Origin of the sequence: Rhizobium favelukesii (assembly GCF_000577275.2) — a bacterium.
Lineage (GTDB): Bacteria > Pseudomonadota > Alphaproteobacteria > Rhizobiales > Rhizobiaceae > Rhizobium > Rhizobium favelukesii.
Genome location: NZ_HG916855.1, coordinates 1,371,369 through 1,429,039, shown reverse-complemented (window position 1 = coordinate 1,429,039; position 57,671 = coordinate 1,371,369). Strand labels below are relative to the sequence as shown.

Here is a 57,671-nt window from a genome sequence, read left to right as displayed (position 1 = left end):
GCCTTCCGGGCTGATCGAACCGATCCACCCCTTCGCCTTTTCGATGGCTTCGGCGGCCTGCGGGTTGTCGATCGTCACCTTGCCGTCATCGGCGATAATGGTCCCACCGCCATTCGATGCGATCAGCTCGATTGCGTCGCAGGTCAGGCCTTCATAGCTCTTCGCCTGCCAGGCATAGCCCCACATCTTGTCATTGCCGGCAGCCCGCTCCTTTTCCTGAATTTCCTTTGCCGTGGCGGCAAGCTCGTCCCAGGTCTTCGGCGGCTGCTTGCCGTATTTCTCCAGAAGGTCCTTGCGATAGAACATCAGGCCGACGTCCATATAAGCGGGCATGGCGACGAGATTGCCGTCGAGCTTTGCGGCATTCAACGTCGAGGCGAAATGCTTGTCCTGGTCGGCCTGCGGGACCATCGATTTCAGATCCAGGAGGTTCGCCTTGAACATCCCGAGCCAGATTACGTCGAGGAACAGAACGTCGATGTCCTTCGACTTTGCCGCCAGCAGTTGCTGATAGATCGGGATCGCATCGTCCAGCAGAGCCGGCATCTTGTTGATCTTCGCTTCATTGCCGGTCTTCGCCTTCCAGGCGTCGGCGACCTTGGTGCAAAGTTCGAATTCAGTGGGTGCGCAGAAGACGGAGATGGTTTCCGCATGTGCCGCACCAGCCCACAGGCCGGCATAGACTGCAGCCGCAGCGAGGCATTTCTTCAACATGAGCTGTTCCTTGTCTTTATCACACTTGCATTGTGGGGAACTCTGTGGCTCCTGAACCCAATAGGACTGGTTATGACCAGTCATGTCAACTGGACTCTGCTTCGATTGCAAGCAAAGATGCAAAGTCGGATAAATCAGTGTCGAGGCGGAGAGCGTAGCGTGACGACGCGTCAGCGGGAAAGAGCGACGGAAAGGCATGCGGCAATTGATCGGGCCGACCCTCGCCCGCTCCACCAGCAGGTCTATGAAGATCTGCTGGCATCGATCCGCGATGGGAAAGTGCCGTTACGCGGCAAGCTGCCGTCAGAGCGCGAACTCGTTTCGCTTTACGATGTCAGTCGCATCACCGTGCGGCATGCCGTTCGCGAGCTGATACGCCAGGGCGTTGTTCGCAGCCAGCCGGGCAAGGGCTTGTATGTGGCGGAAAATGGCAAAGGATTTGAACTCGAGGTTCTGCGAAGCTTTACGAGTACGGCGCTAGCAAGTGGCCGTGTGCCAGGACATCGCCTTCTCAGGCTGGAAGTGGTGAAAGCATCCCTCGAGATCAGTCGGCCGCTGTTTCTTGCGCCAGCATCAAATGTGATCGTGCTGTCTCGTCTGCGCTTGTTGGACGGCGTGCCGGTCGTCCTGCAGACCGACTGGGTACCGGCTTCCCGCGCGCCGGGCTTGACAGACCTGGACTGGTCGGTCGCAAACCGTTCGCTTTATGCCGAATTGCGAGAAATCTACGGGATCCAGCCTCGGCGTGGACAAACGACGTTGAGCGCGCGTTTGGCGAGTGAAAGTGAAGCTGAGATGCTGGAGCTTCCTCGGCCGGCCGCCGTACTCACTGTCGACCAGATCGCCTTCGACGAGCGCGACCGGCCAATCAACATGACGGCACTTGTCCATCATCCCGACCGTTACCCACTGACGCTGCTGCAGTCGGCGACGGGCGACTTCCGCGAATATTAACAGGGCTATCGATGCGTGTCCGGCGCTGACTATGACGCGGCCGCAGCAAGGAACGACGCAGAAAACCGGGCCAGTGGCTGCAAAGTCAAGCGAGCCTCTCGATTTCCAAAGCAAGCCGCCGCGAGATGGCAGGTTATGTCAGGGAGGAGGACCGCCCGGCAAGACTGGAGAAGTCGGCACACTCTTGAAGGAGCGGGGCCGGACGGTTGTCTTTGAAACTTGAAGCCGGCCTCTTTGTTCCGTCGATCTAAAAAGAGTTTAAAAACGGCCCGTTCGATGTCGAAAACGCCGCTCGAACGCAGGTCGACGAACTATTTTCTCGGAATACCGCGCGCAGGAACGTTGCCGGGTCGGCGCACACTCCTGTTTAAGAAAACGTGGGAATTCATTGTTTTTGCTGATGAGCGCTTTCAGCTAGTGCAGCGACACATAGTGGCATTTGCGATGGCTTCAAGCTCGGTGATCCTCACCAGAAGAGCCGCAGCTTAGACGCGGCGGGCGAGACCGTCGGAAGGGTGAGGAAGAGACAGACTATCGCCCCAGGATTGCAGATAATCCTTAAAAAAATCGATTGGAACTTCAAGCGTTTCCTCTCGTTTCCTGTTCGCGGAGGTGAAGCGCCATGCCCGTCGGTTCACGCGAATGGATCAACGAACACGATCATCGTGCGGCGTCCGATCTCCTCAAGGCCGTCAAGATCGCCTTCAAGGCCCACTCTGGACAAACCGACAAGGCAGGTGAGCCGTATTTTTCCCATTGCAAGCGCGTTGCCGACGCTGTCGAAGGAGATGACGAACGCATTGTCGGCTTCCTGCATGATGTTGTGGAAAAAGGAGACGGTTGGCCCCTCGAGCGACTGGCACAGGCTGGCTTCAGCACAGAAATTGTTCAAGCCGTCGATGCGCTGACACGACGCCCCGAAGAGACAGATCAAGAATTTGTCACGCGCGCTGCCGAAAACAGGCTTGCGCGTTCCATCAAGGTTGCCGACCTCAGAGACAATCTCGCGCAGGCCCAAAAGGTGGGTGCCGACACTTCCAAGTATGAGGAAGGTCTTCAAATCATCGAGATCATGGAGGCGGATCCGAACGTCGCCGGAACAGGTCGTTCCTGAACGAGTTCCTTCGTCATAACATGGAGGAATTCCCCATGATCGAACAAACCAACCCCGCACCCCGGTGCAACCCAGAGCAGAAGCAAGCCGATCAGCGCGACCGTTCGCCAGATCCTTTTCGAGCCCTTTCCGGTCTCGATTGCGATTGGCACGGTATCAATGTGACGCACGGATCCGCAGGAGACTGAAAAGGTAAAGGCTGGATCCCTCTCGCAAAGGCGCTGGCGGTCACTGGCGTTTCCACTCGTTTATGCCGTCCGCAGTCGGTCGTGCGGATCGGCGAGCGTTTATCCGGGCCATCGCTCTCTCGAACCGTTGATCCAAGAAAGCTTGATCGTCCCGAACCTCCATTCATCAGACCCTGGCTTTGAGGTCGTGAGACGTCGCCTGGCGGCCCAAAGTTCGCCCTATGATCAGGACGAGAAGCGCAGCTGCGGCCAGGCAGACAGCGAGGAAAAACATCGGCGCGATTGTGCTACCCGTTGCGTCTTTGATCCAGGGCACGACGTTCTGCGCTACGAACCCTCCGAGATTCCCCACCGAGTTGATAGCAGCCAATCCCGCTGCTGCTCCCGCCCCGCGAAGGAAGCGCGACGGCAGGCTCCAAAACACTGGCTGCCCAGCAAAGATTCCGGCTGCCGCCAAACATAGAAGCAGAAATTGCACGACATGGTTCGGGATAACTGCGGACAGCAAAAGGCACACGGCGCCCACAAGTGCCGGGATGACAATATAGGGCGTCTTCGATGCTGCACGGTCAGCTGCGGATGGCACGACATAAAGAGCAATGGCGACCAGAACCCAAGGAATGATATTTAGGAGGCCATTTGTCGTGTTGCTGACGCCAAAGCCCTTTACAATGGTTGGGAGCCAGTAGCTCAGACCATAGGCTGCGAGGGGAAACCCGACGTAGCAGAGCGACATCAACAACACATGCGGATTGATCAGCGCCTTGAATCCGTCGCCAGCAGACGCCTCCATGCCGGAATTCTCTCGTGCGAGACGATCTTTCAGCCAAGCCTGTTCCTCAGCCGTGAGGAACTTCGCGTCCGCGGGTCTGTCGGCCAAGTAAAATAGAGTGACAACGCCTGCGATGACCGCCGGTATTCCCGTTGCGATGAAGACCCATTGCCATCCCGCAATCCCGTACAGTCCGTCCAGATCCAGCAGCACGCCTCCCAAAGGAGCGCCAACTGCATTGGCGATCGCACTGAAGATCATAAACAATCCGACCATTGTGCCGCGATAGGCAGAGGGGTACCAAAGCGTCAGAAGATAAAGCACGCCGGGAAAGAAGCCGGCCTCACAGGCGCCCAGCAAGAAGCGAAGAATGTAGAACATCGTAGCGTTCTGCGTATAGGCGAGCGCGATCGTGACCGCGCCCCAGGAAATGAGAATGCGGGCAAACCACTTGCTGGCGCCAAATTTGTCGAGAAGCAGATTGCTCGGGACCTCAAATATGAAATATCCGACGAAGAATAGAGAAGCCCCCAGCCCATAGGCGTATTCGGTCATTCCAAGCGCCCCGACCATATCAAGCTTGGCGAAGCTCACATTCTGGCGGTCGATGTAGGCGATCAAATATAAAACGCCGAGAAACGGCATGAGCCGCCAGGTGATTTTCGAAATAAGTTGTTTCTCCACAATCACGCAGTTTTCTCCCTTTCCAAAGAGCGACATAGCCAAGATAGAGCGCTGGCGCGTATATCAACCAAAAAGCGTGGGGAGTTGGCGCGACAATCCGATACGCAGGCGCTCCTATACCAAAGGACGGCGTTGCGTGACGGCGCGGCTTCGGAGGCGAAGCCGGCATTCCAGAGCTGATTGGGATGATCGTTTGTCTTGGATGACCGGCCGCGACCCGATCGGATCACGGTTTGAGCCAGCTGTTTTGCGACGTATCTGGTTCTCCGGCGCCATGTTTGACACGGGGGGTGCCGTTCTCGCCTGTTTGCTACCAGCGCTTCCTTGGGTTCGCCACGAATCTGCACGCGATGCTAGTTCTGTAGGATGTGCCGTCGTGTGAGCTCCGCAAACAGCGCTCCGTCCCTGTTTTCGATCGCATCGATCATCATGTGATGCTCCCGCCCGGATTGCTCAACGCGTGCGCGCGTTCGCCATTGCGAGACCGGGGCCGAAGAGGTCCGCTGGCGGATCTCCGTTACGAGGTCGACCAGCTCAAAATTGCCGCTCAGCATCAGCAGCTGACGATGGAAGGCAAGATTTGCCTCATAGAGTTCCAACATCGTTCCGTTCAGCGTCGCCTCATCGAAATGTTCCGCAAGTTTGCGAAGGGCACGGACATCATCTGCGGATGCATTTTGAACGATCCTTCCGGCAACCGCGGTTTCGAGAATAACGCGGATCTCGCTAACTTCTCTCGCCCGGCGTCCGTCTGGCTCATAGACATGATAACCACGGTTTGGCACATGCTCGACCAGCCGCTTTTGAGCGAGGCGGTCGAGTGCGCGACGCACGTCTGGGCGGGTACAGTTGTAACGTCGCTCCAGATCAACCTGCTTCAACCACGTTCCCGGCATCAACGCCCCCGCCAGAATGTCCTGGAGAATAAGGTCTGTCACGTCACGAACGGCTGAAGGCTCTACTCTCGAATCCAAGATGGCATCTGCCATTCAAAATCCCCTGTTCTTTCCTGACCGATAGCACGGCAAATCGAATTTCTGTAGGCGCCGAGACACCTAAGACCTGACGAAAATTATTCGAGCATACGGATTGCCCAAAGCGTTTTTGTACCATAAATTGGCGCCAATTTTGGATACTATTCGAAGCAAAGCAGTTTTGAAAGCCATGAAAAACACCGACACCGTATGGGACATTGTAGAAGCCAAGAGAGACGGTTTCTTTGCCTTGAGCGACCGCATCTGGGACATGCCAGAGACGAATTACGAGGAACACCACTCTGCCGAAGAGCACGCCCGTCAGTTGGACATTGAGGGATTTCGCGTCGAACGAGGGATAGCGGGATTGCCAACAGCGGTCATGGGTGAAGCCGGCGAAGGCGGGCCGGTCATCGCAATCCTAGGAGAATTCGATGCCCTGCCCGGCATGAGCCAGGAAGCCGGGGTTGCAGAACAGCGTGAGGTCAAGGCGAACGGCAACGGCCACGGATGCGGGCATAACATGCTGGGTGCAGGCTCAATGCTTGCCGCGGCGGCGGTCAAGGCGTTTCTCGCTGCCAATGGCCTAAAGGGCCGCGTGCGTTACTATGGCTGCCCGGCGGAGGAAGGTGGTTCGTCTAAGGGTTTCATGGTCCGCGCGGGCGTTTTCGATGACGTCGACATTGCCATTTCCTGGCATCCGGCCGCTTTCGCTGGTGTGAATAACCCGGTTTCGCTGGCATGCAATGAGATCAACTTCCATTTCACCGGACGATCTTCGCACGCGTCGGCAACGCCACATCTTGGCCGCAGCGCGCTCGACGCCGTTGAACTTATGAATGTTGGCGTGAACTACATGCGCGAGCACATGCCTTCGACCGCTCGCATCCACTACGCCGTAACCGATACGGGCGGTTCGGCTCCAAACGTCGTCCAAGCACGTGCAACGGTTCGTTATCTGATCCGCGCACGAAATCTTCCGGAACTGCTTTCCTTGGTCGAACGGGTGAAAAAAGTGGCGCAAGGCGCTGCTTTAATGACCGAGACGTCGGTTGGCAGTGAAGTGATCAGCGGCGACGCCAATCTCGTTGGCAATGCCCCTCTTGAGGAACTGATGTTCGCCAAGCTGCAGCGGCTTGGACCGCCGGTCTTCAATGATGAGGATCGCGCAACAGCGCGCAAATTTCAGCAGACGATGAGCTCGGAGGATATCTCATCTTCCTATGCCCGCTTCGGTTTGAAGCCGAAGAAGGACCAGCCACTGTGCGATGAAATCTTTCCGCTCTATGCCGGCGACAGTACTATCGTGGGCTCTACGGATGTCGGAAGCGTCAGCTGGGTTGTGCCGACCGTGCAAATGCGCGGTGCGACCTACGCGATTGGAACGCCTGGCCACTCCTGGCAGTTGGTTGCTCAAGGCAAACTTCCGGCGGCCCACAAGGGCATGGCACACGCAGCCAAGGTCATGGCCAGCACAGCGATCGAGCTTATCGGCAATCCGGAGCTCATCGACGCTGCCAAGGCGGATCTGAGGGCCCGTCTCGATGGCACGCCCTTCGTCAACCCGATCCCGAACGACGTTCAGCCGCCGCTGCCAGAAAGGCAATCTCAATGAACCAGCCCAGCATTCTAGAGCTGGTCAGCTTCGGTTCCGAGGGTTGGGGCAAGGCTTTGCTTGCCGGCGCGTGGATGACAATTCTGATCGCGTTGGCAGGCTACTCCATTGGAGCCGCAATTGGCGCATTCGGAGCTGGGGCAAAGATCTCGGGGGGGCGCGGCGCTCGGTTCGTTGCCGACGCATATACGACTGTGCTTCGCGGCATTCCTGACTTGTTGGTAATTTTCCTTTTCTATTTCGGCGGGAGCGCCGTCGTTACCGCCGCTGGCCGCCTGCTCGGTGCGGACGGTTTTGTCGGCCTTCCCGGTTTTCTGGCCGGGTCGCTCGCCGTTGGTGTTACCTCCGGCGCGCAATTCACAGAGGTTTTTCGTGGCGCGTTCAAGGCCGTCCATCCAGGTGAGATCGAGGCGGCGATTGCCTGTGGCATGGGGCGGTCTCTTCGATTTCGTCACATCATCGTGCCACTGACGCTTCGGCACGCTTTGCCGGGACTTGGCAATATCTGGCAGGTGGTCCTGAAGGAATCAGCCCTTGTTTCCATTACAGGCGTTGCCGAGCTGTTGCGCCAGACGCAGATCGCCGCAGGCTCGACCGGATTGCCGTTTGACTTCTATCTCATAGCTGGCGGCATTTACCTCGTGATTTCAACTGGTTCTGGGATCTTTCTCCGGCGCGCTGAAAAGCACCTCACGCGAGGCGTTAGGAGAGCGTGATGGACTTCGTATTTCTGTCTGAAACGTTCGTCAGCCTCATCTCGGCAATCCCGCTGACGCTGAAGCTCGCTGCCACCTCGATTGCACTTGGCGCAATCCTGGCGCTCGCAATTGCCCTTTGCCGCCTATCCGGCATCCTCGCGCTTGAGTGGTTGGCACGCAGCTATGTCTTCGTCTTTCGCGGAACGCCACTGCTGGTCCAGATTTTTTTGATCTATTACGGCCTCGGGCAATTTCCGGCGGTGCGACACAGCATCCTTTGGCCATTTCTGCGCGACCCTTATTGGTGTGCCGTTTTAGCGCTGACGATCAACACCGCCGCATACGCCAGCGAAATCATACGCGGCGGCTTGCTTTCGGTGCCTTTTGGTCAGGTCGAAGCAGCTCGCGCTTGCGGGATGCCACGGCTCATGCAGTTCCGTCGCATCGTCTTGCCACTTGCAATCCGTCAGGCGTTGCCAGGTTACAGCAACGAGATGATTTCGATGGTCAAGGCTACATCCCTGGCCTCGATCATCACTCTCATGGAAGTGACAGGCGTCGCCGGACGGATCATTTCGGAGACCTACCGTGCGATCGAAGTCTTTATCGTCGCAGGCGCGATTTACCTGACGATCAACTTGGTGCTGACGCGCCTGGTTCATCTTGTCGAACACTGGTTGAGCCCGCACTTGCGCCAGCCGATTGCTCACAGTCCCGCGGCTAAAGTCGCTCCCGCACTTGAAGGAGACGCCCAATGACCGTGGCGACCACTTCCCTTTCGCCGCTCGCGCTAAGGGTCAAGAACCTACACAAGAGCTTCGACCCCCTGGAAGTCCTTAAAGGCATCTCGCTTGATGCGCATGAGGGTGACGTCGTGTCCATCCTCGGCTCATCGGGATCGGGAAAATCCACCTTCTTGCGTTGCATCAACCTCTTGGAGGCACCCGATTCCGGCGAGGTCACGGTTGCAGGCGAAACCATTCGCATGCAGGCGAATGGTCACAAGGGTAGCCGTCCCACTGACCGCAAACAGGTCGATCGCATTCGCTCTCAGCTTGGAATGGTGTTTCAAAGCTTCAATCTTTGGTCTCACAAGACCGTACTTGAGAACGTCATCGAGGCTCCCCTTCACGTCCTCGGCCGTGCCAGGAGTGAATGTGTCGAAGAGGCCGAAGCACTGCTTGCCAAGGTTGGCATCGCCGAAAAGCGCAACTTCTATCCCGTTCACCTCTCTGGCGGCCAGCAGCAGCGCGCGGCAATTGCTCGTGCCTTGGCAATGCGCCCAAAGGTGATGCTCTTCGACGAGCCGACATCAGCGCTCGATCCAGAGCTCGTCGGCGAAGTCTTGCGCGTCATGCGATCACTGGCCGAAGAGGGGCGCACCATGCTCGTCGTCACGCACGAACTGGGATTTGCCCGTGACGTCTCTAATCGCGTCGTTTTCCTACACCAGGGACGCGTCGAGGAAGACGGCAAGCCGCACGACGTTTTCAGCAATTCTCAGTCGGAACGCTTCCGGCAGTTCATCAGCAAATAATTCAACCTCACAAGGAAAAAGGGGAGCATTAAATGACATTTCAATCTCGGGTCCTGACGGCCGTTTCCACCGCGGTTTTGCTTGCCGCAGGGACTGCGCACGCTGCGGACAAGACGTGGACGACGGTCACCATCGCCACAGAGGGGGCATTCAAGCCCTACAACTTCACCAAGCCGGACGGTACCCTCGATGGTTACGAGATCGAGCTGTCCAAATATCTTTGCAATCAGATGAAGGTCGAATGCAATGTCGTCGTCCAGAACTTCGACGGCATGATTCCGGCTCTCAACGCTGGCAAATTCGATGCCATCATCTCCGGCATGTCGGCAACTGCGAAGCGCGAACAGGTCATCGCCTTCAGCGACTCATATAGTTCTACCGGCCAGGCCTTTGCGACATCGAAATCGAGCGATCTCGCCAGTCTTCCGGAAAAGGGAGAGGTCTTCTCGCTCGCCGGTGACGAGGCAGGCGCCATTGCCGAGATCGACAAGATCAAACCGATCCTTCAGGGCAAGATCATCGGCGTGCAGACCGCATCGACGGCTGCTGCTTTCGTCGACAAGTACCTCAAAGGAGTTGTCGAGGTTCGCGAATACAAGACCACCGAGGAACACGATCTCGACCTGAAGGCCGGTCGCGTGGATCTCGTTATGGCCTCGATGGCATATCTGACGACCGCATCCCAGAAACCGGGCAACGACGATATGACGACCGCGGGTCCGCGCTTCCAGGGCGGCTTTCTCGGTCGCGGCAGTTCTGTCGGCTTGCGAAAGGATGACACGCAGCTGAAGGCGATGTTCAACGACGCGATCGCTGCTGCAAAGGCCGACGGTACCATTAAGACACTGTCCGAGAAGTGGTTCGGATTCGACGTCACGCCGAAGTGAAAGCTGCGTAAGGACCAGAACGTATGTGGCGATACGGGCGCACAAGGGTGCCCGTACTCGTTTTGATGTCGGGCCGACGAATAAAAAATGCCTTCTCGACTTCGCGCCGGAGCTTTGGCGGCCGGCCGAGCGTTGTCAAACCAAAGATTGATATAGCGGATGACTGGCATGGAAGGAGCCATCGCGAGCGCGCTGGCCGCGTCGCGTCGCGAACAGTCTGAACGGGATCGGCATCGTGCGCTCGGCATGGGCCTGAAATTCCTACGGTCGAAGAGCAGCCAACTGGCGCAAAATCCAAGACGCTTGATCGATGCGGCGCGGGCACTCATCTAGGGGTCGAGACGCCTCCCCTGGCATGACGAAGATGCCAAATCGACGATAGCGACACTCTCGCCGATATCGGCCACCTCCGATCCCAGCTCTCGCTCATCGAGGTTATGTGCGTCAAGTTCAGCAAATTGAGCGGTCGTGCGGCTTGGCGCATAGCGAGCTTTTTGTGCTCCCGTAGATCGTCCATGTTGATGTAACGGTTGGCCTCCATCCAATTTTCGTGGGTTTCAACAGCGAGCGCTCTGACGAGGCGTAAGCAGCTCTGTGCATTTGGAAAGATCCGCACCACGTAGGTCCTGCGTCTGATTTCCTCGTTAAGGCGTTCGAGCATGTTGGTCGATTTCAGATGTTTGTGATGCTGGCGTGGCAATCGGAAGAAGGTCAGTGTCTGTTCGATTGTCTCCTCGACCCAACTGGTCAAGCGCGGATAGCGTGCCGACCACTTGGCGAGCCAGGCAGAGAGATCGGCCTTGGCTTCGTCGAGGTCGCGCCGGTCGTAGAGCCATCGCAGTTCCTGCAGGCAGTCGTCGCCATGCTTTCGTGGCAGGTGATCAAGGGCGTTGCGCAGAAAGTGTACGTACGTAGCAGCGTTGCCAGGCGGCCTCTGGCAGCGCCTCCGCGATCGCCGCCACGAGGCCGGCATGATCGTCTGAGACCACCAGTTCCACACCCCGTAGACCGCGGCCTTTCAGCTTGATGAGAAAGTCCTTCCACGCCGAACGGCTCTCGCGGGACGCCATTTCGACAGCCAGAATCTGCCGCCGTCCGTCCCAATCGATGCCAACGGCAACCCTTCAGCACTCTACCCATCTGCCTCCACGAGTGAGCAAATGCTCGCAAAGGGGCTTGCGCTGGCGCGGCCTTGGGATTTTCGGTGCGGTATCTGGCCTGAAGCAGGCGTCTTGAGCCTGAAGTGCCGATTGCTTGCCTATGCTGCGACGATATCAGCGAGTACGTCCGCCCGTTCCGGGAGTTGCGGTCCGATCTTGCACGGCTGTGCTGATGTCACGTCTTCGGTCTGCGGATGGGCGCTATCAAGAATCTGTTCCCGCGCGCTGCAAATCATGGCGCGCGGGAACTCTCTATTGCCTACGAACGGTCGATCACCTTGGCATGAGCCAAACCGATGAACCACTCACGTCACAGCAGCTTGTCGAGGGTTATCGGTAGGTGACGAACCCGCTTGCCGGTTGCGTGGAAGACGGCGTTGGCGATTGCCGGCGCGACACCGACGATGCCGACCTCGCCCACACCCTTACCCCCAAGCACCGAGGCATTGAGGTCAGGAATGCCAACAGAGATCACCTGGATCGGCGGGATGTCGGCATTGGTCGCAACGAGATAGTCGCCGAGATTGTTGTTGATGACGCGCCCGTTGCGCTGGTCGACCAAGCCTTCTTCGAGCAGCGCCTGACTGATCCCCATGATGATTCCGCCGCGCCACTGGCTCTCTGCGAGCTTTGGATTGTAAATCCTGCCGCAATCGAATGCAGAGACCATGCGGGAGACGCGGATTGTGCCGAAATCCTCGTCCACCTTCACCTCCACGAAATGCGCGCACCAGCTGTGCATGGAAAATTCACCCGCCGTCGGCCCCTGGATGCTTCCCATCGTCGTCCAGGCCTTCGTGTGGCCATCCGGGCCCTGCTCTCCTTCCGGAAGGGTGTTTCGTCTTGTTTCGATGACGTCGCGGCCCAAAGCCGTCATGAGGTCCGCAATGGAGATAGACAGACCTCCGTCACGGGGTACTGAAATCCGGCCGTCTGCGACCGTCAGTGTGTTGGCACCGGTATCGCGAAACGGTGAGGCGCCGTCGTTAAGGGCGAGTTCGATCAGTTCGTCGCGGGCAGCCGATGCGGTCTTGTGGACGGCTCCGGTGATGGCGCCGGCGAGCATGGAGCCGCCGGCGACCGTGGCACCAGGAAGCGATGAATCGCCAAGCCGCACGTTGATGCTTTCAACCGGAACGCCAAGGACCTCGGCCGCGGTCTGGGCGAGGATCGTGTAGGTGCCCTGCCCCATATCGATCGCGCCGCTGACGACGTCCACCGAACCATCGGCAAGGATGCGGATCAAGGCCTCGCTCGATGCACGCAGAACCGGGAACGTGCCGCATGCGACACCCCATCCGATGAGTTGTCTGCCATCACGCATCGAGCGCGGCGCAAAGCTGCGGCGTGACCATCCAAACGCGTCGCCGCCTTCGCAGAGTGCCTCGCGCAGCCGGCGGGTCGACCACGGCTTTCCGGATTGCGGATCACGCTCGGCATAGTTGCGAAGCCTGAGCTCGACGGGATCGATGCTAACCGCATAGGCAAGTTCATCCATGGCGCTTTCGAGACCGAAAGCACTTGGGTTCTTGCCCGGCGCGCGCAATGCTCCGGGCATGACGGTATTTACCGGCACAAGACGGTGTTTCGCGCTGAAATTCTCCACAGCATACATCAATGGCGTCGCAGCGTTTGTCTGCTCGGGAAAATCCGCATAGGTGGCCGTCTCGCTGGCCCCTCGATGGACGATCGAGTGCAGTACACCGTCGGCATTGGCTCCGAGGGCGATTGTCTGCCTGGTCTCGGCTCGGCCGCCATAGGCGGTAAAGGTCTGCGGGCGCGTCACCGCGAGCTTGACTGGTCGCCCGAGCTTGCGGGCTGCTGCCGTTGCAATGGCGCCATAGGCATAGGCTGTCGCCTTGGACCCGAAGCCTCCACCGATAAAGGGCGAGATAATACGCACGTTGTCATACGGCAGTCCGTACCATTCGGCATAGGTGCGGGCCATCCCGTGCGTCCATTGGCTTGGCTCCCAGATGGTCAGCTTATCGCCGTGCCATTGGGCGATCAGTCCATGCGGTTCGATCGTCACATGATATTCACGCGGCGTTCGGTATTCTGCCTCAATGCGCACCGGTGAAGCGGCGAGCGCTGCCTGCGCGTCACCCCAGGTCACCGCAAGCGCATCGAGCGTCTTTCCGTCTCCAGCCTTCGGATCGTCGAAGTCAATGATTGCCGACGCTTCCTCGTAGACGATGTCGACCAGCCGGGCAGCTTCGGTCGCCTGCTCCAGCGTTTCACCAATCACGGCAGCGACTGCCTGACCATTGAAGCTGACAGTGCTCGAGAGGGGATAGAAGGGTTGGTTGTCCGGCCGGTTTCCGTACCAGTCAGAGGCCATCTTCAGGCCGAGATCGTCGTCAGGTGCCAGCACCAGCAGCGTGCCTGGCGCCGCTTGTGCCCTTTTAGCGTCAACCTTGATAACGCGACCGGCAGCAATCTGGCTCTGCACGAGAACAGCATAGGCCAACCGTGCAACCGGTTGTTCCAAAGCATATGTCGCTCCACCAGTGATCTTCAGTCTTCCATCGAAGCGCGAGAGACGGCCGCCGATCGTACCATCGGAGGCGTTGCCGCGTTTGCTGCGGGGTTCCATGACGTTCATGCCGGACCTCCCATCGTCAGAATGGCGCGCGCAACGACACGCGGCGCGAGTTCGATCTTGTACTGATTGCCGCCATAAGCGACGGCACCTTCCATTGCCAGTCGGCTTGCCTTTTCAACCGTGCCGGCATCGATGGCCTTCCCAATCAGAGCTTTTTCGACGGACCGTGCGCGCCAGGGTTTGGTGGCAACGCCACCCAAAGCAACACGGATGTCGCGGATCGTCTTGCCATCCGCCTCCAGTTCCAGCCCGACGGCAGCGCTTGCGGCTGCAAATTCATAGGATTGGCGGTCGCGGACCTTGAGGTAGGTCGAATTTCTGGCAAGCGGCGACGCCCGAACGAGGACGGCCACGACCATCTCGCCGCGCTCAAGGATTGTTTCACGTTCGGGCGTGTCGCCGGGGAGCACGAAGAATTCTTCGGCAGTGATCTTGCGGTCACCAAGGTCGATCGTCGCCTCCAGGGCAACCAGCGCAACGGCGAGATCACCCGGATAGGAGGCAATGCAGGCATGGCTGGTTCCAAGCACCGCGTGATTGCGGGTCACACCAGCGATCGCAGAGCAACCAGAGCCGGGATCGCGCTTGTTGCAAGCGGAAAACGTCGCCGGATCGCGGAAGTAGGGACAGCGCGTCCGCTGCAGAAGGTTGCCGCCGATCGTCGCCATATTGCGCAGCTGAGGAGATGCCGCCAGTAATAGCGACTGTGAAATGACGGGATAGTCCGCACGAATTCCCGGGCTGCCGGCCACATCCTCCATCTTCGCAAGCGCGCCGATGGTAACGCCATCAGAATTAGCCGAAATCTGCGCCAAGCCCGGGACATAACTGATGTCGATGACTGAACTGGGCTGGGCAACACCGCATTTGGCAAGATCGAGAAGCGTCGTGCCGCCGGCAAGCAGCATCGCGCCGGATTGCATAGCGCGCTGGCGGGCATCGTCGAGGGAGCTAGCTCGGACATAGCTAAAGTCTCTCATCACGCCATCTCCGCCGCTTCGCGCACTGCCGCCACGATATGATTGTATGCGCCGCACCGACAGAGATTGCCGGCCATGTATTCCCGGATCTCTTCGTCCGAGCCCGCCCGCCCTTCGCTGATGCAGGCGACAGCCGACATGATCTGGCCTGGCGTGCAATAGCCACACTGGAAGGCGTCATGCTCCAGGAAGGCCGCCTGCACCGGATGCAAATCGCCATTCTCGGCCGCAAGCCCTTCGATCGTGGTGATGTTGCGCCCTTCGACCTGGGCGGCAAGCGTCAGACAAGCAAGCACACGCTTGCCGTCGACATGGACGGTGCATGCACCGCATTGCCCTTGGTCGCACCCCTTCTTGGTGCCGGTGAGACCAAGTTGCTCACGCAATGCGTCAAGCAACATCACCCGCGGCTCGACATCGAGCTCGTGCCGCCGTGTGTTGATGTCGAGGGAAAGATGAACGGTTCGTGTCATGATAAGCTCCTGCTATCGTCACGAGATTGGACGTCGGAAATCCAAAAAAAGATGGTCGTCCGAGGTCGGTGCGCTAGGTAAAGTCATCGGAAGCAAGCCTGGGCAGGTTTTGGCATGACATCCCGCCCCCTTCTGGATTAAGAAGTCGAAGGCACCTGCCTGCACTAAGCGGAGGAGCCTCCGTTTAATCTAGTGACTTGCTGTCCATCGTCAAGTCCGGAATCTGCTTGGAGCTTATTTTGGCCTCGGCCCCGCCGAAGACGGACCCGTCCACACCGCCGCCATTGCGCGCCGACGCCCGCCGCAATCGCGAGAAACTTGTCGAGGTTGCAGCAGCCGCCTTCGCGCAAGCCGGCGTCGAAACATCGCTGGAAGACATCGCCCGCAGGGCCGGCGTCGGCATCGGCACGCTTTACCGGCATTTTCCAACGCGCGAGCATCTCGTCGAGGTGGTCTATCGCCGGGAACTCGAAAGCCTTGCCGCAGCCGCGAAGGAACTGGCGGCAAGCCATGCGCCTGATGTTGCGCTGGAAGAATGGATGCGCCGCTTTGTAGGTTACATCGCCGCCAAGCGGGGAATGGCAACCAGCCTGAAAATCCTGATGGACTCCAACGCCTCGCTGTTTGCCGAAGGCAGCGGCATCCTGCGAGGAGCCGCCGAAAAGCTGCTAAGAGCAGCAGCCGAGCAAGGATTCATTCGAAGCGACATCGACACGACGGACCTTCTGCATGCCCTTACGAGCATCTATTCGCTACCGGCGTCTGCGGAATGGCGGGACCGCTCGAACCGGCTTATCGGCCTGCTGATGGACGGGCTGCGGACGCAGAAATAGCCGCCCCACCTTCCATGGGGCGACGCAAACGGAACGACGTCCGAGACGGGTTCAAGACGAAAAAAGAAGCGGCGCTCTTGGCGCCGCCTTGGATTCATGCCGCCCGAACACTCGCGCCCAGCGGGATTTCCACGTCGATCTCGAGGATCGACATATGCTCGTCGCGATCCATCGTCACGCGAACCCTCTCGCTATCGACCTGCACGTGCTTGGCGATGACGGCGAGGATTTCTTCGCGCAGCAACGATACGAGATCGGATCCTGCCGAAACGCGCTCATGCGCCAATAGTACCTGCAGGCGCTCTCGGGCCGCCGGCGCGGTCCGTTGTTTGCTAAAGATGCTGAAAATGCTCATGCAGCGGCCCTCCGTCCGAAGATCTTGCCGAAGATGCCCCGCTTCTCTCCCGGAACGACGACAGGCAGTTCTTCGCCGGCCAGTCTGCGCGCAGCATCGAAATAGGCCATCGCCGGTGCGCTGCGGCTATCGGCCAGGGTCACGGGGCTACCGATATTGGACGCGCGCAGCACATCCGTGCTTTCGGGAATAATGCCGAGGAGCGGAATGGAGAGGATCTCCAGCACGTCATCGACTTTGAGCATGTCGCCGCGTTCAGCGCGGCTGGCGTCATAACGCGTCAAGAGCAGATGCTTTTCCATCCGCTCGCCGCGCTCGGCCTTGACCGTTTTCGCATCCAGCAGGCCGATGATGCGATCGGAGTCGCGGACGGACGAGACCTCGGGGTTGGTGACGACCACTGCCACATCGGCGTGGCGCATGGCGAGTGTGGCACCGCGCTCGATCCCGGCGGGACTATCGCAGATGATCCAGTCGAAGTGACGCCTAAGGTCGTTTATGACGCGCTCAACACCCTCGGCCGTGAGGTTGTCCTTGTCCCGCGTTTGCGAGGCCGGCAGCAGGAAGAGCGTCTCCAACCGCTTGTCGCGGATCAGCGCCTGAGAAAGCTTGGCGTCGCCCTGGATGACGTTGACAAGGTCATAGACGACCCTTCGCTCCGCCCCCATGACGAGATCGAGATTGCGCAGGCCGACATCGAAGTCGACCACGACCACTTTCTCGTTCCTCTGCGCTAAGGCGGCTCCGAGGGCTGCGGTGGATGTGGTCTTGCCCACTCCGCCCTTGCCCGAAGTGACGACGATGACTTTCCCCATCTTTCTCTCCTGTGTGATAGCCAGCTTCGGGCCTAGATAAGTTTCTCTGCCTTGATCGAATCGCCATCCAGCCAGAGCTGAACGGACTGTCCGCGAAGGTTGGGCGCTATGTCTTCCGCCATCTTGTAGATGCCGTCGATGGCGACCAGCTCCGCCTCAAGCTTGCGGCAGAAGATGCGTGCCGACGTATTCCCGACAGAGCCCGCCATCGCCCGCCCCCTCAGTGTTCCGTAGACATGCACCGAGCCGCCGGCGATAATTTCCGAACCGGATGCGACGGAGCCGATGACCGTCACGTCGCCTTCCGGAAAAATCAGTGACTGGCCTGAACGAATCGGCTCGCGAATGACAATCGACTGCAATGGCGGCCGGGTCTCGACAACCGCGGGCTTGGTACGAACATCGATGATCGGTTCCTGCTGGGGAACCTCGAAATCGGAGACCGGGCGCCCGCCCTTGAGCGCCGGCGGCATGCCGGGACCGAGAAGCGACGGACGGCAGCCCTCAATGCCCATGATGCTGACGTTGCGCTGCGCAAGCTCAGCGACCAAGCCCTTCAGCTGTGCCCGGTCAATCTCCAGGTCGCCGACGTCGAGCACGACCGGTCGCCCCAGGAAGAAGCCGGCGGAGCGCGCGGCAAGATCATCTAGTCTTACGAGCCAGTCATCGAAGGGAAGATCTGGCGAAAGCATGACCGCCAGGAAGGAGCGGCCTTTAATGCGGATCGAGCGAGCGTCTGTTAGCACTTTGGTCATCTAGGTTAAGAAATCGTTGAACATTTCTATGTCTGATTTGGTTAATAAATAGTTAATTTCCGGGCCCGGATCATTAACAAGCATCAGCGCGCGCACTCAAGAAATTCGTGATGCGCCGTCGCCACACCATACCGGACAGCCACGTTCCAAGGTCTGTTTTTAAGACACTATCGGGTGTCGAGCTTCCGCAGCGAAGACGCAAGCTGACCCAGCCGAAAAGGGCAAGCCCACCGCTTTGTCCCGAGGGCTTGCGGCTGAAAAGCCCCGTTGCCGAAGGCAAGATCGAAGAGGGTCGGCGGGCCGCTCGGCCCGCGTCCATACAGGCATCAAAAAGCAACAAAGGCCCGCATGAGCGAGCCTTGATGTCTTGATCTTGTCGAAAGTCTTAGCGACCGTATACCAGGCGCTTAATATCGCCGCGCGCAACGCCGATGTCCTTCAGTGCCGCGTCGTCGAGTCGGGAAAGATCTCTGTATGCTTTACGGAGCTGAAGGAACTCTCCGAACCTGTTGCCGATTTTCATGTCATATCTCCTTGTGCGTTGCACAATTATATAGCCGATTGCTTCCTCAATGAGCACTTCGAAAACCGCATATGAGGCATCTGGAATTTGCAACGTCGATATGAAGCTGAGAGGATAACCGCAGCCGCTGCCCCACTCGCTGCCAAAAAGCTCACCGGACGCACCGATATCCGATCGGCGATTCGGTCAGTGCGGCTCTTGCTGTCGCAACCCAAGGGAGCCATAGCCAGGGTTCCGAATTGATACTGCGTAGCTTTGGGAACTGGCGAAATGAATGTTTCACATCTCGGCGTTTTTCTCTGAAATCTGAAACGCATTTTCCCAAGGGCTGCACTAGTCTCTTCACAGACCATAGGTTTGGGAGGATCGAAGATGGCGCAGGCAACCGCGGTTTTATTGCGTGGCAGGAACGCACCCGACGAGGGAGTGGACTGGCAACGCGTTACCTATCTCCTGCATCTGTCGCGCATCCTTGACGAGATGGAGGAAACCCGGCTCGTTCCCGAGAAGAAAGTCCTTTATCAATTCTCCGCCCGCGGCCATGACATGGCGCAGATCATGCTTGGTCTGCAACTGACGAACCGCCACGACGCTACCTGCGGCTACTATCGGTCGCGCCCGCTGCTTTTGTCGCTCGGCGTCGACCCGGCCGATGCGCTCGGCTCGGCGATGGGCCGCGCCGGCGGCTATTCCGATGGCCGCGATATCGGCGTGGTCTTCAACTATCCAAACCACAACGGCGCTTCGGCTCTGCCGATGTGCGGCGGTGTCGGAGCCCAGTACACGCCGACGGCTGGCTGGGCCCAAGCGCTCCAATATTACGCGACGGTGTTGGGGGAGCATGACTATCGCGATGCGATCGCCGTCGTGCTGGGTGGCGACGGTTCGGTCGCATCGAACGGCTTCTGGTCTGCGCTGACGATCGCCACGACGCAGACGCTGCCTATGTTGTTTTACGTCGAGGATAACGGCTTCGGAATCTCGGTCCCTTCCAACGTGCAGACGCCCGGCGGAAACATCGCCGCCAATCTCGCGAGCTGGCAGGGCCTGACGATCTTTGAAGGCGATGGGTGCGATCCCGCCACGGCCGCGCGATTGACGCAACAGGCAGTCGGTTTCATTCGCGAGCGTAAAATGCCTGCCCTTTTGCGGCTCACTGTCCCGCGATTGGAGGGGCACAGCTTCCAAGACACCCAGTCATATAAGAGCGAAGCGCTCGTCAAGGCGGAATGGGCTCGCGATCCGCTACCACGGCTTCGAGACTACCTGGTACCGTCGGTGATGAGCGCGGACGAGTGGGAAGCCTGCCGGCTTGAGGCGGCTGACATTGCAGAACGAGCGCGCGCCGAGGCTGAAAACCGTGTTGTTGCCGCTCCCGAAACGGTCACCCGTCATGTGTTCTTCGACGGAGACATGCAGGCGATGGGTGGTCAGCATAGTGACGGCTACCATGCCCCCGATTGCAGCGACGAGGCGTCACCGGACGGCCAGCGTATCAATATGGTCACGGCGATCAGGCGTACACTTGACCACGAACTGACCATCAACAAGCGTGTGGTGCTGTTTGGCGAGGACATCGGCCCGAAGGGCGGCGTTCACGCTGTCACGCTGGGACTACAGGACAAGTTCGGCAAACAACGGGTGTTTGATACCTCGCTCTCGGAGGAAGGCATCGTCGGGCGCGCCGTCGGCATGGCGCTTGCCGGGCTTGTTCCGGTTCCCGAAATTCAGTTCCGCAAATATGCCGAGCCGGCGGCGGAACAGATCAACGATTGCGGCACGATCCGCTGGCGCACCAACAACCGATTCGCAGCGCCCGTCGTGCTGCGCATGCCCGGCGGTTTCTTCAAGTGCGGCGACCCATGGCACAGCCAGACGAACGAGGTCGCCTTCGTCCACCAGCCGGGTTGGAAGGTCGCCGTTCCCTCGAACGCCGAAGACGCCGTCGGGCTATTACGGACCGCCCTGCGCGGCAACGATCCTGTCATCTTCTTCGAGCATCGCGCCATGCTCGATCATCCGTGGGCACGCCGCCCTTACCCAGGTGACAACTACGCCCTGCCCTTTGGCAAGGCACGCTTTACGCGCAAGGGCAATGCCATCTCGATCGTGACCTGGGGCGCCATGGTTCCCCGCTGCGAGGAGGCGGCGGAAGGCATCTCTGCCGATGTGATCGATCTTCGCACGCTGATGCCCTGGGACCACGCGAGCGTTGTTTTGTCGGTCCGTCGCACCCGACGGTGTCTTATCGTCCATGAGGATCTTGGAACAGGCGGCTTCGGTGCCGAGATTGCCGCAGTCGTTGCCGACGAGGCCTTCATGGATCTCGACGCACCGGTGTCGCGTTTGACGATGCCCGATATCCCAAGCCCGCACAATCCGGCCTTGCTCGACTGGGCGGTGCCGTCGGTTGACCGCATCAGGCAGAAAATCACGGCCCTCGTGGAGTACTAGAACATGGTCGATTTTTCCGAAGTTCTCGTGCCCGTCGAACAGGAGGGAACGAAGGCAGTCGTACGCAACTGGCTAAAGCAACCAGGCGAGATCGTCGCCCTCGACGATCCCCTCGTCGAGCTCGAAACGGACAAGGTCACACAGGAGATTTCTGCCCCCGCGGCAGGAATCCTCGACGAGATCGTCATGGCGTCAGGCATGGATGCAGCGCCCGGCGCGGTTCTCTGCCGCATTCGTCTGAGGCCAAGCACCGCCGGTGATGAGCATGCGCCCGATACTCCACCCTTGCCACCTGGCGAGACTGGCAATGAGAGCGGCGACCGCTTCTCGCCGGCAGTTCGCAGTGCTGGAGAGCAATACGGCATCGATCCGGCTGAGGTCGTCGGCACTGGCAGGGATGGACGCGTTACGCGTATGGATATGGATGCGGCATAGAGCGCGATGAGACGCCATCGTCCGGGCGCATCCCGACCAGCCCCGATCCGGGCATGCTCAACCGCGATCAGATCACTCACCGCTCGCACATGGTTGCTCATACTCCCATGCGGCTTTCCATCGCGCGGCACATGCTGGAATCGGCTACGACCGCCCCACATGTCACGGCAATCTTCGAGGCCGATTTCACCGCGATCATCAAGCATCGCGAGAAGAGCAAGGCGGTATTTGCCGCCGACGGCATCAATCTTTCCTATACGGCCTACCTCATCGCTGCCTGCGTTGCGGCGACGCGGGCTGTGCCGGAGATCAACAGCCGCTGGCATGACGATCATTTGGAGATCTTCGACGATATCAACATCGGCGTCGGCATGGCACTTGGCGACAAAGGCCTGGTCGTTCCGGTCGTTTGGCACGTGCAGGACCTCTCGCTGTTGGCGATTGCCGCCAAACTTCAGGACCTGACCAATCGTGGGCGGGCTGGCGGCCTCACCAACGCCGATATGCGCGGCGGCACCTTCACGATCTCAAACCACGGGGTGTCAGGCTCCCTGGTCGCGGCACCCGTCATCATCAATCAGCCGCAATCGGCAATCCTTGGCGTCGGAAAAATGGAAAAGCGCGTTGTCGTACGAGAGGTCGATGGCGTCGATACGATCCAGATTCGACCGATGGCCTATGTCTCGTTGACGATTGATCATCGCGCACTCGACGCTCATCAGACAAACGCCTGGCTGACGCGTTTTGTCGAGACCCTGGAAGGCTGGCAAGCATAGCGCCGGCGGCATCGTGGCCTATGGGCGCTAGGTCGGCGCGCCGCACACCTTCCAGTTTACCTCCTGCAGAAAGCTCGCGGTCCATCGGCTTGTGCACTGGCGCTGCCAGCGACTGCATTGTCCCCTCCCGGCTCCTGCAGACTTGACGAGACGTACCTGTCGTAACGCATGCTATTGCGATTTGATACAGGTCGTCCATCAGCACGTTTTCATGTACGTGTTGCAGGATCGTTGCGAGGCAAGCGCAGCTCGTCACCAACCAACGTTAAAACAGCTTTCCTGTTGCTATTGGCTCCAGAACCACGACTTGCCAATCTCGGCAGAGGCCTCCTGCGGCGTGATCCCGATGTCCTTGAGCTGGTCTGCCGTCAGTTGCGCGAGAGCCTGACGGCCGCGGCGCTTCTCCAGGCGACAACCCAAAAACTCAACTGCGCGACTGATGAAGCCTCGCGGCGAAGCGACATTGCTTTTCCAATCCAGTTCCAGGTCAGTTGACATGTCATACTCCGCATCGTCCGCCGATCCGCGCCATGTGATTAGCGCAACACCAACAGATAAGACTCGCCAACACCTAGAAGGAAGGTTATGGTTCAAATACAAACCATAAGGATTTCTTATATTGCTTAATATCGACCAGCTCGCTTCTTTTGTGAGCGTGATCGATCTGGGAAGCTTCACGGCGGCGGCCGACAAGATTGGCCTCACTCAGCCGGCCGTCAGCCTGCAGGTCAAGTTGCTCGAACAGCGGCTGGGGGTTCGGCTGATCGAGCGCGTCGGGCGACGCGCGCAACCATCGCCGGCCGGCGCGGATCTCCTCGTTCACGCAAGGCGCATCCTTGAAGACTGTGCGGCAGCAACTGATGCAATGACGCCATATCAGCAGGGCTCGGTCGGCCGGGTCAGGATCGGCAGCGGCGGAACGGCCTCGATCCACCTGCTTCCGCGCGCAATCGCGGCCGCCAAGAAGCAAATGCCGGGGCTTGAGATCATGGTCCGGATCGGCAACACCGACGAGGTTTTACGCGACCTCGAAGCCAATGCGCTCGACCTCGCCGTCGTTACCCTCCCCGCCTCGGGCAGGTCGCTGGAAATCGAGCCTTTCTATGAGGACGAGTTGCTTGCAGTGGCGCCCAAGGGCAGTGAAATGCCGGAAGGCGGACCCGACGCCGACTTTCTCAAAGACAAGGTTCTCATGCTCTACGAGGGTGGCAACACACGCACTGTCACGGATGGCTGGTTCGCAAAGGCCGGCGTCCGGATACAGCCGACGATGGAGTTCGGCAGTGTTGAAGCAATCAAGGAGCTGGTCGCCGCAGGATTGGGCTGGTCGCTACTGCCTGCGCTCGCGCTGAAACAGGACCGCGCAGGGTTCCTCACGACCTCGCCTGTCAGGCCGCGCTTGGCCCGCCAGCTCGGCATCGTGTTGCGTCGGGACAAGCACCTCACCAAAGGACTGCGGGAGGTTATCAAGTGTCTGCGGGGATTTGGCGAACTGCAGCCGGCCTCTTTCCGGCGATAACCAAATCGCGGGTCTCCGACCAATTTCGCATCGCTTTTGCCAACGTGTATGAATGTGTCAACAGCAAGCGCGGATTGCGGTCATTAGTCCGTTAGGATGACTGCAAGGCGGGCCGTTTTGCATAGAGCGCGCATCCACAGTCTCAGGAGTGTGTGCAATACTGCCCTAGGGTAGCGTTTTTGATTGACTGCAACACTCCATGCGCTAGCTCTTATACAAACAGCTGATTCAATATTGGCAGGATACATCGAAGAACTTAGGCGCGGCGCAATGAGGAGATCCAACCCATATGCCAGAAGGTCGTGCGAGTTGGCCCAAGCTGGTTCCACAGGGATCCGAATTCCTCCGCCGCGCCGACGCGGCTTTCTCGCTCTGGGATCTCGACCTCGTCCTTGTCGACTGGTCTGAGAAATTTAAGCGGCGCGGGGGTTTCAACGAGCAAGCGGCGACAAAATTGTGGGACGTTTACCCTGCGCTGGCAAATCCTCCGGCCGCTGACATTGTCCGGCTCGTCGTCAACACTGGCAGGCCGCAATCCATCCGGCTGGGCATATCGACCGATGACCGCTACGATCTGCTGCTGCTGCCTGCCAGGGAGGGTCTGGCGGTCGTCGAGATCAGCGGCGCCGATCTCAATGAAACCACACGTGCGCAGGAGCAGGAACGAGCCCTGCTTCTGCACCAAGCAACCCATGACGTGCTGACCGGACTGCCCAATCGCCGGCAGTTCAGCGACGAATTGGGGCGGCTGCTTCCCACCGGTGACAAGAGCGGTCTTGCACTGATGCAGATCGATCTCGACGACTTCAAGCCAGTGAACGACACGCTTGGGCACGGCGCTGGAGACATTGTTTTAAAGCTCGCCGCCAACCGGATCCGAAGCGTGCTTGGCACGGACGAGACGGCCTTTCGTCTCGCCGGTGACGAATTTGCTGTGATCCAGATTGCGCAAGAGCAACCAAGCGAGGCTGAGCGACTGGCCGAGGCGCTGGTTGGCGAATTCAAGAAGCCATTTGTGGTGGATGGCATTGCTGTCTTCGTGGGAGCCAGTGTCGGCATTGCGATTGCGCCACGCGACGGCGACGAGGGCGAGCAATTGATGAAAGCTGCCGATGTCGCCCTTTATGCGGCCAAAAAGGAAGGACGCCGCCGCGCACGAACCTTCGATCAAAGTATGTTGCTGGTGCTAGAGCAACGGGAAGTGCTGCGACGCAGCCTGAGGGTGGCGCTTCAGCACGGTGAATTTTTCCTCGAGTACCAGCCGATCGTTGACCACGCGCGCGCCGTCATTGGCTTTGAAGCCTTGTTGCGCTGGCGTCATCCGAGGCTCGGCGTGGTTCCGCCGATCGCCTTTATCCCGATGGCGGAAGCCGATGGCCTGATGAGCGAGATTGGCCAGTGGGTGCTTGAGGAAGCCTGTCGAGCAGCGTTGGACTGGCCGGCGCATTATACCGTCGCCGTCAATCTGTCCCCCGCAGAGTTCCTGACTGCAGGCTTCACGGACCGCGTATCGCAAACGCTCGATCTGGTCGGCTTTCCCGCCGAGCGCTTGGAGCTTGAGATCACCGAAACGGTCCTTCTGGAGCGCACGATCAACAACCTCGATACGCTAAACACCCTCAGCGTACTTGGCATCCAGATCTCCCTTGATGATTTCGGAACCGATTATTCATCCTTGAGCTACCTGAAGAACTTTCCGTTCGACAACATCAAGATCGACAAATACTTCATCGACGACCTCCTCGACGACGAGAAGAGCCAGACAATCGTGCGCGCTGTCATTGCACTGTCGCACGGGCTCGGCATGCGCGTCACGGCGGAGGGCGTCGAGACTGCCGAACAAGCCGCGTGGCTGGAGGCTGAGGGATGCGATCGATTGCAAGGCCACTTCCTGAGCCCGCCCATGCATGTTGACCATATTGGACAGTTCGTCGGCCACCGAAAAGGTCGTCGGACCAACGGCGCTGCGCCGGGTCACAGGGGCGGCCCTGGAGGCGTGCAAACGGCAGTTGGACAGGGAGGTTCCGGTTGAAAAGGCAGGAAGCGATAACAAACACAGCTTTCGAGCAGCTGCTCAAACTGGAAATCGAAATGGCAACCTTCACGGCCGACTGGCTGCATTGCGACCAGCTGTCGAATTATATCGCCCGCATGGTCAGCCACGATCGCCGTGATCCGCTGCGCCACTCCAACCTGCTCTCTTCGGCTCTCAACGAACTGCTTGAGATGTCGTTTCGCTCCGACGCGCAAGAGGGCGAGCTGGTATGCGATCTCTATCGTCATGAGCAGACAGAGCGAATCGAGTTGAGCTTTCCCTGCCCGTCACAACAGCGACGCTTTTACTTTGAGCTCGTTGACGGTCTGAACGACGGTGAAAAGCTGGCAAACTACGTGAGGGTCATCGCCGACGAAACTGCTCCCATCGCGCAAGCGGTGCTATTGGGATTGGCGGTCAACTATGACGCGGACATAGAACTACGCGCTTCGGCTGCCGACGCCCTCACCTTCGTTGTCGACCTGCCGCTCGAGAGGCTCCTCAATTGACCGCGAATAGTTCTTCACACGTCTTCACGACGCAATTCGACGCCAGCAATCAGGAGTTTGTCGCCACCGGTGTTTTCCGACCGCGTTCGATCGCCGACATTGCCGATGAGCTCTTGCTGCTGCGAGACAAGATTGAAACGGTCCAAGGGGTTTTCTACGTCAACCTGAAACGCGTCACCCACATGAACAGCACGGCGTTCCGCGCCCTGGCGCGCGTCCTCGTCGACGCCTCCCGCTCGAGGCCGGAGCTCAAGATCGTCGTTGTCGCATCGAGTGTTGTCGCATGGGCGACGCAAATGTTTCGGCACCTGAGCGAACTCTCGCCCAATATCTCGATGGAGATCTACGATTCTGCCTTCTATCCCGGCCAGACATTTGTCGAGAACCAGAGCTTCATCCCGATTCTGCGGACTCAAACGAAAATGACCTGGCGTCACGAACGGGAAATCCTGCCGCGGCACGGCCTTCGCAACGGCATGGTGATCGCCGACATTTGCTGCGGCATCGGTGATTTCGTGATGCTTGTGAGGAAGGAATTCAATCCGGCCAGAATCGTCGCCCTCGACCACTCCGCGGCAAGCCTCGACTATGCGCGCTCCGTTGCGGAGGAGTTTTGCGTTCGCGATATCGAATACACGTATGGTGACGCATCCCAAACGCTGTTCGAAAGCGATCAGTTCGATTTCGTGACGTGCCGGCACTCCTTGCAGATCTTCGACCGCCCGGAGCTTCTCCTCAGAGAACTCTACCGGATCTGCAAGCCGGGCGGCAGGGTCTACATCACCAACGAAAAGAACTCCCATTGCCTGGGCGAGCCGCGCGCCGACAGCATCCAATGGACCTACAACGAGGTAGCCAAGCTCTTTCGCCATTTCGATATGGACGTCGAAATGGGGCCAAAGGGTTCCCGCCTGCTGCTGGATACCGGCTTCGAGGATGTGAGGATCGAAAGTTTCATGGTCACCAACCTCGACGGCGATCCGCAGGAGTTCGCCGATGTCATTGAAGCATGGGAGGATGTGTACGCAGGCGAGATGTCTGTCAAACGAGGAGATTCTCCGGAGTTCGTTGAACGGTTCAGGCAGGGGTTCAGGGATCACATCTTCGCTGCGCTTCATCCGCGAGGCTATTCCGGCTGGCCAATCTGGGCGGCGTCGGGGCAAAAACCGCTATGACCGTTTCTCCACTAAAGCCAGGCCTCGGATTGCGCTCGTTTCGGACGAAATTCATGATTGTTGTCGGTGGCGCCGTGCTATTTGATCTTCTGGTCAGCGGCGGCCTGGCGCTTTGGAACGTGCAGCGGCTATCACGTGACGCAACCACCCAGGTTGGCCAAGGTCTTGAAAAGGCGAGCCAGGACTATATCCGCTCCTCCAGCGATTCCACGGCCGCGCAGGTTGGCCTGCTTTTGGACCAGGTGCATTCAGACGTCAAAGCGTTAGCCGGCGTGCTCCAGGGCCAGATCGATCGACCAATCAGGAACGACGCGGTCGGCGCGGCCATGGCAAGGGCTGACCCCGGCGCAGTGACGGTGAGTTTCAACATGAGCGGCAATTGGGCGCAAAACCTTCCAGGTTCGCCGTCCGTCGTCAGCGTCTGGGGCTACCTGCTCGACAAGGATCATCATCCGCTGCCGCAAGTGCAGACCGATATCGAAACCAGCACCGTCCTTGATCTCGTTGCGCCAAACCTTCTGCGCACAGGCGCCTCCAAACTCCAGATGTACTACATCGGCCCGAAGGAGCGGCCGATCTTCAGAACAGCCCCTTATACCGATCAGGCGCAGACATTCGACCGGCTCTATCCCGGCCATAATGACGCGAACTTCTGGGATTTCTTCTTTCCGGGCATTTATGAGTCATGGCAGCAATGGGCGCGAGAGCCCGCGTCACGCCCCGTTGCCGAAAACATCACGCAGACCGCTCCTTATACCGACGCCATTACGGGAAAGCTGATCGTCAGCTTCTTCCACCCTCTTTGGACGGCCGATCGACGCGGCGTGGCGGGAACTGCCGGCGCCGATATTACCCTCGATCAGCTTGCTGAAATTGTCGAACACGTGAAAGTCGCAGAAAGCGGTTTCGGCTTTCTGGCGATGTCGAACGGCAACGTCGTTGCGATCAACGCGGCCGGAGAGAAGGTCATCGGCCTGCGCGCGGCGAGCGACGCGACCAGCAAGGGGGTAACGGGACTTGATCGCTCGCTGCGCAACAGCGCGCAGAACGCCGTTGCAGCCCTTCCACTCGATACGGACGGCGTCGTCCAGCACATCGCGCTTAAGGAGAATGGCGAGGACGTGCCCTATCTGGTCGTCACCAAACAGCTCCGCCCCTCCAATTTGTGGGTCAACGGTCCGATTCAGCGCGAAGTCATGTCGCTCGGCATTGTCGTCCCCGAGCGAGAGATTTACGCCTCCCTGATCGCCGCCAGGCAGCAGATAGCGCAGGCAACCAACCGCATCCTCATCTATCAGATCCTCGCGGTGCTCGTTTCGCTGCTCATCGTCACGGCCGCGGTATTTGCGGCGTCGAAACGCATTACCAGCGGGATCAGAGCTCTGGCGGGGGCGGCCAAGCGCATCGAGGCGAAGGACTATTCCGTTCGGGTCGACATCCGCAGCAAGGACGAAGTCGCCCAGGCCGGACTCGCCTTCAATCGCATGGCCGAGCAGATCAGCTTCCACACCGAAAACCTTGAAAAACTGGTCGCGGAGCGGACGCAGGAGATCGAGGAGGCGAAGGAAGAAATCTCGGCCTTGAACACGCAACTGAAGAGCGAGAATCTGCGTCTCGGCGCCGAACTCGATGTGGCCCGACACATCCAGATGATGGTGTTGCCACGCGCAGCCGAGCTCCGCGCGGTCGAGCATCTGGAGATTGCCGCTTATATGCGTCCCGCCGACGAGGTTGGCGGCGACTACTATGACGTCCTGCAGAATGGCAGAAGCCTGAAGATAGGCATCGGCGATGTTACCGGCCATGGCCTGGAGAGCGGCGTGCTGATGCTGATGGTGCAATCGGTCGCCCGCGCCTTGCTGGAGGCGGGGGAGACGGACCCTTCGAAATTCCTTGCACACCTGAACCGGGCGATCTTCAAGAACATCGAGCGCACGAGGACCGACAAGCACGTGACCTTGTCGTTCCTTGATTACGATGGCGATCGCCTGACCATTTCAGGGCAGCATGAAGACCTCATCGTCATTCGCCAGACAGGGGAGGTCGAGCGGATCGATACCGGTGATCTTGGACTGCCGGTGGGGCTTGAATCCGACATTTCGCCCTTTGTTGATACTCGCGAAATATCCTTCCAGAAGGGCGACCTGATCGTGCTGCATACGGACGGCGTCACGGAAGCTGAAAATCCGCGCGGCGAACTGTTCGGTATCGATCGGCTTTGCCAGAGCGCGCGGCGCCTGTACGGCCAAACGGCCGAAGAGGTAAAGGACGGCATTATCGAGGGCCTGATGGCCTATATCGGAACGCAGAAAATACATGATGACATCACATTAGTTGTGATGCGGCATAGGTGATGACATGACGGTCGTGCTCTTTGGGCAAGAACACCTCGCCTTCTCTGACACCGCTCACGCAGTCAGACTTCTATTGCTTGATGGTCCGCTTGATCTTGCCTGGAAGCACTCTGGAATGACGTCTGATTTCATCGCCGAGATGATGGCGCCGAGATTTCGTCCATCGAGGCGGCTCTACAATCAACTCAAGCAGGATATCGGCTATCTCGCAAACGAACTGATCGAGAATGCCATAAAGTTTCGCGCGCGCGGAGAAGTCGTGGTGGAGGCGCTGGCGCAGACGGATTGTGTTCGGCTCCGGGTTTCCAATTTTATCGACAGCGAAACGGCTGCCCGATTCCAGCGGCTGCTGGTGAATGTGACGAGCGGCGATCCCGGCGACCTGCTCATCCGACAGATCGAGGCAAGTGCCACGGCCACGACCGGAGCCACTTCCGGACTGGGTTTGTTGACCCTGATGAGCGACTACGAGGTGCAGTTTGCCTGGCTCTTCGAGGAGGACAGCGTTCACGAACGAACAAGAATTGAAACCTATGCCGCGATGGCAATTCCGGCATGAAACGGCAAGAGGTGCGCCATGGAAATTAGAGAAGAAGCCTACCGTGTCTGGTCCGAAGGCAGCACCGTCTTTTTCGACGGGACAATGCGGCTGGCAGGTCCTGATGCCTACGCGCCTATCCATGCGCTCGCCATGAAGGCGCTCGAAGGTGGGGGCGGCAAAACGACGTTGGACTTGACGGGCCTGGAGTTTCTCAATTCCTCCGGCATAAACCTGCTCGCCAAGCTGACGATCGAAGCGCGCAACCGTCCGGACATTCATTTGACCGTGCTGGGGTCATCACAGATTTCGTGGCAGATGAAATCGCTGCCCAACCTGAAAAAGCTGCATCCCGGCGTGGATCTGAGAATGACCTGACGGTGTAGGAACTGATGTGGAACGAAGCGCGCTTGCCTGATGGATGATGGAGACCGAATTGCAAGACGACGAACGATCTCGCCCCTTTCCAGCCCAACCCGATGACGGGGCACGCGACGATAGCAAGGCTGCGCAGAGCGAACGCCGCCGCTTTCCTCGCGAGACGAAATCGACGGCGGAGCAACCGGCACCTTCGCCAGCATTGCAACCGTTGCGGTTTTCCACGCGCGACCTCGATCCGGCACAGCAATTTGCCGCCTGGCAGTCTTACGTCGCGCCGCTTGTCGACGTCCGGCGCCCGGATAATTCTCCCCCAGATGCGGGTTTTGGAGCCGATCACGCAGCCTGGAATCTCGGCGGCATGCTCATTATTCAACAAAGCACCCCCGCCCATAGCTATATGCGTTCGGAAGCGAAGGTCAGGTCAAGCCCCATCGATCACTGGCATATCTCGGTCCTGCGCAACGGCCGAACATGGACGGAGGTCGGCGGGCACGTCTCCGAGGGCGAGCCTGGGAAAGTCGAATTGCGGAGTTTGGGACATCCCTTTCGCGGTCGATCGACGGACGCCCAGACGCTATCCCTTTATCTTCCCCGCGAGCTGCTTCATCCCGCCTCAACCGAGATCAGAAACAACATCGCCCTTTCCGGAACGCGTGCCAAACTGCTAATCGACTATCTGGACGGCGTCGAGGCACAGCTGGCGCAGCTGGCAGAAGCGGATCTTGCGCACGTGGTCCAGACCATCCGCGACATGATCCTGACCAGTGTTTCATCGTCACCAGCATATTTCTCGTCCGCAGAGCCACACAACAGCTTGCCCCTTAAGGATCGCGTCTACCGCTTCGTCCAGCACAATTTGATGTCGCCCGACCTGACAACCGACCGTTTGTGCCGGGAATTGGGCGTCTCCCGCACCCGCCTCTACCAGGCTTTCGAGCCGGACGGCGGCGTGCATCACTACATTCAGCGCCGCCGACTTCTGGCTGCACACGCCGCATTGAGCGATACGGCCAACCGGCAACAAATCGTTGATATCGCCTTTGCGGCCGGTTTTTCCTCTGCCGCACATTTCAGCCGTGCCTTCAGCAAGGAATTCGGCTACAGCCCGCGCGAGGCGAGAAACGTGGCCGTGCCGTCTTATCTCGGGCACCCCGTCGAGCCGGCGTCCGAGGCAGAGAGCGCTCAATCCTTCGACAAGTGGCTGAGAACGCTCGGGCACACCCGCCGCGCCTGATCGCTGCCAATCCTGTCGCGATAAAGCGTTGGTCGCCAGGACGCCGAAGGGCGACAATCCCCTCCCCGTCTGTCGACTCTGATCGGCCGCGTCACGCCCGGGATCCGTGTGCCAAAATCAATCACGCGCGAAAGCGGCTGGACACTACCAGAGGCCGCAGAAATGGACGCTGCTGCAAGTTTCTGGATGCGCAGCTAACGACAGGTGCCCCGTAAGCCCTTAATAAAGAAGCATAATCGCAATGCAGTCAATCAGACGGAACGCATGGCAAATGCGCTTCCTTCATAAATAAAGCAACTTTCAGGGGCATATCATGGAACCGACCAATCCTACGATCCAGATCAGCAATCCTCGATATCCTGCGAATGATCCATACCGCGTTGTCGAGCGCGAGGAAGTCCTTGCTCAGGCCTTTCGAGCTTTCGTCCAGCGAGCCGTTGCTGCGGGTTGGAAGGAATCGGAGGTCGCTCTGACTTTGGCCGACATCGCTGACGACTATGTAATGGCTCTCGCTCGAAGGGTTAAGGCAAACTAGTACCGAGTACCGTCCGCGCGTCGCAGCTGGGGCGAACGCGGACATGCCAGCATCCCTTCAACCGGCCCGGGGCCCACCGCTTCCAGATAACGCGAAGCGGTGGGCCTCGGTCGTTGAGCGGGCGTAAACCGCGACGGCTTGTCGAACTCCTCCCGCTTTGCGCCGGAGAAGGCAGCGATGTTTTCAGGCCAGTTAGCGATCCGGACCCGAGGCCATCTCGGCTGCCGCGGCCAACATGGTCGGCGCCAGAATCGACAATCGAGAGCTGTCATTTGCTTTACAGATACGACGCTGTACAGTCCTGAGGAGCTGATTGGCCGCCGCTCCAAGCTGCCGCCTTTAGAAGGAGGAATGATGTTTCATCATGTTTCTATCGGCGTGTCCGATCTTAACCGTGCGCGCCAGTTCTACGACGCTGCACTTGAACCTTTGGGCTATATGAGGCTTTCCACGAGTGACAAGTGGCTGGGCTACGGCGCGGAACAACCACAGCTTTGGATAAAACTCGCCGAACGCCCGGTCGTGGCCGATATGGAGTCGGGACTGCACTTCTGTTTTGTTGCCGACAGCGAGGAAAGTGTCAGGGGCTTTCATGCAAAAGCTACCGTCAGTGGCGGGACGGATAACGGCGAACCGGGAATACGTCCCGAGTACGGATCCTTCTATTACGCAGCGTTCGTCATCGATCCGGATGGCTACCGTCTGGAAGCCTTTTTCCATCGCCCTGAATGACGGCCCATGGCGCGGGCCGCTTGAATGACACTGATCGCAAGGTAACCGCATGTCGCCACACCTTGAGCCCGCCCGTCCTCACGCACCTTCAGCAGTGATTTGGGTAGGCTTCATTGCGATGTGCGTCGGCATGTTCATGGCGATCCTGGACGTCCAGGTCGTCGCGACATCTCTTCCGACCATCCAGCAAGCCATCAACATCGACCCCGACCAGATGAGCTGGATCCAGACCGTCTACCTCATCGCGGAGGTGGTCGCCATACCATTGACCGGCTTGCTGACGCGCGTCTTGACGATGCGGTGGCTCTTCGTCGCTTCAATAGGCTTGTTTGTTGTTGCTTCGGCTGGTTGTGCGGCGAGCAGTGACTTCAGCGAACTGATTGCTTGGCGCGTCGTCCAGGGCTTCTCCGGCGGGACGCTGATCCCGGCAGTGTTTTCAGCTGTCTTCATCCTCTTTCCAAATGAGCGGCAGGCGATCGCAACGACAATTGCGGGCGTGCTGGCTGTCTTGGCACCGACGGTTGGGCCGATCATCGGCGGCTGGCTGACGGCGACTTATTCCTGGCACTGGCTGTTCCTCATCAATATTGCTCCTGGTATCGTCTCGGCGCTCGTGGCGTGGCGGTTTCTGCCGCTGCAAAAAGGCGATACTTCCGAACTCCGGCATCTCGATGGTGCTTCGCTCGTCATGATGGCGCTGGCGTTGACGAGCCTCGAATTGGGACTGAAGGAGGCGCCCACAAGCGGCTGGATCTCGCCATATGTTCTCAGCCTGCTGGCAGTCAGCCTCGTATCGGGAGCCGCATTCGCAAGCCGGTCGCTGGGCAGAATGCGCCCGATTGTCGAACTGCGTCATTTTCGCGATCGAAATTTCCTCGTCGGTTCAGCCCTCAGTTTCGTGCTCGGGATCGGCCTCTTCGGCTCCGTCTATCTCATGCCGGTTTTCCTTGCCTTCATCAGAGGACACAATGCACTGGAAATCGGGACCACGATGCTGGTCACAGGTATCACGCAGTTGATCACCGCACCGATCGCAGTTGCGCTGGAGAAGCGAACGGATCCGCGCCTGCTCTCGGCATTGGGGTTTGCGCTATTTGCGATCGGCCTGGCGATGAGCGCATTCCAGGATCCCCGGTCCGATTACGACGCCATGTTCTGGCCCCAGGTCGTGCGCGGTGCAGCGATCATGTTTTGCCTTCTCCCGCCCACGCGCTTGGCGCTCGGAACCCTGCCAGCGGCGCAGGTCCCTGATGCAAGCGGGCTCTTCAACCTGATGCGCAACCTTGGCGGAGCAATCGGCATCGCATTGATCGATACGATCATCTATACGAGGTCGGAGCCCCTCGCGCAGACATTATGGGATCGGTTGCGTGCCGGCGACACAGCTGCCGCAGCGTTCGTCGGGGCGCCAGCCGGCACGATTGCGGGCAGTGCAGGCGGCGGCTTCAGCCCCGACACAATCGCAGCGCTAGATCCGCTGGTGCAAACGGCAGCAAGCGTCCAAGCGATCAACGAGGCGTGGCTCATCGTTGCCATCCTGACAGGCTGCGCACTGCTCTTCTTGCCATTCGCAAGACCGGTCGCTCCACCGCAATAAGAGCGGCAAGGCCTTTTCCGGGCCGCATTCCTCACTGGTTCGGCGGTTCTCGGGCCATGGGGACGACGTCTTCGGGCCTTCGGCTGCCTGACGTCTCGATTTTCTGCGACCTTGATGAGGAAGGTGTTCATCCGATACGCCGGCGGCAAAGTGTGAACAGAGCGTTCAATCGCCTTTTCATCGCAGATGCCGCTTCCCATGTTATGCCCATCATAATCCCACGGCAGATCCCTGATATCCAACGGGCAAAAATCATGAAGAAAATCGGCTTTCTCTCCTTCGGCCACTGGACGCCCTCTCCCCAATCGCAAACCCGCTCGGCGGGCGACGCGCTGCTCCAATCCATCGACCTTGCCGTTGCAGCGGAAGAGCTTGGTGCCGACGGCGCTTATTTCCGCGTCCACCATTTCGCTCGCCAGCTTGCCTCCCCGTTTCCGTTGCTGGCGGCAGTCGGCGCCAAGACGAAGACCATAGAAATCGGCACCGCGGTCATCGACATGCGCTACGAGAACCCTCTCTATATGGCTGAGGACGCCGGAGCCGCCGATCTCATCACGGGTGGTCGCCTGCAACTTGGCATAAGCCGCGGCTCCCCCGAACAGGTCATCGATGGCTGGCGCTATTTCGGCTACCAGCCACAGGAAGGCTCAAGCGATGCCGATATGGGCCGTGGCCATGCCGAAGTGTTCCTGGAAGCACTGAACGGCGAAGGCTTTGCAAAACCCAACCCGCGTCCGATGTTTCCGAACCCGCCTGGCCTGCTGCGCCTTGAACCTTATTCGGACGGATTGCGCGAGCGCATCTGGTGGGGTGCTGGGTCCAACACAACCGCCATCTGGGCGGCCAGGCTCGGCATGAACCTGCAGAGTTCGACGTTGAAGGATGACGAAACGGGCGAACCCTTTCACGTCCAGCAGGCCGCACAAATCCGCGCTTATAGAAATGCCTGGAAGGAAGCCGGTCACAGCCGCACACCGCGCGTGTCGGTCAGCCGCAGCATTTTCGCGCTCGTCGACGATCGCGACCGCGCCTATTTCGGTCGCGGCGGCAAGGAGCAGGATTCAATCGGCTATATCGATGAGAACACCAAGGCCATCTTTGGTCGGTCCTACGCAGCCGAACCGGACGCGCTGGTCAAACAGCTCGCCGAGGACGAAGCCATCGCCGAAGCCGATACCCTGCTGCTCACCGTCCCCAATCAGCTTGGCGTCGAATACAACGCCCATGTAATCGAGGCGATCTTAAAGCATGTGGCGCCGCCCCTTGGCTGGCGCTAACTGAGGAGTTAAACCATCACATCAACATCGGCATCGTAAATGGGCCCATGACTGTCACAAATCGCCCAAAGGCGGAGGCTCTCGCGAGCGCTATTGCTTCAGTACCAGCACGCTTCGTCCGCTTGTGGTGTCGGCAATCAGCCGGGCGATCTCCTCAGATCTTGCTTGCGGAAAGCTTGCCGTGATCTCGGCACCGGCGCCAGAGAATGTCTCGCTGAGGATGTGCATCCCCTCGAAGGCGGCCAGCCTTGCCTTGAGGATCGCAAGGTCGCAAAAGGCCGCGCGGATCGTTCCTTCCAACGTTGGAACAAGCTCGATGAGCTCGCCAGCCCGCAAGCAGGCGGCGGCCGTTCCACCATAGGCGCGGATTAAACCGCCGGTACCGAGAAGAACGCCACCAAACCAGCGTGTGACGATAACGATGACCTTATCGAGCGACTGGCCGTCAATCGCCTGCAATATCGGCTTTCCTGCGGTTCCGCCCGGCTCGCCGTCGTCGCTGAACCGGTAGGTCTGACCGATGCGCCAGGCCCAACAATTATGGTTGGCGTCGCCATGACAGTGCGCGGCAAGCGCCTCCTTGGCTTCGAGCTCACTGGCGATCGGCATGCCGATCGCCAGAAACCGGCTTCTTTTCACGACTTGCTCGAGGGATATCGGACGTGACAGCGAATACATGACAGCGGTATAGGCCAGCGCGGCCGCCGAGCGAAGATGTCCGACAAAGATTTCATCCGGCAACGGACGGATATGGGGATGGAGATGTCTGCCAGGCACAGCGATGCCGATCCGCACTATTGGGCCGGTATCGAAATCCGGCCTCTCATGTTCGGATGGAACCGACAATAATAGTCGACCGGCGTGGTTGCCTTCAGCACCAGACGTCCCGATTTGCCTGGAGGAATGACCACCTCCCAGTCCCCCTTCACGGTCGCCGTATGGGCAAGGATGTCCTTGTTGATCCATTCGATCGTATCGCCCGGCCTTGCGCTAATCTCGGCGGGCGAAAACATCATCTTTTCGATTGTTACCGTGACGGTTTCCGCCCGCACCGGAACGACACCAATGGTCAACGCAGATACCGCAACGATCCACAGATGCCGTCCCAGCATGCCGATATCTCCTATTTGAGCTCGGCAGCGACGTGTTCGGCGTGCTGCTGGTGGCCTTGGAAGATTTTCAGACCGGTTTCGAGCAGTTCCTTGAGTTCGGCATTGCTCGCCGACGGGATCAACAGCGTCTCGAGAGCGCCGTTGACCTGCTTGTGGTAGGCCACCTCGTTGGCGACATAGGCCTTGTCGAAGCTCGCGCCGTTGAGCGCGGTCAGTTTGGCTCGCTCGTCGGTCGCAGCTTTCGTCAGCGTCTTGCTCGTGTCATTGTCCTGTGGCGTAACCTTGAGCTTCTTGACCAATGCGAGAGCCTGCGTATTCACCGCCTCATGGTCTCGCACCATGTCCTGAGCGAAGGCGACAACCGCCTTGTTTTTGGATTTCGAGATCGCAAGTTTTGCTGCCTCTACGTCGATGACGCCGGCCGTATAGGCGATATGAGCGATCTGCGCGTCCGTCGGCTTGTCTGCGGCCCATGCCGACGGCACAATTCCAAGCAGGCAAATCGCGGTCAGGGTGGCAATCTGTCGAGTATGCATAGGAACCTCCTTCGCCCGAACCGGCAAGGCTGGGCGTTATTTTCTGGAACGCAGATTGGATGCCAGTCCGACCGTTAGGTTCCCGCGGTTTAATCGGGAAAACCGAGACGGCTCATCACCGCGCTCGTCAGGCGCTCGCAACGGCGGCCGGCAAAGGGAAATGCGGAAAGGAGCACGGGACCGATCTGCTGGTCGAGGCGCTCGCGCACCAGACGCCTGGCGCGATGCAATCGGGTCTTGACGGTTTGCGCCCGTATGCCAAGTAGCGCCGCCGTCTCCTCGACACTCAACCCCTCGATGACCCTGGCGACAAAGACCGTTCGGTAGATATCGGGCAGAGCATCTGTTGCCTGCTCGACCAGTTGCAAGATTTGCCGTTGCGCCATGGTCCGCTCCGGATCGCCGGTGTTGTCGACAGGGAATTGGACGATCGTCGCTCCACCGAGCTGGTTGGTGGCATTCGCCACGCCCGCGCTCCGCCGCTTTTTGCGCAGACGCCCGAGGGCTTCGTTGATCACGATGCGCGATAGCCAGGTCGCAAGCGACGCGTCTCCGCGGAAGCGATTAAGATGGGCAAATCCCAGCACATAAGCTTCCTGAACAACGTCCTCCGCTTCGCTGTCGTTGCGAATGATGCTTCTTGCGAGGCGATAGAGCCTCTGATTGTGGGCCTTCATGATTGCGCGAAACGCATGGCGATCGCGGGCGACCGCGCGCCGTGCCAGCTCGACATCGGCGAGCGTATCGAGTGCTTCGGCCCGATCGGTTCGAATGTGCGACATCTTCATCTCCTTAGCATGACTTTAGATGGAGCTGGATGGCAAAGGTTCCCGAAACTCATGCGCCCGCGCCGGGAGCGGCAAGACGCGTTGCGGTGACACATGGCAGCCTGATCGATCTGGCGCGTTGCCCGCGCCCGTTTTTAGGTGAACGCGTTTGACACAGCGCAAAAGGATGCCGACATTGCGTCAATGGCTTTACCGACGCGGCCGCAAGAATGGACCCGACACGGTTTCTGGATGGGATGGACTCTATGAATCTCAAGGACCACACACTCTTTCGTCAGGCAGCCCTGATTGGCGACAGATGGATCGAGGCTGATCCGTCGAACGCGATCGAAGTCAACAATCCGGCGAACAGCGAAATCATCGGCCGCGTGCCGAAGCTTGGCGCGGCGGAAACAAAAGCCGCGATCGAGGCGGCACGCGTCGCGCAAAAGGGGTGGGCGGCCCGCACCGCCAAGGAACGCTCCGGCATTCTGCGCAATTGGTTCGAGCTGATGATTGCAAACAAGGAAGACCTCGGTCGCATCCTGACGCTCGAGCAGGGCAAGCCGCTTTCCGAGGCGATCGGCGAGATCGTCTATGGCGCGAGCTTTATCGAATGGTTCGCCGAGGAGGCTCGCCGCGTCTATGGCGACCTGGTCCCTGGCCACCAGCCCGACAAGCGCATCATGGTGATGAAGCAGCCAATCGGTGTGGTGGCCGCAATCACCCCCTGGAACTTCCCGAACGCCATGATCACCCGCAAGGCGGGGCCCGCCTTTGCTGCCGGTTGCGCCATGGTGCTGAAGCCGGCCAGCCAGACACCCTTCTCGGCCATTGCAATTGCAGTGCTCGCCGAGCGGGCGGGGCTTCCGGCCGGGTTGTTTTCTGTCATCACCGGCTCGGCACGTGAAATCGGCGCCGAGATGACCGCCAATCCGACTGTCCGCAAGTTGACCTTCACCGGTTCGACCGAGGTCGGCGCCGAGCTCTACAAGCAGAGCGCTGCGACGATCAAGAAGCTCGGGCTGGAACTCGGCGGCAATGCGCCCTTCATCGTTTTCGACGACGCTGATCTCGATGCCGCCGTCGAGGGGGCGTTGATCGCCAAGTTCCGCAACAACGGCCAGACCTGCGTGTGCGCCAACCGCCTCTATGTGCAGGATGGCGTCTACGACGCCTTTGCCGAGAAGCTTGCAGTGGCGGTCGGCAAGTTGAAGACTGGCAATGGCTTCGACGAGGGGGTCATTCTCGGGCCACTGATCGATCAGCCAGCACTGGAAAAGGTCGAGGAGCACGTTGCCGATGCGCTCGCCAAGGGCGCGAGCGTCGTGCGGGGCGGACAGCGCCATGCGCTCGGCGGCACCTTCTACGAGGCGACGGTGCTCGCCAATGTCACGAAAGAGATGGTCGTTGCACGTGAGGAGACCTTCGGACCGGTGGCGCCGCTCTTTCGCTTCAAGGACGAGGCCGACGTCATTGCGCAGGCAAACGATACCGAGTTCGGCCTGGCCTCCTACTTCTATGCCAAGGACCTCGCCCGCGTTTTCCGGGTGGCCGAGGCGCTGGAATACGGCATGGTTGGCGTCAACACCGGATTGATCTCGACGCCAGAGGCACCGTTCGGCGGCGTCAAGCTCTCCGGCCTGGGCCGTGAGGGTTCAAAATACGGGATCGAAGAATTTATCGAGATCAAATACGTGTGCCTTGGCGGTATCGGTTGAATGCCTGGCACTGGCGCGAGGCCGCAATCCTTACGCTCTTTTGCTATGGACGGCAGGGGGTTTGAGGCTGCCGCCTACCGCAACGTGCCAACCTAAAGTGCGATTTTATTCGCCGACATAGCATTATGTCGACCGAAATGAGGATGTCCATAGCGACAGCGTGATTACCTTAGCCATGGTTATTGCACGTCTTTCGTGCCATATTAGCCATCAGCACTGTTCAACATTTGAGTCGCGATCTGGCGCGAAAATGGAGACGATGAGATGCTACATGGCCTTCCCGAGCCAATTTCGAATTCCCTTAAGTCTTTGAAGGAACGAATACTAGTTTGTGCCGTTTTTTCAGTGAGCGCGCCGACAGGGCGGCAATCCCGTCTTAACCAACCGGCCGCGGGAGAACATCATGCAAAAGGGTGAAAGCGACGTCTTTGATCTTTTCTCGGAGATTTACACAAGCGCCGCGCAAGAAGAACTGAGCCTACAAGAATACCTTCTAGCCTGCCGCGATGACAAAAGCCTTTATGCGACCGCGCAGGAGCGAATGGTCGAGGCGATCGGCGAGCCGACGCTGATTGATACGAGCGCCGATGAGCGGTTGGGCCGGATTTTTGCCAACCGCACAGTCAAGATCTATCCGTCTTTCGCTGATTTCTACGGCATGGAGGATACGATCGAGCGGATTGTCGGCTACTTCAGATACGCCGCGCAAGGGCTCGAGGAACGCAAGCAAATCCTCTATCTCCTTGGGCCTGTCGGGGGCGGCAAATCGTCGCTTGCCGAGCGCCTCAAAAGGCTCATGGAGCTGCGCCCGATCTACACCCTGGCTGTCAATGGCAAAATCAGCCCCGTCTTCGAATCTCCTCTCGGCCTCTTCCATCCGGAACGGATGGCAGGTCTCTTGGAAGACAAGTACGGGATTGCGCAGCGCCGCCTCACGGGTCTGATCTCGCCTTGGGCAACGAAACGGCTCGACGAGATTGGCGGCGATATCTCGAAGTTCAGCGTCGTCAAGCTGACGCCCTCCCGACTGCGGCAGATTGCGATCGCCAAGACTGAGCCTGGCGACGAGAACAACCAGGATGTGTCTGCGCTCGTCGGCAAGGTGGACATCCGTCAGCTCGAACATTTCAGTCAGGCCGATCCGGATGCCTATTCCTACAGCGGCGGACTAAACAGGACGACGCAAGGGCTTCTCGAGTTCGTCGAAATGTTCAAGGCGCCGATCAAGGTATTGCACCCGCTGCTGACCGCCACGCAGGAAGGCAGCTATAATGGCACCGAGAACTTTGGCGCCTTCCCGTTCCAGGGGATCGTCGTCGCTCACTCCAACGAGTCCGAGTGGTTGCAATTCAAGAACAACAAGAACAACGAGGCATTCCTCGACCGTATCCTCGTCGTCAAGGTGCCGTATTGCCTGCGGGTCACCGAGGAGCGGCAGATCTACGAGAAGCTGCTTCGAGAGAGCGAACTGGCAAAGAGCCCATGTGCTCCTGAAGTGCTCGAGAATCTCAGCCGCTTCACGGTTGCAACACGCCTCCACGCACATGAGAACTCACCGCTCTACACGAAGATGCGCGTGTATGACGGCGAGAACCTGAAGGACACCGATCCCAAAGCCAAGTCCGTTCAGGAGTATCGCGATGCGGCCGGCGTTGATGAAGGCATGACCGGTATTAGCACCCGCTTCGCCTTCAAGGTTCTTTCAGAAACCTTCAACTACGACACCAAGGAGGTGGCCGCCGACCCAGTGCACTTGATGTACATCATGGAACAGGCAATCCGACGCGAACAGTTTTCCAAGGAAACCGAGGCGCGCTACCTCGATTTCATCAAATCCGAGCTTGCTGCGCGTTACGCAGAATTCATCGGCCATGAAATCCAGAAGGCCTACCTTGAATCCTATAGCGAGTATGGGCAAAACCTGTTCGATCGCTACATCGCATACGCTGATGCATGGCTGGAAGATCAGGATTTCAAGGACTACGATACCGGCCAAATCCTCAACCGCGATATTCTCGACAGCGAGTTGTCGCAGATCGAGAAGCCTGCTGGCATTGCCAATCCCAAGGACTTCCGCAACGAGGTTGTGAAGTTTACGCTTCGCGCCCGTGCCAAGAACCATGGGCGCAATCCCTCCTGGACGAGCTATGAAAAGCTTCGCGAAGTGATCGAGAAGCGCATGTTCGGCCAGGTCGAAGATCTCCTGCCGGTCATCAGCTTCGGCTCCAAGAAGGACAGCTCGACGGAAAAGCAGCACGCCGAATTTGTCCAGCGCATGACGCAGCGCGGCTACACGGTTCGCCAGGTTCGGCGGCTCGTCGATTGGTACATGAGGGTCAACAAGGCCGGTTGACGATGCCGAACCGAGGGATTGGCAGATGCCGAATTTCATCGACCGCCGGCTCAACCCGAAGGATAAGAGCCTCGGCAACCGGCAACGTTTCCTGAAGCGTGCCCGCGACGAACTCAAGCGGGCAATCAAGGAACAGGTCAAGTCCGATAAGATTGCCGACGTGGATGCTGCCCATGGCGTCCCGATGCCGAAGCGTGGTGCAGGAGAGCCGACCTTTCAGCCTGCCTCCGGCAGCGGTGAGCGCGAGTATATTCTTCCGGGCAACAAGGAATACATGGCCGGTGACAAGCTGTCGCGACCGCAAGGCGGCGGCGGCGGAGGAGGCCGCGGCGCCGGCCGCGGCGAGAGTGAGGATGATTTTCAGTTCATTCTATCCCGGGACGAGGTTCTCGACCTTTTCTTCGAGGACCTTGAGCTGCCTGATATGGTCAAGCTGAACCTGAAGGAAACAGTGACCTACAAGCCGCACCGCGTCGGCTTCAGCACGGCCGGCACGCCCACCAACATCAATGTCGGGCGAACCATGCGCAACAGCTACGGCCGCCGCATCGCCTTGCAGCGGCCGAGCGAAGCGGCGGTGAAAACGCTTGGCGACGAGATCGCCGCCCTGGAGGCCAAGCAGGATCTGTCGGCGTCGGACCGGCGTCGCCTGCAGGCGATGCGCGAGGAACTGGCGCAGTTGGAGCGCAGGCGTCGACGCATTTCCTATGTCGATCCGGTCGACATTCGCTTCAACCGCTTCGAGCGCCAGCCGCTCCCCAATGCCAGCGCCGTGATGTTTTGCTTAATGGACGTATCGGCATCGATGGGCGAGCGTGAAAAGGATCTTGCCAAACGCTTCTTCGTGCTGCTCCACCTGTTTTTGACCCGCCGCTACGAGCGGATCGATATCGTCTTCATCCGCCACACCGACGAAGCGCGTGAGGTCGACGAGGAGACGTTCTTCTACAGCAAGCAGAGTGGTGGCACGGTCGTTTCCACGGCCCTTGAGGAAATGCTTCGTGTGATCGAGGAGCGGTATCCGGCTCATTTGTGGAACATTTACGCCGCTCAGGCATCCGACGGCGACAACATCAGCGGCGACTCTGAACGTTGTGCGGCACTGCTGCGCGATCACCTGATGCGTCTTTGCCAATACTATGCTTATGTGGAGATCATCGACGAGCGCGAAACGGAGATCTTTGGAACGACCGACAACGGCACGTCGCTGTGGCGCGCCTATCGCACAGTCGATGGGGAGGTGCCGAACTTTCAGATGACGCGGATCTCCAGACCGGCAGATATCTATCCAGTTTTCCGCAAGCTCTTTACCCGACAGCCTGCCATGCGCACGCGCAAGTAAGGGATGACCGAATGGCGAGACGCTCGAGTTCAGGCCTGCTATTTGACGGCTCCGACTGGAATTTCGCGACCCTTTCGCGCGCCTACGATGCCATCGAGACCATTGCACTCGACGAGTTGGGCTTGGACGTCTATCCCAACCAGCTGGAGATCATTTCCTCGGAGCAGATGTTGGATGCCTATTCCTCAGTTGGCATGCCGTTGATGTACCAGCACTGGTCTTTTGGCAAGCGCTTCATCTTCGAGGATCACCTGTACCGTAAGGGACAGCGCGGTCTCGCCTATGAACTCGTCATCAATTCCAATCCCTGCATCACCTATCTCATGGAAGAAAACACCATGGCGATGCAGACGCTCGTGACCGCGCATGCGGCGTTCGGCCACAATCATTTTTTCAAGAACAACTATCTGTTCCGCCAATGGACCGACGCCGGTGCCATTTTGAGCTACATGGACTTCGCCAAGAAATACATTGCCAAGTGCGAGGAACGGCATGGAGTGAGCGCCGTTGAGGCGATCCTCGATTCCGCCCACGCCTTGATGGACCAAGGTGTCTTTCGCTATCGTCGCCCGCCGCGCCTTTCCTCCGAAAAAGTCAGGGAGCGCGCCCGCGAGCGACTGGAATACGAAGAGCAAACCTACAGCGATTTGTGGCGCACGCTACCCCTGGCAGCCGAAAATCGCAATCCGGAGGATGCCGAACGCGACGCATCGGAACGCAAGAAGGTTCTCAACCTTCCAGAGGAGAACCTGCTCTACTTTCTCGAAAAGCACAGCCTCATCCTCGACCCCTGGCAACGGGAACTTCTTCGGATCGTGCGCGTCATTGCGCAGTATTTCTATCCGCAGCGCCAAACCAAGGTGATGAACGAGGGCTGTGCGACCTTCGTGCATTACACGATCATCAACCGGCTGTTCGATCAAGGCAGGATTAGCGAGGGGGCGATGCTGGAATTGCTGAAAAGCCATTCCAATGTGGTGTTTCAGCCGGCCTTCGATGACCCCCGCTTTCCCGGCATAAACCCCTATGCCTTGGGGTTCGCGATGATGCAGGATATCGAGCGCATCTGCATGAAACCGACGGCGGAGGATCGCGACTGGTTTCCCTCGTTTGCCGGCAATGGCGATTGGCGCGGAACCTTGCTTGACGCCTGGGCGAACCACCGGGACGAATCCTTCATGCTGCAATATCTAAGCCCGGCAATGATCCGCAAGTTCCGATTGTTTCTGCTCTCGGATCGCGCCACCGACAGCTATTGTGAAGTGGCCTCAATCCACAACGAACGTGGCTATTCCACGATCCGCTCAGCCCTTGCCCGCAGCTACGATGTCGGTGCCCGACAGCCTGATATCCAAGTGATCGACGTCGACCTACTTGGCGACCGACAGCTTCGTCTGCAACATAATGTGAAGAACGGCATCCTTCTGGAAGAAAGTACCCGTGATGAGACGCTCGGCCACGTTCGCCACCTCTGGGGCTACGACGTCAGCCTGAGTGGCGTCGATGCTGCAACCGGCAGCGTTCTCTACGAGTGCTCGACAGATGAGATCTGACGCGCGACGTTGGTCGTGGCCGGCGCAGGTACCTGATCGGATTGCCGCTTTGCACGGCTCAAAACGTCAATGCTTGTCCTCTTCGGCATGTCGTCGCCGGATGCTGCGCACGACGAGCCACATGCCAGCAACGACGATCGGAACCGAAAGGCCGGTCAACGTCTCGGGAGAGACCTCGAAGCCGACATTGTGGGCACCTTTTGCCACATAGCCGAAGAGCCCGACGACATAATAGGAGATTGCCGCCACCGACAGGCCCTCGACCGTCTGCTGCAGACGTAGCTGCAACTGGGCCCGACGATCCATCGAATTCAGCACCGTGGTATTGATACGCTCGAGTTCAACGTCGATCCAGCTTCGCAACAGGGCTGTGGCCCGGGCCAGCTTGCGCGAAAGGTTTGCCTGACGCTCCTCGACCGACTGGCAGGTTCGCATGGCCGGAGCCAGTCGCCGCTCCAGGAAAGAGCCAAGCGTCTCGCTTCCGGGCATCGCAGTTTCTGCAAGCGCGCGAATGCGTTCCTGAACGATGTCATAATAGGCGCGGCTGGCTCCGAACCGATAGAGGCTGAGCGCCGCGTTCGCCTCGAGTTCGGCCGCCAGACGTGTTATCTCCGACAGCATCTGATCCGCCTCCTCGCGAGCGTGAAGCTTCATTCGCTGCGTAATTGCGGTCAGGCCGGACTCGATCTGGCGGATTTCAGGCGAGAGCGATTGAGCAAGCGGCAGGCCCATCATTGCAAGCGTGCGATATGTCTCGATGTCGAGAAGACGCTGGACCAACGCACCCCGCGCGCTGTCCGACATACCGCGATCGATGACCAGAAATTTCGTCAACCCGTCGCCGTCCTGACGGAAATCGGTAAGGATCGTCGCCTGGCCGTTTCTCAGTTCGCTTCGGCACAGGCTGGTCGGATCGAAGACGAATATCTCCTGCGCGGTCTCGGGCGTGTCAGGCCGGATTTCCAGGCGAATCCCTGATATGAAGGGACCTGGCGGCGAAAAGCTGTCACCGAAGGGGTGAACGGCGATCGGCACACCAAACCTGTCTGGAGCCGGGCAATCCCAAAAGTAGGTTGAAAACTCGGTGTGACGTTCCCAGCGCAGCGTACCCTGGCCCCAGCTTATCGCATGATGACTGGTTTCGCGGGCGGGCGGAGCAACGCCGCTGGAACGGGAAAGATCGGCAAGCATCTCGTGGTCGTTGTCACCCGCGCTTTCCGTCAAAAAGGCCAGCTGGAATATGACACGTGGCGCCTGAACGAGAGCATAGGGTCGCGCATGAATTTCCCCCAAGGCACGTAGTCGAAGATCCGCAGGCGGAAAGCCAAAGCTTCCTTGCGTCATGCGTGCATTCCTTTCGGTGGCGGGTTTTCCGGTTATCGATCCCGATGCTGTGAGAGGGCTGGGTTTGGCAGGAAACTGAACATGCTGGATTGGTCGCTTCCTTTCGGCGGCAACCCATTCTAACACCCCTTGCCAACCCGCAAGGAGATTTCGGATATCCATGATGATGTCCCCACATCGGCCCCTCAGCCGACTGCATGCAAGCATCTCGTCATATGCCTGTCCAGCGCGATCCGTTCGCGCGACTGTTTGCCACAGGTCAGCCGAACCATGGCGCAAGCAACGCCTGCTTGGTGAGATGTAGCAAACGAGGATCGCCCGGAAGTCGTTGACGTTCGTGCCGTCGGTCCAGGCTTGAAGATATCCGAAAGAGTGCATTGAAGGCCGTCCAGGCATCGTTTCGATGCAGGGGTTCTGCGCCACCCAGTCGCGCGATGGTCTGCCCATCTGCTTGGATCACTGTCTTGCAGAGCCCGCCGAACCGGATTCAGTTTCGTCGTCGAATTTCGTATCGTGCGTGCCAGCGACAGCGTTGATTGGCGGAAAGTGTTGATTGCTCATGTTGATTAGGATTCGCTTAGAGTGGTACCCTGAGGCGATTCCAGGGGCGAATGCTCAATCAGATTTCAAAGATACAGCGTGCGACGGATTGCCATGAATGAAGACTACCCCAGCAGCACTACCTCTTGTGATGCAAGCGACCGGCATGCTCTTCAAGACGATCGGATGTTCGACGACAATATTCTTACCGGGCGCGGACGAACAGATGGGCAAACTTCTGGGCCAACGGCATTTACCGATTTTTCTTTTATCAAAAATGCGCTGAAGACGCTGTCTCGCGAGATCAGCATGGTGCGAGACAGGAAAGCGGAGTTGGAAATCGCGGCACTCCTAATTGCTCTGGTAAAGCAAGGCGTTCATGACGAAGAGCAACTCATAATCCTTGCGCGTGAGAGGTGGCTAGAAGCCGCGCAACGCGCTTCGGGTGAGACAGCGCGCTGACAAGGCGTCGGCGAAGATCGGAGGGGTTACGAAAGCACCGTGGAAACCGCCCTGGCGATCACTGCCCTTGCTGAGCAAAATCTAACGGCGCCGCCTCACCATCTCGTTGACATCGCCCCTCACAGGCGCTTTGAAGCTTAAAAAAACGCCCGCGGAGTCGGATCTGGGGCTCGCCTTCTCGACGCAAAACTATCGTCGAGCGGTTTATGGCAAGACGGCCGCGGTCTTGAACACTGTCCTCGATCTCAGGGTTCGCAAGGAATTCCCAAATGTGCGAGATGCAGAAACTGGTTGACTGGATCATCGGCAAAGGCTTGTCCTCCGACAGTATCGACGAGATCTTGGAGGGCGTCGCGCAAGCTCTGCTCCGACTGGGATACCCCCTAATCCGAGCCTCAATCGCCATGCCATCTATCGACCCCCTGCAGCGAGGTTTCTCGGTCACATGGTCGCGATCATCAAGCATTTCGGTGGAGATTCAAGGCCATGGCGACGCAGGGGAGGAAATGTTTCGGCGATCGCCGATTTCACACCTCCTGTCGAATAATCTTCTATACGGGCGATGGAAGCTACCTTCGCAAGCAAGCTCCCAACCCATTCCGCTACTGCAAGAACTCGCTCACGATGGAGCAACCGACTATGTGATGAAGCTCATCGCCTTTCCTGAAGGAACTGCCCTCGGTGGTGTCGGATTCTCCTTGGCAGGTGACGGCCCGACCGGCTTCTCGGAGGGACAAATCGCCGATCTGGACAGGTTTTTGCCCGCCCTTGCGCTTGCCTGCTACCGGATTGCAGCACTGCGCGTCGCCACGGATATGCTCGCTGTGTATACCGGCAGCCGTACGAGTGGCCGGATACTCAACGGACAGACGCAGCGTGGCGACGGAACGGCTATCTACGCCGCTATCCTGCTCGCCGACCTCAAGGATTTCACTTCGCTCAACGAACGATATGCGCCCGATCGTATCGTGACATGGTTAAACGAGCATTTCGAGGTCATAGGACAGCCGGTGGAGCAGGCCGGAGGAGAGATTCTGAAGTTCATGGGCGACAGCCTTCTCGCCATTTTTCCGGCGCAGATTGATAATCCGGCCGATGGATGCGAACGAGCACTTTCGGCAGCCAGGATGGCGATGGACGCCAACGACACGCTCAACTGGAAACGCGTCGACGCTGGGGAGCCAGCGATCCCGATCGATATCGTCCTCCATGTCGGCGAAGTGTTTTACGGAAATGTCGGTTGCACTCGACGCTTGGACTTCACAGCGATCGGGAAGGCCGTCAACGAAGCAGCTCGCATGGAGAAGCTGTGCGACAACGTCGGTCGTAATCTACTGGCATCCGCGATGTTTGTATCGCGCGTTCAGGCTGATTTCGAAAAGGTCGGCAGCTTTGCGTTGAAAGGCGTTGCGAAGCCTGCCGAAGTCTATGGATTGCAAAGGTGAACTCCGCCTCGCTTCGCGACCACGCGCTTGCAGGTTTGCTCCTGATCGAGCCCGATACGTGTATCACTCCTGAAGTGACATCTCAGGTCATTTCGAGGCTCGACTTTGCTCCCCTCCGTATGCAAGGGCAACTTCGTAAAAACGAACAGTGCGTCTTGATGGTCTGGATCTGTCACGAGGACGCCAGATTTAGGTCCTTTGTCCAAGCACGCCCGCGTGGTGGGCGAGCCCACAGCCCGCGAAATCGCAAACACCGGAATAAGTGATACGAGCTGCTGGTGCCTCGATGATCAGCGAAAGGCTCCGCCAGCCAATCCGAGAACTACAGTCATATCGTTGATTATGCCAAAACGCGCCTCGATCGCTGCAATTTTCTCAGGTGTGTCGGCATAGGTGGCTTCAATGTCGATAAACAACTGCTCGCACCCACCTGGTGTGACGGTACCAAACATCTGGCCGGGTTGGTTACTGACATTCCGCCAAGTGTGTCGAACATATGGTGGCAGCACGACGACTGTTCCTGGAGGTGCGTCGAATTCCTCGTCACCCCCATTGGAACCGATAGAAGCCACGGATTACCCGAAACGCCTCGGTCTCTCTGGTATGCGTGTGAGGAGCTGGACCATGCCCCGGTGGAGTGAAGGTCTCCCACATCCCGAAAGCGCCTCCAGGGTCGGCGGCGGTCGCATGGATGACGATCTTCGCACCAAAAGGCGTTTTAGCGATGCGTTCCCTGCCAGGCAAAGAGACGACTGCCTTTTGAAATGTCGACATGGGCCCCTCCTCGTCGGTTGCATCATAAATAACATATCGCTGCCTGGTCGTTAAACACTGCATGAGGCGTATCGCCGCGTAGCTGACCAGACCCGAAGATCATCGCCGTGGAAACCTCGTGCTCTCCCCGCTGCAACCGCTGCCAGGATCCCAGGGGTCCGCCTTATGATCAATTTCACGACCGAGCGCTGGCAGCGGCATCGGTAAGATGCCCGAAGCGCTGCTCCCCAGGCTCACAATAATTGGTCCGCCGCAACACAATCGTGATGGAACAATTCCCGATCGAATGGAATTGAAACACTTTGTGCGACTGCGCTGAAACGAAAGGCTGTGGAAAGTCAACTTGCGACACCATGCCTTATGCGCAGATCGGGTTTCGGATGCCCGCCGCTGTGGTATTGCCCGATCTTACTCGGGAGAGATTCGATGGCCATAATCGATATTCTGACGTCCGTGGCTTTCGCTGCAACCGTGACCGCGTCCATTTCACCGTCTGAGACCAACGCCCCGGTCTTCCGCCCGCTCGGCGTTGCGCAGGATGCCTTGCCGTCAGTGCTCGGGTGCAAACCGATCCATGGCGACCAGCCGGATGCGACAGGCCAATACTCGTGCAACAATCTACCTGGCGGAAATGACCTCTTTGACCAATATGTGCTCGCCTATGTCCGCGGGATGGGAATCTGCAACGTCGTGGCAATCTCCCACTACATCGACGACGATCAGCGCGGCACCACGACACGACAGGTCTACAAGGAAGCGACATCTCTGCTCGCTTCCCAGTTCGGGCCGGCGGACGAGAAGGTCGACCATGTCGCCACGTCCAAGTTCGGAAAGGACGGAATGTTCAGGCAGGCGGTCATTGCACAAGAGCGGCAGGTGTTCGAGCAATGGGACAGCCTGAGTACAAAGTTCCAGAATGCCCAGTCGGCCAGCGTCACCATTTCCGGAAGTGAGGACTGGGGACTGGCGGTCTACAGCATTTTCCGCTTTGCCCACAACGATGTGTGCCTGAGCAATCTCGAGCACCAAACCGGATTGTCTGGCGAAGACGGCGAATGATCGCCGCTAGCTGATGATCGCAGGCAAGAGGCCGCCGTTCGCCCGAGCGGCGGCTGGAAGACGGGAGCGGCAATCAGCTCCAGTCAAGATGTGAACAGTGCCCGCAGGCGAGCGAATAAACCTGGTCGATCCATACCAAGAATACCGCGTACATAGTGGGCAGCTGTCGCGGCGCTGACCGTCGCGCCGAAATGGCAGTAGCAAAGAACGTTATGCAGTTCGCCATCGGTGAGACCGAAGAACCTCTTGCCCTGGCCATAGGTATCATCCTCTAGCCCGGCGGCTCGCAGGATCGGATCCTCGAAGGCGACCGAGATCGGCGAGTTATCGCTACGCAGGAGCGATAGGACTGACGTCGGCTGATGTTCGGTCTGGTAGAGGGTTGCCAGTCGTCGATGCGGACTCATCTCGAGGAGCTCCACCCAGCGCTCGAGACGCTCGCTTCGCGACATGATGCGGTGCGGATATGCCTGGTCGATATCCGCAATATTTTGCAGTTGCTCCAATGTCTGATGTTTCATGGTGGGCTCCATTCGGCTGAAATCTGCGCAGCCCCATTTACGCGTACGCCCTGCATAAATGAGCTAGGGGACGACGAAGCCCAATCAAGATCACGGTGAAAGGATTTATGCGGGCGAAAAGCAAGTTGAACGACAGCCTGCACTCGCATCGCCCTCACCAGCTTGGCGCAAAATGCGGGCTGCTTGCTGCCCCGGCTCAACTCGCAGCTCTCATGACTGCGTCAGCTCAACAAAACCAGACCGCCGTCAGCCTTGCGCAGTCTTGATTTTCAAACGCCGTTTGCCAAACGCGAAGGAGTGCCAAGCCTCTCTCGGAGATCGTCGAAGACGGCAATCGGTCCAAGGCAGCAAGTTCCGAAATATTTTTGCGCTCGGAGAGCAAAGTTTCGCAGGAGCGTACAAAACCGCAATTGCCATCCCTAAAGAGACGGCGCATGTCGACACCCTTTCTGACAATGTCACAGATTGCCTTTCAAGCCGAAGGCAGGAGCACCCTTTCGGGAATCGACCTGACATTGAACAGCGGACGCGTCTGTGGCCTGGTTGGGTAGAACGGCAGCGGCAAGAGTACGCTTCTGAAGATCATGGCCCGACAGATCGCCCCGACCTCGGGCGCCGTCGATCTGAAAGGTGAGGCTCTTGCGCGCTGGGGCGGCAGAGCCTTTGCCCGGCAGGTCGCCTACATGCCGCAATTTACACCTGCAACCGATAGTATGACGGTGCGCGAACTGGTGGCGCTCGGCCGCTTTCCCTGGCATGGCGCGCTTGGCCGGTTCACCAGCGCCGATCAAAAACTGGTCGACGAAGCCATAGAGCGCACCGACCTCCTGCGTTTTGCAGACAGCTCGCTCGCCAATATGTCCGGTGGCGAGCGGCAGCGCACATGGATTGCAATGATGCTAGCCCAGAACGCGCAGTGCCTGCTTCTCGATGAACCAACCTCGGCGCTCGACCTCTTGCACCAGGACGGCGTCCTGACACTGCTGCGCGAACTCAGCCATGAGCGGCGGCTGACGATCGTCGTCGTCCTGCACGATATCAATCTGGCCGCCCGCTACTGCGATGAGATCGTCGCTTTGAAGAATGGCCGTATCTCGGCACACGGCAGGCCGACCGAAATCGTAAGGTCCGACGTGCTGAAATCGGTCTTCGATTTGGAGATGGGCGTCTTTCCGCATCCAGTCAGCAGCGACCCCATCAGCTACATCCTTTAGGGAGAGGTGTCATCATGACCGGGTGACGAGGCCCGCAACCCTTGACAAATGGTCTGTAGGAGAGATTACCGGGGGATGCAGTCTTGACCGAACGGATATCATGAGGCTGCGCAGCCAGGAGGGCATTGAGTCGCTAAAGGACATCACGTTTGCCATCCTTGAGATGAGCTGCAACATCAGTATCATCAAGAAAATTAGCGCACTCATCTGCTTCATCCCCAGCCGGTCAAGGGAGCCAGACGAGTTCAAAACGACGCACGGGCGCATCCGACCGTAGGTAATTCGCCTTACCTCCAGCCGGATGCCTGTTGATCCGGGACGGGCTGGGGATCGGTTCCAAGATCAACCCCCGAAAACTGACGAAAGTATGGGCGTGTGGCTATCGCCGCTTTTGTCGATGTTTCGTCCTTTGTTCCTACTACTTAACGTCGAGTCGTCAAAAGATCATATGATCTCTCAACCAAGGGATGAAAATACCCCTCTCGCTGCGCTCGTTTATGGTCCTCTTGCCGCGGCTCCTGGTGGCCGAGCATCGGTGGTCGGGACTTCGCATCAGTGCGAGCCCGAAACGACGTCCCCGCGCCCGCACGGCCGCGAGTTTACTTTCTGCCGGAACGGTTCTGCACTTGCCTGGGAAGAGGAGCGAAAATCCGGGCTTCTTTTGTCGCCAACGCAACGGGATGAAGAAAGCGGCAAAGCGTGCCCCTCCGGGAACATTTGGACGTCGCACAAGTTCACCCGACATCATTCCGGAATTGAGGAGGACGGTCATGAAACCGTCGACATCTGAAGGCGGACGCCAGTCCGCCAGCGCACTCAGAAAGGAAACGCGTAAGGAGGAGCGGAAGGTCGAGGCGAAGAAGGGCTCCCAGCTTTCCAAGGGAGCCGAGAGGGTGGAAGAGCGTTCGCGCTCCAGCGACGGCAAAAGTGCGGGCCAAAAGCAACGTTAAGCGCTGCGTGCACGCCGTTGCCGGCAGCACTTTAACGAGGTGTTGCGATGCCAGAGAAGCGACGACCGGAGGAAGCGAGCTCTACATGCTCTTGCTTGAGCCGACCGTTTGGAGAGACCACGGTCGTGTGTGCGGGCGGACTGCGAAGGCCAGAGCCGATTAGGATCACCGAGACAAGCGCAAGCTGCCGCGCATTTCCAGCACCACAAAAAGACTGCAAACGGCTATCGACCGACGCGAAATTGTGGAAATTCCCACCCAGTGGAGCAGTATAACGCTGCAACAAGGTGACAGAAGCCTGCTGTGGTGCGTAGGGTTCCCACGTTAAGAAGGGGAACTTACTATGACCACCACCAACGAAATTGCGGATAAGATTGCCGGTGAACACAGCCTGACCAAGGCGCAGGGCAAGGCCATTGTCGAGGCCGTTTTTGCAGCGATCACCGGTGCGGCAACTTCCGGTGCCGAAACCTCTATTCCGGGCTTCGGCAAGTTCAAAGTCAAGGACACACCGGAGCGTGAAGCCCGCAACCCGGCAACCGGCGCGACCATAAAGATTGCTCCTGCGAAAAAGGTGACCTTCACGCCCGCCAAAGCGCTGAAGGATGCGCTGAACAAGTAGTCCACCGTAGCGCTGCCAGAATGAGTTAGGAGCGCGACGAAGGACGTAACGACGCGGCTGCCTGCCGAATGTCTCACCAACGAGGATGTCACACTTTCTTCATTAGGCACGCCTAATTCTATGGCTGGAGTCTCCGGCTCCGGTCCCCTGTCGGGATCTTCTAGTTGGCCCGCTTCGGCGGGCCTTTTTTCCGATCGTGACGGCCAATCGAGTGTGTTGGTCAGGCCGCCCCGGCCAGGTCGCCGATGGGCAGAAGTGCCGGATCACGAGGTGGATCATTTTCATTGGGATTTTTTGTATCGGAAGGATCCTCGGCCGGCCTCAGAGGCGGCTTGTCCTTGATTCGATCAGGAACGCCTGGCGCGGACGTCGGGTTTTCTTCGGGAGTGGGAACTGTCGTAGGCGTTGGAATTCTCCTTTGCCCTTCGAAACGATACCCATGTGGGGTGGTTCCAGCAATCGACGGCTGGCTTAGAAAATTGACCCCGCTGGCCTTGCTGGCATCGTTTGTGCTCAGAGATCAGGACAGGGATGGCAAAAACAACGGTCACCATCTTGCAGAAACGCAGCCACAAGCTCAATCCCCTATGAAAAAGCCCGCTTCTGCGGCCCCGTCCGTGCACTATCAGGCCTTCCGCCTCAGCGGCACACACGGCGGATTTCGTTCCACCGGCGCCAATTGGCAAATCAATCGTCGTCCAGGTCGGCCCGCCCGTGTCGCCCCGCTCGTCACGCAAGCCTTCCACACTTTGGAAGTGGAGTACTCATGCCGCCGACGGTCTCAGACCGATTGCTCGATGAATCGCCTGCCGGAGTTGCTCCTGGGTAAATGGTTTCGTCAGCCGCACCAACTCGGCAAGGCCCTGTTCATCGGGAAGCTCTGCATATCCCGATGCAAGCACGACCGGAAGTTGCGGGAATGAAGAAAAAATCATGCGGGCAAGCTCTGCACCGGTCATGCCCGGCATCGAATGATCGGTTATGACGATATCAAAGTGCTGGCCTTGCGCGAGCAATTCCAACGCCTGGGAGGCGGACGTTACATCGACCGCGACGTGGCCGAGATCTTCGATCATCGCCACCGTACCCATGCTCACCAACGGGTCGTCATCGACGACGAGCACGGAAAGATCGCCACCCGCCCGGAGGTCGGCGTCGGCTGCGACTTCCAGGTCGGCCTGTGCCGTTGTGTCCGCGCGGTCAGCAACCGGCAACCAGAGAGATACCGACGTGCCAGTCCCCTGTTTGCTTGTCAATGCGAAGGCACCCCCCGATTGGGCCGTCAGTCCCTGCACCATCGACAGTCCCAATCCGGTCCCTTTGCCAGGGCCTTTGGTCGTGAAGAACGGTTCGGTGGCACGCGCCGCAGTGGTTTCATCCATTCCCGCGCCGTCATCGGACACGCATATGCGTACATACCGTCCAGGACCAATGGACGTTGGCAAACCGACCTGATCGGCGTCGACGACCAGAGTGATTGTGCCTGCATTTGCATCGCGTGCGTTCATAAACAGATTGAGCAAGGCAAGCTCGAGCTGATTGCTGTCCACGAGGAGATTGGGAATGTCTTGTGCGAGATCGAGCTTCACGTCGACGCCCGGCCCGACTGCCTTCTTCAGAAGATCCTCGATGCTATCGAACAACCGCAGAAAATCGACGGTGGTCGGCTTCAGCTCCTGCCGTCGCGCGAATGCCAGCAGTCGCTGCGTCAAGGCGGCGCCGCGCTCGGCTGCCTGAATTGCATTGTTTACCAGTCGCTGTTCGCGAGCGTCTTCTGGCAGCCACTTCTTCAACAGGCCGAGGCTTCCGAGGATCGCCATCAGAAGATTGTTGAAGTCGTGCGCCACCCCCCCGGTAAGCTGCCCAATGGTATCCAGTTTCTGGGCTTCGAACAATTGCGCGAGCGCCTCCTCGCGCTCACGTGTTCTTTGCTCGATACGGTGCTCGAGCTCCTCATTCAACTGACGCAGTTGTGTGGAGGAAGCCTCCAGTTCGGCTGTGCGTTGACGCACTCTGTTCTCGAGGTCTGCATTCAGCCGTTCAAGCTCTCTTGTTTTGCGATAGAGCTCCGTAAAGACGCGAACCTTTGCCCGCAAAACTTCCGGGACGATGGGAACCGACACATAGTCGACTGCGCCGGCTGCGTATCCACGTAGCCGGTCAGGCTCAGCCATCATGACGGCCGATACGAAGATAATGGCAGTACTCTGGTAACGTGGGTGCTCCCGGATCAGGCTGACGAGTTCAAAGCCGTCCTGCTCGGGCATGCAGACATCGACGAGAATTACGGCAATGTCGGTGCGCAGCAGGTGTTCTAACGCCTCCCGCGCGGACTGCGCCTTTATGAGATTTTCGCTGAGGTCTTGGAGGATGACCTCGTAGCTCATAAGCTTCGACGGCTGGTCGTCCACGAGGAGAATGTTGACTGTATCCACGACGATCTCCCTAGCGATGCAGCCACATGCGCAGTGCCGAAAGCAGTTGCTCGGTATTGACTGGTTTTGCCAGGTAGTCGGAAGCGCCCGCTTCGAGGCACTTTTCACGGTCCCCCTTCATTGCCTTGGCTGTCAGTGCCAGAATCGGCAGGCGCCGGAAGCGCGGCTGGGAGCGAATGACTTCCATCGTCTCATAGCCATCCATGCCAGGCATCATGATGTCCATCAGGACAATCGCGACGGCGGGCGCGTTGTTCAACACATCGATCGCCTCGCTGCCCGTTGTGGCGGTCAGGACCTTCATGCCACGCCGCTCGAGCACACTGCTGAGCGCGAAGATGTTGCGCGCATCATCATCGACGAGCAGTACCGTTTCGCCGACAAGATCCTCGTCCGAGCTGTGGAGGGCCTCGAGCATCACTTGCTTTGCTTCGGGCAGGTCGGCGACGACGCGATGGAGAAAAATCGCGGTCTCGTCCAGCAGTCGCTCGGGCGATTCAACACCTTTGACGACGACACTGCGGGCCATACCGCGCAGGCGGCTGTCTTCCTCCGGAGAAAGCTCGCGGCCGGTAAAGACAACGACCGGCACCTCGCGGATGGCGATGTCATCCCCCATTTTCTCCAGGACTTGGAAGCCCGTCATATCCGGCAAAGTGAGATCTAGGACAACGCAGTCGGCCGGGTCGCGTCGAAGCGCGGCCAAAGCTTCGGCGCCAGATGCCACGCATTCT

The 57,671-nt window shown here is 58.8% G+C and carries 51 protein-coding genes and 4 pseudogenes (2 of these 55 cut by a window edge); 33 read left to right on the top strand and 22 right to left on the bottom strand.

Annotated features, from left to right (window positions below; genetic code table 11):
• Nucleotides 1-714 carry the 5' portion of an ABC transporter substrate-binding protein gene (locus LPU83_RS70225; protein WP_024318575.1) on the bottom strand. It extends 543 nt beyond the left edge of the window, so only the first 714 of its 1,257 coding nucleotides appear in the window; its start codon is at nt 712-714; its stop codon lies beyond the left edge, outside the window.
• A gap of 159 nt (nt 715-873) precedes the next feature.
• Here LPU83_RS70225 and LPU83_RS70220 point away from each other — a divergent pair, with 159 nt between their 5' ends.
• Together LPU83_RS70220 and LPU83_RS70215 are read left to right on the top strand one after the other, a co-directional pair.
• Complete coding sequence (locus LPU83_RS70220) at nt 874-1,668, top strand: GntR family transcriptional regulator (protein WP_024318574.1); 795 nt, start codon at nt 874-876, stop codon at nt 1,666-1,668.
• Nucleotides 1,669-2,290: 622 nt separating this feature from the next.
• Nucleotides 2,291-2,782, top strand: a complete 492-nt coding sequence (locus LPU83_RS70215) for an HD domain-containing protein (RefSeq protein WP_024318573.1) — start codon at nt 2,291-2,293, stop codon at nt 2,780-2,782.
• 354 nt (nt 2,783-3,136) lie between these two features.
• On the opposite strand, the gene LPU83_RS70210 is transcribed toward LPU83_RS70215, so the two are convergent.
• Nucleotides 3,137-4,432 (bottom strand): MFS transporter, encoded by a 1,296-nt coding sequence (locus LPU83_RS70210; protein WP_024318572.1) that lies wholly within the window; start codon nt 4,430-4,432, stop codon nt 3,137-3,139.
• A 347-nt stretch (nt 4,433-4,779) separates the two neighbouring features.
• On the bottom strand, nt 4,780-5,415 hold the full coding sequence (locus LPU83_RS70205; protein ID WP_024318571.1) for a GntR family transcriptional regulator: 636 nt from the start codon (nt 5,413-5,415) through the stop codon (nt 4,780-4,782).
• Between the two features lie 175 nt (nt 5,416-5,590).
• Here LPU83_RS70205 and LPU83_RS70200 point away from each other — a divergent pair, with 175 nt between their 5' ends.
• From LPU83_RS70200 to LPU83_RS70175, 6 genes are all read left to right on the top strand, one after another.
• Entirely contained in the window at nt 5,591-7,015 is a 1,425-nt protein-coding gene (locus LPU83_RS70200) for a M20 family metallopeptidase (RefSeq protein ID WP_024318570.1), read from the top strand.
• Nucleotides 7,012-7,731: an ABC transporter permease gene (locus tag LPU83_RS70195; RefSeq protein WP_024318569.1), complete on the top strand. Its 720-nt coding sequence runs from the start codon at nt 7,012-7,014 to the stop codon at nt 7,729-7,731. Before LPU83_RS70200 ends, LPU83_RS70195 begins: the two co-directional genes overlap by 4 nt.
• A complete protein-coding gene (locus tag LPU83_RS70190) occupies nt 7,731-8,471 on the top strand; it encodes an ABC transporter permease (protein ID WP_024318568.1) in 741 nt (246 codons plus the stop codon). Before LPU83_RS70195 ends, LPU83_RS70190 begins: the two co-directional genes overlap by 1 nt.
• Nucleotides 8,468-9,250: an ABC transporter ATP-binding protein gene (locus LPU83_RS70185; protein ID WP_024318567.1), complete on the top strand. Its 783-nt coding sequence runs from the start codon at nt 8,468-8,470 to the stop codon at nt 9,248-9,250. Before LPU83_RS70190 ends, LPU83_RS70185 begins: the two co-directional genes overlap by 4 nt.
• Nucleotides 9,251-9,282: 32 nt before the next feature.
• Nucleotides 9,283-10,137 carry a transporter substrate-binding domain-containing protein gene (locus LPU83_RS70180; RefSeq protein ID WP_024318566.1) on the top strand — a complete coding sequence of 285 codons (855 nt, stop codon included), beginning with the start codon at nt 9,283-9,285 and terminating at the stop codon, nt 10,135-10,137.
• Nucleotides 10,138-10,305: 168 nt separating this feature from the next.
• Nucleotides 10,306-10,470 carry a hypothetical protein gene (locus tag LPU83_RS70175; protein ID WP_157997406.1) on the top strand — a complete coding sequence of 55 codons (165 nt, stop codon included), beginning with the start codon at nt 10,306-10,308 and terminating at the stop codon, nt 10,468-10,470.
• A gap of 136 nt (nt 10,471-10,606) precedes the next feature.
• Here LPU83_RS70175 and LPU83_RS70170 read toward each other — a convergent pair.
• The 4 genes and pseudogenes from LPU83_RS70170 to LPU83_RS70155 form a co-directional block, all read right to left on the bottom strand.
• Nucleotides 10,607-11,258 (bottom strand): annotated as a pseudogene (locus LPU83_RS70170) (IS256 family transposase); the annotation flags it as partial.
• 349 nt (nt 11,259-11,607) lie between these two features.
• Nucleotides 11,608-13,902, bottom strand: coding sequence for a xanthine dehydrogenase family protein molybdopterin-binding subunit (locus tag LPU83_RS70165; RefSeq protein WP_024316791.1), 2,295 nt, complete (start codon nt 13,900-13,902; stop codon nt 11,608-11,610).
• Nucleotides 13,899-14,882 (bottom strand): FAD binding domain-containing protein, encoded by a 984-nt coding sequence (locus tag LPU83_RS70160; protein ID WP_024316790.1) that lies wholly within the window; start codon nt 14,880-14,882, stop codon nt 13,899-13,901. Before LPU83_RS70160 ends, LPU83_RS70165 begins: the two co-directional genes overlap by 4 nt.
• Nucleotides 14,882-15,355: a (2Fe-2S)-binding protein gene (locus LPU83_RS70155; RefSeq protein WP_024316789.1), complete on the bottom strand. Its 474-nt coding sequence runs from the start codon at nt 15,353-15,355 to the stop codon at nt 14,882-14,884. The genes LPU83_RS70160 and LPU83_RS70155 overlap by 1 nt, the downstream gene beginning before the upstream one ends.
• A gap of 239 nt (nt 15,356-15,594) precedes the next feature.
• Between LPU83_RS70155 and LPU83_RS70150 the strand changes: the two genes are divergently transcribed.
• Nucleotides 15,595-16,188 (top strand): TetR/AcrR family transcriptional regulator, encoded by a 594-nt coding sequence (locus LPU83_RS70150; protein WP_024316788.1) that lies wholly within the window; start codon nt 15,595-15,597, stop codon nt 16,186-16,188.
• A gap of 94 nt (nt 16,189-16,282) precedes the next feature.
• Here LPU83_RS70150 and minE read toward each other — a convergent pair whose 3' ends face one another.
• The 4 genes from minE to LPU83_RS70130 all read right to left on the bottom strand — a co-directional run bounded on the left by minE (nt 16,283) and on the right by LPU83_RS70130 (nt 18,636).
• Complete coding sequence (gene minE, locus LPU83_RS70145; RefSeq protein ID WP_024316787.1) at nt 16,283-16,543, bottom strand: cell division topological specificity factor MinE; 261 nt, start codon at nt 16,541-16,543, stop codon at nt 16,283-16,285.
• Nucleotides 16,540-17,358 carry a septum site-determining protein MinD gene (gene minD, locus LPU83_RS70140; protein ID WP_024316786.1) on the bottom strand — a complete coding sequence of 273 codons (819 nt, stop codon included), beginning with the start codon at nt 17,356-17,358 and terminating at the stop codon, nt 16,540-16,542. The genes minE and minD overlap by 4 nt, the downstream gene beginning before the upstream one ends.
• 32 nt (nt 17,359-17,390) lie before the next feature.
• Nucleotides 17,391-18,113 (bottom strand): septum site-determining protein MinC, encoded by a 723-nt coding sequence (gene minC / locus LPU83_RS70135; RefSeq protein ID WP_024316785.1) that lies wholly within the window; start codon nt 18,111-18,113, stop codon nt 17,391-17,393.
• 385 nt (nt 18,114-18,498) lie between these two features.
• Nucleotides 18,499-18,636, bottom strand: a complete 138-nt coding sequence (locus LPU83_RS70130) for a DUF1127 domain-containing protein (protein WP_082321366.1) — start codon at nt 18,634-18,636, stop codon at nt 18,499-18,501.
• A gap of 372 nt (nt 18,637-19,008) precedes the next feature.
• Here LPU83_RS70130 and LPU83_RS70125 point away from each other — a divergent pair, with 372 nt between their 5' ends.
• Nucleotides 19,009-21,090 carry an alpha-ketoacid dehydrogenase subunit alpha/beta gene (locus tag LPU83_RS70125; protein WP_024316784.1) on the top strand — a complete coding sequence of 694 codons (2,082 nt, stop codon included), beginning with the start codon at nt 19,009-19,011 and terminating at the stop codon, nt 21,088-21,090.
• A gap of 3 nt (nt 21,091-21,093) precedes the next feature.
• Nucleotides 21,094-22,301, top strand: a pseudogene (locus LPU83_RS76030) (dihydrolipoamide acetyltransferase family protein).
• A 285-nt stretch (nt 22,302-22,586) separates the two neighbouring features.
• Here LPU83_RS76030 and LPU83_RS70115 read toward each other — a convergent pair.
• Nucleotides 22,587-22,799, bottom strand: coding sequence for a DUF1127 domain-containing protein (locus LPU83_RS70115; RefSeq protein ID WP_024316782.1), 213 nt, complete (start codon nt 22,797-22,799; stop codon nt 22,587-22,589).
• A 121-nt stretch (nt 22,800-22,920) separates the two neighbouring features.
• Here LPU83_RS70115 and LPU83_RS70110 point away from each other — a divergent pair, with 121 nt between their 5' ends.
• From LPU83_RS70110 to LPU83_RS70055, 12 genes are all read left to right on the top strand, one after another.
• The gene (locus LPU83_RS70110; protein ID WP_024316781.1) at nt 22,921-23,820 is read left to right on the top strand and encodes a LysR family transcriptional regulator; all 900 of its coding nucleotides are present in this window, start codon (nt 22,921-22,923) and stop codon (nt 23,818-23,820) included.
• Between the two features lie 289 nt (nt 23,821-24,109).
• A complete protein-coding gene (locus tag LPU83_RS70105) occupies nt 24,110-25,852 on the top strand; it encodes a putative bifunctional diguanylate cyclase/phosphodiesterase (protein WP_024316780.1) in 1,743 nt (580 codons plus the stop codon).
• Nucleotides 25,853-25,911: 59 nt separating this feature from the next.
• Entirely contained in the window at nt 25,912-26,364 is a 453-nt protein-coding gene (locus LPU83_RS70100) for a ubiquinone biosynthesis methyltransferase UbiE (protein ID WP_231052098.1), read from the top strand.
• Complete coding sequence (locus tag LPU83_RS70095) at nt 26,361-27,539, top strand: class I SAM-dependent methyltransferase (protein ID WP_024316778.1); 1,179 nt, start codon at nt 26,361-26,363, stop codon at nt 27,537-27,539. The genes LPU83_RS70100 and LPU83_RS70095 overlap by 4 nt, the downstream gene beginning before the upstream one ends.
• Nucleotides 27,536-29,893 carry a SpoIIE family protein phosphatase gene (locus LPU83_RS70090; protein ID WP_024316777.1) on the top strand — a complete coding sequence of 786 codons (2,358 nt, stop codon included), beginning with the start codon at nt 27,536-27,538 and terminating at the stop codon, nt 29,891-29,893. The genes LPU83_RS70095 and LPU83_RS70090 overlap by 4 nt, the downstream gene beginning before the upstream one ends.
• A gap of 4 nt (nt 29,894-29,897) precedes the next feature.
• Nucleotides 29,898-30,452 (top strand): slr1658 superfamily regulator, encoded by a 555-nt coding sequence (locus LPU83_RS70085; RefSeq protein WP_024316776.1) that lies wholly within the window; start codon nt 29,898-29,900, stop codon nt 30,450-30,452.
• A gap of 18 nt (nt 30,453-30,470) precedes the next feature.
• Complete coding sequence (locus LPU83_RS70080; protein ID WP_024316775.1) at nt 30,471-30,809, top strand: slr1659 superfamily regulator; 339 nt, start codon at nt 30,471-30,473, stop codon at nt 30,807-30,809.
• Between the two features lie 46 nt (nt 30,810-30,855).
• Entirely contained in the window at nt 30,856-32,046 is a 1,191-nt protein-coding gene (locus LPU83_RS70075; RefSeq protein ID WP_024316774.1) for a helix-turn-helix domain-containing protein, read from the top strand.
• A gap of 313 nt (nt 32,047-32,359) precedes the next feature.
• Nucleotides 32,360-32,581 carry a hypothetical protein gene (locus LPU83_RS70070; protein ID WP_024316773.1) on the top strand — a complete coding sequence of 74 codons (222 nt, stop codon included), beginning with the start codon at nt 32,360-32,362 and terminating at the stop codon, nt 32,579-32,581.
• Between the two features lie 354 nt (nt 32,582-32,935).
• On the top strand, nt 32,936-33,313 hold the full coding sequence (locus tag LPU83_RS70065) for a VOC family protein (protein WP_024316772.1): 378 nt from the start codon (nt 32,936-32,938) through the stop codon (nt 33,311-33,313).
• Nucleotides 33,314-33,362: 49 nt separating this feature from the next.
• Nucleotides 33,363-34,910 carry a DHA2 family efflux MFS transporter permease subunit gene (locus LPU83_RS70060; protein WP_024316771.1) on the top strand — a complete coding sequence of 516 codons (1,548 nt, stop codon included), beginning with the start codon at nt 33,363-33,365 and terminating at the stop codon, nt 34,908-34,910.
• Nucleotides 34,911-35,164: 254 nt separating this feature from the next.
• Nucleotides 35,165-36,187 (top strand): LLM class flavin-dependent oxidoreductase, encoded by a 1,023-nt coding sequence (locus LPU83_RS70055; RefSeq protein ID WP_024316770.1) that lies wholly within the window; start codon nt 35,165-35,167, stop codon nt 36,185-36,187.
• Between the two features lie 90 nt (nt 36,188-36,277).
• Here LPU83_RS70055 and LPU83_RS70050 read toward each other — a convergent pair whose 3' ends face one another.
• From LPU83_RS70050 to LPU83_RS70035, 4 genes are all read right to left on the bottom strand, one after another.
• Nucleotides 36,278-36,865, bottom strand: a complete 588-nt coding sequence (locus LPU83_RS70050) for an IMPACT family protein (protein ID WP_024316769.1) — start codon at nt 36,863-36,865, stop codon at nt 36,278-36,280.
• 116 nt (nt 36,866-36,981) lie between these two features.
• Nucleotides 36,982-37,299: a plastocyanin/azurin family copper-binding protein gene (locus tag LPU83_RS70045; protein ID WP_024316768.1), complete on the bottom strand. Its 318-nt coding sequence runs from the start codon at nt 37,297-37,299 to the stop codon at nt 36,982-36,984.
• A gap of 11 nt (nt 37,300-37,310) precedes the next feature.
• Nucleotides 37,311-37,835 (bottom strand): DUF4142 domain-containing protein, encoded by a 525-nt coding sequence (locus LPU83_RS70040; protein ID WP_024316767.1) that lies wholly within the window; start codon nt 37,833-37,835, stop codon nt 37,311-37,313.
• 89 nt (nt 37,836-37,924) lie between these two features.
• Complete coding sequence (locus tag LPU83_RS70035) at nt 37,925-38,617, bottom strand: RNA polymerase sigma factor (protein WP_024316766.1); 693 nt, start codon at nt 38,615-38,617, stop codon at nt 37,925-37,927.
• A gap of 251 nt (nt 38,618-38,868) precedes the next feature.
• On the opposite strand from LPU83_RS70035, the gene gabD reads away from it, so the two are divergent.
• The 4 genes from gabD (at nt 38,869) to LPU83_RS70015 (ending at nt 45,571) form a co-directional block, all read left to right on the top strand.
• Nucleotides 38,869-40,323, top strand: a complete 1,455-nt coding sequence (gene gabD / locus LPU83_RS70030; RefSeq protein WP_024316765.1) for an NADP-dependent succinate-semialdehyde dehydrogenase — start codon at nt 38,869-38,871, stop codon at nt 40,321-40,323.
• Nucleotides 40,324-40,726: 403 nt separating this feature from the next.
• A complete protein-coding gene (locus tag LPU83_RS70025) occupies nt 40,727-42,676 on the top strand; it encodes a PrkA family serine protein kinase (protein ID WP_024316764.1) in 1,950 nt (649 codons plus the stop codon).
• A gap of 25 nt (nt 42,677-42,701) precedes the next feature.
• Nucleotides 42,702-44,018 (top strand): YeaH/YhbH family protein, encoded by a 1,317-nt coding sequence (locus LPU83_RS70020; RefSeq protein WP_024316763.1) that lies wholly within the window; start codon nt 42,702-42,704, stop codon nt 44,016-44,018.
• Between the two features lie 11 nt (nt 44,019-44,029).
• Nucleotides 44,030-45,571 carry a SpoVR family protein gene (locus LPU83_RS70015; protein ID WP_024316762.1) on the top strand — a complete coding sequence of 514 codons (1,542 nt, stop codon included), beginning with the start codon at nt 44,030-44,032 and terminating at the stop codon, nt 45,569-45,571.
• Nucleotides 45,572-45,637: 66 nt separating this feature from the next.
• On the opposite strand, the gene LPU83_RS70010 is transcribed toward LPU83_RS70015, so the two are convergent.
• Nucleotides 45,638-46,915 carry a DUF3422 family protein gene (locus tag LPU83_RS70010; RefSeq protein WP_024316761.1) on the bottom strand — a complete coding sequence of 426 codons (1,278 nt, stop codon included), beginning with the start codon at nt 46,913-46,915 and terminating at the stop codon, nt 45,638-45,640.
• A gap of 654 nt (nt 46,916-47,569) precedes the next feature.
• Between LPU83_RS70010 and LPU83_RS70005 the strand changes: the two genes are divergently transcribed.
• Nucleotides 47,570-47,917 carry a hypothetical protein gene (locus LPU83_RS70005; protein ID WP_024316760.1) on the top strand — a complete coding sequence of 116 codons (348 nt, stop codon included), beginning with the start codon at nt 47,570-47,572 and terminating at the stop codon, nt 47,915-47,917.
• 644 nt (nt 47,918-48,561) lie between these two features.
• A complete protein-coding gene (locus LPU83_RS70000; RefSeq protein ID WP_225040198.1) occupies nt 48,562-49,362 on the top strand; it encodes an adenylate/guanylate cyclase domain-containing protein in 801 nt (266 codons plus the stop codon).
• 290 nt (nt 49,363-49,652) lie between these two features.
• Here LPU83_RS70000 and LPU83_RS69995 read toward each other — a convergent pair.
• Nucleotides 49,653-50,136, bottom strand: a pseudogene (locus LPU83_RS69995) (cupin domain-containing protein).
• Between the two features lie 426 nt (nt 50,137-50,562).
• Here LPU83_RS69995 and LPU83_RS69990 point away from each other — a divergent pair.
• Nucleotides 50,563-51,195, top strand: a complete 633-nt coding sequence (locus tag LPU83_RS69990; protein WP_024316758.1) for a hypothetical protein — start codon at nt 50,563-50,565, stop codon at nt 51,193-51,195.
• 83 nt (nt 51,196-51,278) lie between these two features.
• Here the strand turns inward: LPU83_RS69990 and LPU83_RS69985 are convergent, their stop codons facing one another.
• Nucleotides 51,279-51,716 (bottom strand): hypothetical protein, encoded by a 438-nt coding sequence (locus LPU83_RS69985; RefSeq protein ID WP_024316757.1) that lies wholly within the window; start codon nt 51,714-51,716, stop codon nt 51,279-51,281.
• A gap of 434 nt (nt 51,717-52,150) precedes the next feature.
• Between LPU83_RS69985 and LPU83_RS69980 the strand changes: the two are divergent.
• The 3 genes and pseudogenes from LPU83_RS69980 to LPU83_RS69970 all read left to right on the top strand — a co-directional run bounded on the left by LPU83_RS69980 (nt 52,151) and on the right by LPU83_RS69970 (nt 54,502).
• Nucleotides 52,151-52,930 (top strand): annotated as a pseudogene (locus LPU83_RS69980) (ABC transporter ATP-binding protein).
• A 770-nt stretch (nt 52,931-53,700) separates the two neighbouring features.
• Nucleotides 53,701-53,880: a hypothetical protein gene (locus LPU83_RS69975; protein WP_024316756.1), complete on the top strand. Its 180-nt coding sequence runs from the start codon at nt 53,701-53,703 to the stop codon at nt 53,878-53,880.
• 343 nt (nt 53,881-54,223) lie between these two features.
• Nucleotides 54,224-54,502, top strand: coding sequence for an HU family DNA-binding protein (locus LPU83_RS69970; protein WP_024316755.1), 279 nt, complete (start codon nt 54,224-54,226; stop codon nt 54,500-54,502).
• Between the two features lie 220 nt (nt 54,503-54,722).
• Here LPU83_RS69970 and LPU83_RS75530 read toward each other — a convergent pair whose 3' ends face one another.
• From LPU83_RS75530 to LPU83_RS69955, 3 genes are all read right to left on the bottom strand, one after another.
• Nucleotides 54,723-54,914, bottom strand: coding sequence for a hypothetical protein (locus LPU83_RS75530; RefSeq protein ID WP_082321390.1), 192 nt, complete (start codon nt 54,912-54,914; stop codon nt 54,723-54,725).
• Between the two features lie 352 nt (nt 54,915-55,266).
• A complete protein-coding gene (locus LPU83_RS69960; RefSeq protein WP_024316754.1) occupies nt 55,267-56,937 on the bottom strand; it encodes a response regulator in 1,671 nt (556 codons plus the stop codon).
• Between the two features lie 10 nt (nt 56,938-56,947).
• Nucleotides 56,948-57,671, bottom strand: partial view of a HAMP domain-containing protein gene (locus LPU83_RS69955; protein ID WP_024316753.1) — the final stretch only. Its footprint extends 5,504 nt past the window's final position; the window shows 724 of its 6,228 coding nt (coding positions 5,505-6,228); its start codon lies off the right edge, out of view; its stop codon occupies nt 56,948-56,950.

Bases quoted from the DNA above. Each gene is read 5' to 3' on its own strand.
- LPU83_RS69990 (WP_024316758.1), top strand. From the start codon at position 50,563: ATGGCCATAATCGATATTCTGACGTCCGTGGCTTTCGCTGCAACCGTG.
- LPU83_RS70035 (WP_024316766.1), bottom strand. From the start codon at position 38,617: ATGTCGCACATTCGAACCGATCGGGCCGAAGCACTCGATACGCTCGCC.
- LPU83_RS70160 (WP_024316790.1), bottom strand. From the start codon at position 14,882: ATGAGAGACTTTAGCTATGTCCGAGCTAGCTCCCTCGACGATGCCCGC.
- LPU83_RS70090 (WP_024316777.1), top strand. From the start codon at position 27,536: ATGACCGTTTCTCCACTAAAGCCAGGCCTCGGATTGCGCTCGTTTCGG.
- LPU83_RS70180 (WP_024318566.1), top strand. From the start codon at position 9,283: ATGACATTTCAATCTCGGGTCCTGACGGCCGTTTCCACCGCGGTTTTG.
- LPU83_RS70100 (WP_231052098.1), top strand. From the start codon at position 25,912: ATGGCAACCTTCACGGCCGACTGGCTGCATTGCGACCAGCTGTCGAAT.
- LPU83_RS70195 (WP_024318569.1), top strand. From the start codon at position 7,012: ATGAACCAGCCCAGCATTCTAGAGCTGGTCAGCTTCGGTTCCGAGGGT.
- LPU83_RS70130 (WP_082321366.1), bottom strand. From the start codon at position 18,636: ATGAAAATCGGCAACAGGTTCGGAGAGTTCCTTCAGCTCCGTAAAGCA.
- LPU83_RS70070 (WP_024316773.1), top strand. From the start codon at position 32,360: ATGGAACCGACCAATCCTACGATCCAGATCAGCAATCCTCGATATCCT.
- LPU83_RS70115 (WP_024316782.1), bottom strand. From the start codon at position 22,799: ATGTCAACTGACCTGGAACTGGATTGGAAAAGCAATGTCGCTTCGCCG.
- minC (WP_024316785.1), bottom strand. From the start codon at position 18,113: ATGACCAAAGTGCTAACAGACGCTCGCTCGATCCGCATTAAAGGCCGC.
- LPU83_RS70005 (WP_024316760.1), top strand. From the start codon at position 47,570: ATGAATGAAGACTACCCCAGCAGCACTACCTCTTGTGATGCAAGCGAC.
- LPU83_RS70105 (WP_024316780.1), top strand. From the start codon at position 24,110: ATGCCAGAAGGTCGTGCGAGTTGGCCCAAGCTGGTTCCACAGGGATCC.
- LPU83_RS70085 (WP_024316776.1), top strand. From the start codon at position 29,898: ATGACGGTCGTGCTCTTTGGGCAAGAACACCTCGCCTTCTCTGACACC.
- LPU83_RS70050 (WP_024316769.1), bottom strand. From the start codon at position 36,865: ATGTATTCGCTGTCACGTCCGATATCCCTCGAGCAAGTCGTGAAAAGA.
- LPU83_RS70015 (WP_024316762.1), top strand. From the start codon at position 44,030: ATGGCGAGACGCTCGAGTTCAGGCCTGCTATTTGACGGCTCCGACTGG.
- LPU83_RS70205 (WP_024318571.1), bottom strand. From the start codon at position 5,415: ATGGCAGATGCCATCTTGGATTCGAGAGTAGAGCCTTCAGCCGTTCGT.
- LPU83_RS70075 (WP_024316774.1), top strand. From the start codon at position 30,856: ATGGAGACCGAATTGCAAGACGACGAACGATCTCGCCCCTTTCCAGCC.
- LPU83_RS70000 (WP_225040198.1), top strand. From the start codon at position 48,562: ATGAAGCTCATCGCCTTTCCTGAAGGAACTGCCCTCGGTGGTGTCGGA.
- minE (WP_024316787.1), bottom strand. From the start codon at position 16,543: ATGAGCATTTTCAGCATCTTTAGCAAACAACGGACCGCGCCGGCGGCC.
- LPU83_RS70055 (WP_024316770.1), top strand. From the start codon at position 35,165: ATGAAGAAAATCGGCTTTCTCTCCTTCGGCCACTGGACGCCCTCTCCC.
- LPU83_RS70185 (WP_024318567.1), top strand. From the start codon at position 8,468: ATGACCGTGGCGACCACTTCCCTTTCGCCGCTCGCGCTAAGGGTCAAG.
- LPU83_RS70080 (WP_024316775.1), top strand. From the start codon at position 30,471: ATGGAAATTAGAGAAGAAGCCTACCGTGTCTGGTCCGAAGGCAGCACC.
- LPU83_RS70025 (WP_024316764.1), top strand. From the start codon at position 40,727: ATGCAAAAGGGTGAAAGCGACGTCTTTGATCTTTTCTCGGAGATTTAC.
- LPU83_RS70155 (WP_024316789.1), bottom strand. From the start codon at position 15,355: ATGACACGAACCGTTCATCTTTCCCTCGACATCAACACACGGCGGCAC.
- LPU83_RS70060 (WP_024316771.1), top strand. From the start codon at position 33,363: ATGTCGCCACACCTTGAGCCCGCCCGTCCTCACGCACCTTCAGCAGTG.
- LPU83_RS70165 (WP_024316791.1), bottom strand. From the start codon at position 13,902: ATGAACGTCATGGAACCCCGCAGCAAACGCGGCAACGCCTCCGATGGT.
- gabD (WP_024316765.1), top strand. From the start codon at position 38,869: ATGAATCTCAAGGACCACACACTCTTTCGTCAGGCAGCCCTGATTGGC.
- LPU83_RS70190 (WP_024318568.1), top strand. From the start codon at position 7,731: ATGGACTTCGTATTTCTGTCTGAAACGTTCGTCAGCCTCATCTCGGCA.
- minD (WP_024316786.1), bottom strand. From the start codon at position 17,358: ATGGGGAAAGTCATCGTCGTCACTTCGGGCAAGGGCGGAGTGGGCAAG.
- LPU83_RS70020 (WP_024316763.1), top strand. From the start codon at position 42,702: ATGCCGAATTTCATCGACCGCCGGCTCAACCCGAAGGATAAGAGCCTC.
- LPU83_RS69970 (WP_024316755.1), top strand. From the start codon at position 54,224: ATGACCACCACCAACGAAATTGCGGATAAGATTGCCGGTGAACACAGC.
- LPU83_RS70010 (WP_024316761.1), bottom strand. From the start codon at position 46,915: ATGACGCAAGGAAGCTTTGGCTTTCCGCCTGCGGATCTTCGACTACGT.
- LPU83_RS70065 (WP_024316772.1), top strand. From the start codon at position 32,936: ATGTTTCATCATGTTTCTATCGGCGTGTCCGATCTTAACCGTGCGCGC.
- LPU83_RS70215 (WP_024318573.1), top strand. From the start codon at position 2,291: ATGCCCGTCGGTTCACGCGAATGGATCAACGAACACGATCATCGTGCG.
- LPU83_RS70045 (WP_024316768.1), bottom strand. From the start codon at position 37,299: ATGCTGGGACGGCATCTGTGGATCGTTGCGGTATCTGCGTTGACCATT.
- LPU83_RS69985 (WP_024316757.1), bottom strand. From the start codon at position 51,716: ATGAAACATCAGACATTGGAGCAACTGCAAAATATTGCGGATATCGAC.
- LPU83_RS70175 (WP_157997406.1), top strand. From the start codon at position 10,306: ATGGAAGGAGCCATCGCGAGCGCGCTGGCCGCGTCGCGTCGCGAACAG.
- LPU83_RS70125 (WP_024316784.1), top strand. From the start codon at position 19,009: ATGGCGCAGGCAACCGCGGTTTTATTGCGTGGCAGGAACGCACCCGAC.
- LPU83_RS69975 (WP_024316756.1), top strand. From the start codon at position 53,701: ATGAAACCGTCGACATCTGAAGGCGGACGCCAGTCCGCCAGCGCACTC.
- LPU83_RS70040 (WP_024316767.1), bottom strand. From the start codon at position 37,835: ATGCATACTCGACAGATTGCCACCCTGACCGCGATTTGCCTGCTTGGA.
- LPU83_RS70200 (WP_024318570.1), top strand. From the start codon at position 5,591: ATGAAAAACACCGACACCGTATGGGACATTGTAGAAGCCAAGAGAGAC.